Annotated in this window: 57 protein-coding genes and 1 riboswitch; of the genes, 38 read left to right on the top strand and 19 right to left on the bottom strand. The window is 72.1% G+C overall.

Annotated elements, in window-relative coordinates:
- The first annotated feature begins 171 nt into the window (after positions 1-171).
- From ACZ573_RS30910 to ACZ573_RS30955, 10 genes are all read left to right on the top strand, one after another.
- Positions 172-762: a CDP-alcohol phosphatidyltransferase family protein gene (locus ACZ573_RS30910; RefSeq protein ID WP_327386517.1), complete on the top strand. Its 591-nt coding sequence runs from the start codon at positions 172-174 to the stop codon at positions 760-762.
- Between the two features lie 100 nt (positions 763-862).
- Complete coding sequence (locus ACZ573_RS30915) at positions 863-3358, top strand: sugar phosphate nucleotidyltransferase (protein WP_471310460.1); 2496 nt, start codon at positions 863-865, stop codon at positions 3356-3358.
- Between the two features lie 110 nt (positions 3359-3468).
- Positions 3469-4377, top strand: a complete 909-nt coding sequence (locus ACZ573_RS30920; RefSeq protein WP_471310463.1) for a DUF881 domain-containing protein — start codon at positions 3469-3471, stop codon at positions 4375-4377.
- Complete coding sequence (locus ACZ573_RS30925; protein WP_030010496.1) at positions 4374-4706, top strand: small basic family protein; 333 nt, start codon at positions 4374-4376, stop codon at positions 4704-4706. Before ACZ573_RS30920 ends, ACZ573_RS30925 begins: the two co-directional genes overlap by 4 nt.
- A 5-nt stretch (positions 4707-4711) precedes the next feature.
- The gene (locus ACZ573_RS30930; RefSeq protein ID WP_471310465.1) at positions 4712-5683 is read left to right on the top strand and encodes a DUF881 domain-containing protein; all 972 of its coding nucleotides are present in this window, start codon (positions 4712-4714) and stop codon (positions 5681-5683) included.
- Positions 5684-5768: 85 nt separating this feature from the next.
- The gene (locus tag ACZ573_RS30935; protein ID WP_471310809.1) at positions 5769-6716 is read left to right on the top strand and encodes an FHA domain-containing protein; all 948 of its coding nucleotides are present in this window, start codon (positions 5769-5771) and stop codon (positions 6714-6716) included.
- Positions 6717-6735: 19 nt separating this feature from the next.
- Entirely contained in the window at positions 6736-7509 is a 774-nt protein-coding gene (gene ftsR / locus ACZ573_RS30940) for a transcriptional regulator FtsR (RefSeq protein WP_471310468.1), read from the top strand.
- A gap of 51 nt (positions 7510-7560) precedes the next feature.
- Complete coding sequence (locus ACZ573_RS30945) at positions 7561-8034, top strand: bifunctional nuclease family protein (RefSeq protein ID WP_030009777.1); 474 nt, start codon at positions 7561-7563, stop codon at positions 8032-8034.
- 180 nt (positions 8035-8214) lie between these two features.
- A complete protein-coding gene (locus ACZ573_RS30950; RefSeq protein WP_471310470.1) occupies positions 8215-8853 on the top strand; it encodes a MerR family transcriptional regulator in 639 nt (212 codons plus the stop codon).
- A 43-nt stretch (positions 8854-8896) separates the two neighbouring features.
- On the top strand, positions 8897-10369 hold the full coding sequence (locus tag ACZ573_RS30955) for a DNA polymerase IV (RefSeq protein WP_471310471.1): 1473 nt from the start codon (positions 8897-8899) through the stop codon (positions 10367-10369).
- On the opposite strand, the gene ACZ573_RS30960 is transcribed toward ACZ573_RS30955, so the two are convergent.
- Complete coding sequence (locus ACZ573_RS30960; protein ID WP_471310473.1) at positions 10366-10731, bottom strand: PRC-barrel domain-containing protein; 366 nt, start codon at positions 10729-10731, stop codon at positions 10366-10368. The genes ACZ573_RS30955 and ACZ573_RS30960 overlap by 4 nt on opposite strands.
- A 112-nt stretch (positions 10732-10843) precedes the next feature.
- A riboswitch (glycine riboswitch) is annotated at positions 10844-10942 on the top strand.
- A gap of 195 nt (positions 10943-11137) precedes the next feature.
- On the opposite strand from ACZ573_RS30960, the gene gcvP reads away from it, so the two are divergent.
- Positions 11138-14032: an aminomethyl-transferring glycine dehydrogenase gene (gene gcvP / locus ACZ573_RS30965; RefSeq protein WP_471310476.1), complete on the top strand. Its 2895-nt coding sequence runs from the start codon at positions 11138-11140 to the stop codon at positions 14030-14032.
- A gap of 123 nt (positions 14033-14155) precedes the next feature.
- On the opposite strand, the gene ACZ573_RS30970 is transcribed toward gcvP, so the two are convergent.
- Positions 14156-14344: a DUF5999 family protein gene (locus tag ACZ573_RS30970; protein WP_030009772.1), complete on the bottom strand. Its 189-nt coding sequence runs from the start codon at positions 14342-14344 to the stop codon at positions 14156-14158.
- Positions 14345-14605: 261 nt separating this feature from the next.
- Positions 14606-15226: a hypothetical protein gene (locus tag ACZ573_RS30975; RefSeq protein WP_471310479.1), complete on the bottom strand. Its 621-nt coding sequence runs from the start codon at positions 15224-15226 to the stop codon at positions 14606-14608.
- Between the two features lie 488 nt (positions 15227-15714).
- On the opposite strand from ACZ573_RS30975, the gene ACZ573_RS30980 reads away from it, so the two are divergent.
- The 3 genes from ACZ573_RS30980 (at position 15715) to ACZ573_RS30990 (ending at position 19030) form a co-directional block, all read left to right on the top strand.
- The gene (locus ACZ573_RS30980; protein WP_382546535.1) at positions 15715-17247 is read left to right on the top strand and encodes a glutamate-cysteine ligase family protein; all 1533 of its coding nucleotides are present in this window, start codon (positions 15715-15717) and stop codon (positions 17245-17247) included.
- Between the two features lie 132 nt (positions 17248-17379).
- Positions 17380-18219, top strand: coding sequence for a CPBP family intramembrane glutamic endopeptidase (locus ACZ573_RS30985; protein ID WP_471310482.1), 840 nt, complete (start codon positions 17380-17382; stop codon positions 18217-18219).
- 85 nt (positions 18220-18304) lie between these two features.
- A complete protein-coding gene (locus ACZ573_RS30990; RefSeq protein WP_471310484.1) occupies positions 18305-19030 on the top strand; it encodes a hypothetical protein in 726 nt (241 codons plus the stop codon).
- A gap of 59 nt (positions 19031-19089) precedes the next feature.
- On the opposite strand, the gene ACZ573_RS30995 is transcribed toward ACZ573_RS30990, so the two are convergent.
- Positions 19090-19932, bottom strand: coding sequence for a PhzF family phenazine biosynthesis protein (locus ACZ573_RS30995; RefSeq protein ID WP_471310487.1), 843 nt, complete (start codon positions 19930-19932; stop codon positions 19090-19092).
- A gap of 616 nt (positions 19933-20548) precedes the next feature.
- On the opposite strand from ACZ573_RS30995, the gene ACZ573_RS31000 reads away from it, so the two are divergent.
- Positions 20549-21169 (top strand): PadR family transcriptional regulator, encoded by a 621-nt coding sequence (locus ACZ573_RS31000; protein WP_471310490.1) that lies wholly within the window; start codon positions 20549-20551, stop codon positions 21167-21169.
- Between the two features lie 141 nt (positions 21170-21310).
- Here ACZ573_RS31000 and ACZ573_RS31005 read toward each other — a convergent pair whose 3' ends face one another.
- On the bottom strand, positions 21311-21739 hold the full coding sequence (locus tag ACZ573_RS31005) for a type II toxin-antitoxin system Rv0910 family toxin (protein WP_471310493.1): 429 nt from the start codon (positions 21737-21739) through the stop codon (positions 21311-21313).
- 172 nt (positions 21740-21911) lie between these two features.
- On the opposite strand from ACZ573_RS31005, the gene ACZ573_RS31010 reads away from it, so the two are divergent.
- Both ACZ573_RS31010 and ACZ573_RS31015 read left to right on the top strand, forming a co-directional pair.
- Entirely contained in the window at positions 21912-22886 is a 975-nt protein-coding gene (locus tag ACZ573_RS31010) for an EamA family transporter (protein WP_471310495.1), read from the top strand.
- Between the two features lie 162 nt (positions 22887-23048).
- Positions 23049-24008 carry a DMT family transporter gene (locus ACZ573_RS31015; RefSeq protein WP_471310498.1) on the top strand — a complete coding sequence of 320 codons (960 nt, stop codon included), beginning with the start codon at positions 23049-23051 and terminating at the stop codon, positions 24006-24008.
- Here ACZ573_RS31015 and ACZ573_RS31020 read toward each other — a convergent pair.
- The gene (locus ACZ573_RS31020; RefSeq protein ID WP_471310501.1) at positions 23990-24700 is read right to left on the bottom strand and encodes a pyridoxamine 5'-phosphate oxidase family protein; all 711 of its coding nucleotides are present in this window, start codon (positions 24698-24700) and stop codon (positions 23990-23992) included. The two genes, ACZ573_RS31015 and ACZ573_RS31020, sit on opposite strands and share 19 nt — an antisense overlap.
- Before the next feature lie 37 nt (positions 24701-24737).
- Between ACZ573_RS31020 and ACZ573_RS31025 the strand changes: the two genes are divergently transcribed.
- Positions 24738-26072 carry an aminotransferase class I/II-fold pyridoxal phosphate-dependent enzyme gene (locus tag ACZ573_RS31025; protein ID WP_471310504.1) on the top strand — a complete coding sequence of 445 codons (1335 nt, stop codon included), beginning with the start codon at positions 24738-24740 and terminating at the stop codon, positions 26070-26072.
- Between the two features lie 93 nt (positions 26073-26165).
- On the opposite strand, the gene ACZ573_RS31030 is transcribed toward ACZ573_RS31025, so the two are convergent.
- On the bottom strand, positions 26166-27167 hold the full coding sequence (locus tag ACZ573_RS31030; RefSeq protein WP_471310507.1) for a DMT family transporter: 1002 nt from the start codon (positions 27165-27167) through the stop codon (positions 26166-26168).
- Between the two features lie 74 nt (positions 27168-27241).
- On the opposite strand from ACZ573_RS31030, the gene ACZ573_RS31035 reads away from it, so the two are divergent.
- Positions 27242-28174 (top strand): LysR substrate-binding domain-containing protein, encoded by a 933-nt coding sequence (locus tag ACZ573_RS31035; RefSeq protein ID WP_471310509.1) that lies wholly within the window; start codon positions 27242-27244, stop codon positions 28172-28174.
- 12 nt (positions 28175-28186) lie between these two features.
- Here the strand turns inward: ACZ573_RS31035 and ACZ573_RS31040 are convergent, their stop codons facing one another.
- Positions 28187-28612, bottom strand: a complete 426-nt coding sequence (locus ACZ573_RS31040) for a pyridoxamine 5'-phosphate oxidase family protein (protein ID WP_471310512.1) — start codon at positions 28610-28612, stop codon at positions 28187-28189.
- Positions 28613-28742: 130 nt separating this feature from the next.
- Between ACZ573_RS31040 and ACZ573_RS31045 the strand changes: the two genes are divergently transcribed.
- The 8 genes from ACZ573_RS31045 (at position 28743) to ACZ573_RS31080 (ending at position 35593) form a co-directional block, all read left to right on the top strand.
- On the top strand, positions 28743-29357 hold the full coding sequence (locus ACZ573_RS31045; RefSeq protein ID WP_471310515.1) for an isochorismatase family protein: 615 nt from the start codon (positions 28743-28745) through the stop codon (positions 29355-29357).
- An 18-nt stretch (positions 29358-29375) separates the two neighbouring features.
- Complete coding sequence (locus ACZ573_RS31050; protein ID WP_471310518.1) at positions 29376-30224, top strand: HipA family kinase; 849 nt, start codon at positions 29376-29378, stop codon at positions 30222-30224.
- Positions 30221-30604 (top strand): DUF3037 domain-containing protein, encoded by a 384-nt coding sequence (locus ACZ573_RS31055; protein ID WP_030009794.1) that lies wholly within the window; start codon positions 30221-30223, stop codon positions 30602-30604. Before ACZ573_RS31050 ends, ACZ573_RS31055 begins: the two co-directional genes overlap by 4 nt.
- A 233-nt stretch (positions 30605-30837) precedes the next feature.
- Positions 30838-31599, top strand: coding sequence for a 3-oxoacyl-ACP reductase FabG (gene fabG, locus ACZ573_RS31060; RefSeq protein ID WP_382539444.1), 762 nt, complete (start codon positions 30838-30840; stop codon positions 31597-31599).
- A gap of 28 nt (positions 31600-31627) precedes the next feature.
- Positions 31628-32389 carry an SDR family oxidoreductase gene (locus tag ACZ573_RS31065; protein ID WP_471310521.1) on the top strand — a complete coding sequence of 254 codons (762 nt, stop codon included), beginning with the start codon at positions 31628-31630 and terminating at the stop codon, positions 32387-32389.
- Between the two features lie 152 nt (positions 32390-32541).
- Positions 32542-34125: an ABC transporter substrate-binding protein gene (locus ACZ573_RS31070; protein ID WP_471310524.1), complete on the top strand. Its 1584-nt coding sequence runs from the start codon at positions 32542-32544 to the stop codon at positions 34123-34125.
- A 125-nt stretch (positions 34126-34250) separates the two neighbouring features.
- Positions 34251-34919 (top strand): uracil-DNA glycosylase, encoded by a 669-nt coding sequence (locus ACZ573_RS31075; RefSeq protein WP_471310812.1) that lies wholly within the window; start codon positions 34251-34253, stop codon positions 34917-34919.
- 95 nt (positions 34920-35014) lie between these two features.
- Positions 35015-35593, top strand: a complete 579-nt coding sequence (locus tag ACZ573_RS31080; RefSeq protein WP_471310816.1) for a hypothetical protein — start codon at positions 35015-35017, stop codon at positions 35591-35593.
- Between the two features lie 21 nt (positions 35594-35614).
- Here ACZ573_RS31080 and ACZ573_RS31085 read toward each other — a convergent pair whose 3' ends face one another.
- Both ACZ573_RS31085 and ACZ573_RS31090 read right to left on the bottom strand, forming a co-directional pair.
- Complete coding sequence (locus ACZ573_RS31085; RefSeq protein ID WP_471310527.1) at positions 35615-36154, bottom strand: hypothetical protein; 540 nt, start codon at positions 36152-36154, stop codon at positions 35615-35617.
- Positions 36155-36258: 104 nt separating this feature from the next.
- Positions 36259-36783 carry a DinB family protein gene (locus ACZ573_RS31090; protein ID WP_471310530.1) on the bottom strand — a complete coding sequence of 175 codons (525 nt, stop codon included), beginning with the start codon at positions 36781-36783 and terminating at the stop codon, positions 36259-36261.
- A gap of 84 nt (positions 36784-36867) precedes the next feature.
- Between ACZ573_RS31090 and ACZ573_RS31095 the strand changes: the two genes are divergently transcribed.
- Positions 36868-37773, top strand: coding sequence for a Gfo/Idh/MocA family protein (locus ACZ573_RS31095; protein ID WP_471310533.1), 906 nt, complete (start codon positions 36868-36870; stop codon positions 37771-37773).
- Here ACZ573_RS31095 and lnt read toward each other — a convergent pair.
- The 5 genes from lnt to ACZ573_RS31120 form a co-directional block, all read right to left on the bottom strand.
- A complete protein-coding gene (lnt, locus tag ACZ573_RS31100) occupies positions 37697-39286 on the bottom strand; it encodes an apolipoprotein N-acyltransferase (protein ID WP_471310536.1) in 1590 nt (529 codons plus the stop codon). The genes ACZ573_RS31095 and lnt overlap by 77 nt on opposite strands.
- Positions 39287-39352: 66 nt before the next feature.
- Positions 39353-39820 (bottom strand): nuclear transport factor 2 family protein, encoded by a 468-nt coding sequence (locus ACZ573_RS31105; RefSeq protein WP_471310539.1) that lies wholly within the window; start codon positions 39818-39820, stop codon positions 39353-39355.
- A gap of 69 nt (positions 39821-39889) precedes the next feature.
- The gene (locus tag ACZ573_RS31110; protein WP_181382610.1) at positions 39890-40066 is read right to left on the bottom strand and encodes a hypothetical protein; all 177 of its coding nucleotides are present in this window, start codon (positions 40064-40066) and stop codon (positions 39890-39892) included.
- A 123-nt stretch (positions 40067-40189) separates the two neighbouring features.
- Positions 40190-41068: an undecaprenyl-diphosphate phosphatase gene (locus ACZ573_RS31115; protein WP_471310542.1), complete on the bottom strand. Its 879-nt coding sequence runs from the start codon at positions 41066-41068 to the stop codon at positions 40190-40192.
- A gap of 48 nt (positions 41069-41116) precedes the next feature.
- The gene (locus tag ACZ573_RS31120; protein ID WP_471310545.1) at positions 41117-41845 is read right to left on the bottom strand and encodes a TVP38/TMEM64 family protein; all 729 of its coding nucleotides are present in this window, start codon (positions 41843-41845) and stop codon (positions 41117-41119) included.
- Between the two features lie 49 nt (positions 41846-41894).
- Here ACZ573_RS31120 and ACZ573_RS31125 point away from each other — a divergent pair, with 49 nt between their 5' ends.
- The 4 genes from ACZ573_RS31125 (at position 41895) to ACZ573_RS31140 (ending at position 45935) form a co-directional block, all read left to right on the top strand.
- Complete coding sequence (locus ACZ573_RS31125) at positions 41895-42611, top strand: DNA alkylation repair protein (protein ID WP_471310548.1); 717 nt, start codon at positions 41895-41897, stop codon at positions 42609-42611.
- 276 nt (positions 42612-42887) lie between these two features.
- Positions 42888-44069: an elongation factor Tu gene (tuf, locus tag ACZ573_RS31130; RefSeq protein WP_471310551.1), complete on the top strand. Its 1182-nt coding sequence runs from the start codon at positions 42888-42890 to the stop codon at positions 44067-44069.
- A gap of 108 nt (positions 44070-44177) precedes the next feature.
- Positions 44178-45032 carry a patatin-like phospholipase family protein gene (locus tag ACZ573_RS31135; RefSeq protein WP_471310554.1) on the top strand — a complete coding sequence of 285 codons (855 nt, stop codon included), beginning with the start codon at positions 44178-44180 and terminating at the stop codon, positions 45030-45032.
- 111 nt (positions 45033-45143) lie between these two features.
- Positions 45144-45935, top strand: coding sequence for a spermidine synthase (locus ACZ573_RS31140; RefSeq protein WP_471310819.1), 792 nt, complete (start codon positions 45144-45146; stop codon positions 45933-45935).
- Between the two features lie 49 nt (positions 45936-45984).
- Here the strand turns inward: ACZ573_RS31140 and ACZ573_RS31145 are convergent, their stop codons facing one another.
- Together ACZ573_RS31145 and ACZ573_RS31150 are read right to left on the bottom strand one after the other, a co-directional pair.
- Positions 45985-47301, bottom strand: coding sequence for an MFS transporter (locus ACZ573_RS31145; protein ID WP_471310556.1), 1317 nt, complete (start codon positions 47299-47301; stop codon positions 45985-45987).
- 69 nt (positions 47302-47370) lie between these two features.
- Positions 47371-48402, bottom strand: a complete 1032-nt coding sequence (locus tag ACZ573_RS31150) for a DUF8017 domain-containing protein (RefSeq protein ID WP_471310558.1) — start codon at positions 48400-48402, stop codon at positions 47371-47373.
- A gap of 96 nt (positions 48403-48498) precedes the next feature.
- Between ACZ573_RS31150 and ACZ573_RS31155 the strand changes: the two genes are divergently transcribed.
- From ACZ573_RS31155 to ACZ573_RS31175, 5 genes are all read left to right on the top strand, one after another.
- Positions 48499-48951 (top strand): DUF4442 domain-containing protein, encoded by a 453-nt coding sequence (locus tag ACZ573_RS31155; RefSeq protein ID WP_181382609.1) that lies wholly within the window; start codon positions 48499-48501, stop codon positions 48949-48951.
- A 78-nt stretch (positions 48952-49029) separates the two neighbouring features.
- Positions 49030-49230: a DUF2191 domain-containing protein gene (locus ACZ573_RS31160; protein WP_471310561.1), complete on the top strand. Its 201-nt coding sequence runs from the start codon at positions 49030-49032 to the stop codon at positions 49228-49230.
- 115 nt (positions 49231-49345) lie between these two features.
- Positions 49346-51856 carry a glycoside hydrolase family 3 protein gene (locus ACZ573_RS31165; protein ID WP_471310564.1) on the top strand — a complete coding sequence of 837 codons (2511 nt, stop codon included), beginning with the start codon at positions 49346-49348 and terminating at the stop codon, positions 51854-51856.
- 58 nt (positions 51857-51914) lie between these two features.
- Positions 51915-52583 carry a DedA family protein gene (locus tag ACZ573_RS31170; RefSeq protein WP_471310567.1) on the top strand — a complete coding sequence of 223 codons (669 nt, stop codon included), beginning with the start codon at positions 51915-51917 and terminating at the stop codon, positions 52581-52583.
- Positions 52580-53284: an ankyrin repeat domain-containing protein gene (locus tag ACZ573_RS31175; protein WP_471310569.1), complete on the top strand. Its 705-nt coding sequence runs from the start codon at positions 52580-52582 to the stop codon at positions 53282-53284. Before ACZ573_RS31170 ends, ACZ573_RS31175 begins: the two co-directional genes overlap by 4 nt.
- Here the strand turns inward: ACZ573_RS31175 and ACZ573_RS31180 are convergent.
- Complete coding sequence (locus ACZ573_RS31180; RefSeq protein ID WP_468120198.1) at positions 53281-53826, bottom strand: gamma carbonic anhydrase family protein; 546 nt, start codon at positions 53824-53826, stop codon at positions 53281-53283. The genes ACZ573_RS31175 and ACZ573_RS31180 overlap by 4 nt on opposite strands.
- A 138-nt stretch (positions 53827-53964) precedes the next feature.
- Here ACZ573_RS31180 and ACZ573_RS31185 point away from each other — a divergent pair, with 138 nt between their 5' ends.
- The gene (locus ACZ573_RS31185) at positions 53965-54711 is read left to right on the top strand and encodes an acyltransferase (protein WP_471310572.1); all 747 of its coding nucleotides are present in this window, start codon (positions 53965-53967) and stop codon (positions 54709-54711) included.
- A gap of 17 nt (positions 54712-54728) precedes the next feature.
- Here ACZ573_RS31185 and ACZ573_RS31190 read toward each other — a convergent pair whose 3' ends face one another.
- Positions 54729-55595 carry an EamA family transporter gene (locus tag ACZ573_RS31190; protein ID WP_471310574.1) on the bottom strand — a complete coding sequence of 289 codons (867 nt, stop codon included), beginning with the start codon at positions 55593-55595 and terminating at the stop codon, positions 54729-54731.
- Positions 55596-55627 lie beyond the last annotated feature (32 nt).

The following is a 55627-nucleotide window of genomic DNA, read 5'->3' on the forward strand; positions in this document are numbered from 1 at the left end:
GACCCTGTGGGAGAGTAGGACGCCGCCGAACAATCATTGTGGGAAAGCCCCGCACCAGCCCGTTCAGGGTTCGGTGCGGGGCTTTTCTGCGTTCAGGACACGTGTGCGGACTCCTGTAGGGTCAGGGGGCATCGAACGACCGATTTCTACAGTCACAGTGGAGGCCCCCGGGTGGAGGTCCAGGAGACTCGGGTTCAGACTGACCGAATTTTCACCATTCCGAACATCCTGAGCATGGCTCGCCTCGCCGGCGTGCCCCTGTTCTTGTGGCTGATCCTCGCGGAGTACGACGGGTGGGCCCTTGCCGTCCTCATGCTCAGCGGGATCAGCGACTACCTCGACGGGAAGCTCGCCCGGCGCTGGAATCAGATCAGCAAGCTCGGCCGGCTGCTCGATCCTGCCGCGGACCGGCTCTACATCCTGTCGACGCTCTTCGGTCTGACTTATCGCGGGCTACTGCCGCTGTGGCTCACCGGAGCGTTGCTGGCGCGCGAGCTGATGTTGCTGGTCATGGTGTGGATCCTGCGCCGTCACGGATATCCGCCGCCGCAGGTCAACTTCCTCGGCAAGGCCGCCACCTTCAACCTGATGTACGCGTTTCCCTTGCTGCTGCTCAGTGACGGAAGCGGCTGGTTGGCCTGGTTGGCCGCAGTTTTCGGATGGGCGTTCGCTGTATGGGGTACAACCCTCTATTGGTGGGCAGGAATCCTTTACGTGGTTCAAGTCCGCCGTCTGGTGAAGGCTGATACCACGGCCGATTGAGCCCGCCCGGCGCCGGATGACGCGGAGGAGTTGCGAAGTCACCGACCGAGACGGGCGAAGGTCGGCACGACTGTCGTCTCCCAAGGAGGACTCTTCCGACATGAAGGCCGTCGTGATGGCCGGTGGCGAGGGCACGCGTCTTCGCCCCATGACCTCGAGCATGCCCAAGCCGCTCCTGCCGGTGGCCAACCGGCCGATCATGGAGCATGTGCTCCGGCTGCTCAAGCGGCATGGGCTCAACGAGACCGTGGTCACCGTGCAGTTCCTGGCGTCACTCGTCAAGAACTATTTCGGGGATGGCGAAGAGCTCGGAATGGAGCTCACCTACGCCCATGAGGAGAAGCCACTCGGGACCGCCGGCAGTGTGAAGAATGCCGAGGAGGCCCTGAAGGACGATGCCTTCGTCGTCATTTCCGGCGATGCGCTCACCGACTTCGACCTCACCGATCTGATCCGCTTCCACAAGGAGAAGGGCGCCCTCGTCACGGTGTGCCTGACCCGGGTGCCGAACCCGCTGGAATTCGGCATCACGATCGTGGACGAGGAAGGCAAGGTCGAGCGGTTCCTGGAGAAGCCGACCTGGGGGCAGGTGTTCTCGGACACCGTCAACACCGGCATCTACGTCATGGAGCCGGAGGTCTTCGACTACGTGGATCCGGACGTCTCCGTCGACTGGTCCGGGGATGTCTTCCCACAGCTGATGAAGGAAGGCCGGCCCATCTTCGGCTATGTCGCCGAGGGCTACTGGGAGGACGTGGGCACACACGAGAGCTACGTCAAGGCGCAGGCCGACGTGCTCGAGGGCAAGGTCCAGATCGAGATGGACGGCTTCGAGATCTCCCCCGGGGTCTGGATCGCCGAAGGGGCCGAGGTGAGCCCCGACGCGGTGCTGCGCGGACCGCTGTACATCGGCGACTACGCCAAGGTCGAGGCCGGCGCGGAGATCCGCGAGCACACCGTCATCGGGTCGAACGTCGTCGTGAAGAGCGGAGCCTTCCTGCACCGGGCCGTCGTCCACGACAACGTGTACATCGGGCCCCACAGCAATCTCCGCGGCTGCGTCATCGGCAAGAACACCGACATCATGCGGGCCGCGCGGATCGAGGACGGGGCCGTCATCGGCGACGAGTGCCTCGTCGGTGAGGAATCGATCGTCCAGGGGAACGTACGGGTCTACCCCTTCAAGACCATCGAGGCCGGCGCCTTCGTCAACGAGTCGGTGATCTGGGAGTCCCGCGGCCAGGCGCACCTGTTCGGCGCGCGCGGGGTCTCCGGGATCCTGAACGTGGAGATCACTCCCGAGGTGGTGGTCCGGCTCGCCGGCGCGTACGCCACGACCCTGAAGAAGGGGGCGACCGTCACCACGGCCCGTGACCACTCGCGAGGCGCCAGGGCGCTCAAGCGTGCCGTGATCTCCGCGCTCCAGGCCAGCGCCATCAACGTACGGGACCTGGAGAACGTACCGCTGCCCGTGGCGCGGCAGCAGACCGCGCGCGGCAGCGCCGGCGGGATCGTGCTGCGGACCTCGCCGGGTGTGCCGGACTCCGTGGACATCATGTTCCTGGACGAGCGGGGAGCGGACCTCTCGCTTCAGGGGCAGCGCAAGCTGGACCGGGTCTACGCGCGCCAGGAGTACCGGCGGGCGTTCCCAGGGGAGATCGGAGACCTGCAGTTCCCGGGCAGTGTCTTCGACGCCTACACCGGCTCGCTGCTGCGGCGGGTGGACACCACCGGAATCGCCGACGCCGGGCTCAAGGTGGTCGTGGACGCCTCGAACGGAAGTGCGGGGCTCGTGCTGCCCAGCCTGCTGGGCCGGCTCGGTGTGGACGCGCTGACGATCAATCCAGGGCTCGACGAGTCCCGGCCGACGGAGACCCGGGAGTCCCGGCGGGCCGGGCTGGTGCGGCTGGGGGAGATCGTGGCCTCGGCGCGGGCGGCCTTCGGCGTGCGGTTCGACCCGGTGGGCGAGCGGATCTCGCTGGTCGACGAGCGCGGGCGGATCATCGAGGACGACCGCGCGCTGCTGGTGATGCTCGACCTGGTGGCCGCGGAGAAGCGCAGCGGCAAGGTCGCGCTGCCGGTGACCACGACGAGGGTGGCCGAGCAGGTGGCGGCCTACCACGGCACGCAGGTCGAGTGGACGACGACCTCGCCCGACGACCTGACCCGGGTGGGGCGCGCGGAGAACACCATCTTCGGTGGAGACGGCCGGGGCGGCTTCATCGTTCCGGAGTTCGGCAGCGTCTTCGACGGTTCGGCGGCCTTCGTGCAGCTGCTCGGGCTGGTGGCCCGTACGCAGCTCACGCTGAGCCAGATCGACGCCCGGATTCCGCGGGCCCACGTCCTCAAGCGGGACGTCTCGACGCCGTGGGCGGTGAAGGGGCTCGTCATGCGGCGGGTCGTGGAGGTGGCCGGCGACCGGCAGGTCGACACCACCGACGGGGTGCGGGTGGTCGAGGCCGACGGACGGTGGGCGCTGGTCCTGCCGGACCCGGCGGAAGCGGTCACCCACCTGTGGGCCGAAGGTCCCGACGACGCCTCCGCGCAGGCCCTGCTCGACGAGTGGGCGGGCGTCGTGGAGAGCGCCGGGCAGTGAGCGCCGGACGTGCGATGACGTAGGCGGAAGTCCGGTGGTCCGGGTACGGGGAGTTCCGGCCCGGCCCACCGGATGGACGCATTGGGTGACTGCGCTGCCGACATGCGACGATGTGCGGCATGTCGCAGCCGCCCCACAACCGGACTCCGGCGTCTCATGTGCCCGCGCGCCCGGACGCTTCCATGTCGCTGCTGACGCACGTGATGGACCACAGTCTCGACGAGGGCTACGCGGAGGCCTCGGCCCGGCGCGAGGCGGAGGGCACGGCGGGTCTGCCGCGGACCCTCAAGGCCAAACTGGGGCTCGCGGCCGGGCTCGTCGTGACCGCCATGGTCGTCACGCTGGGTGCGGCCGAGGCGCGGATAGCGGCGCCGGTGCTGGCCAAGGAGCGTCAGGAACTGATCGACCGGGTGGAGCGGGCGGATGACCGCGTGCACGGCCTGGAGCGTGACGTCGACCGCCTCAGGACCGATGTCGCGGCGCGCCAGCGTGCGGCGCTGAAGCAGCCCGGCGGGGGTCAGGGCGAGCTCGTGGCCCTGCTCGCGGGTGCCACGGAGGTCCGCGGGCCGGGGATCAAACTGGTGGTGGACGACGCGAAGGGCGCCTCGTCGGGCGGCGGTGGCAAGCCGCGCGAGAGCTCCGGTTTCTCGGACACCGGCCGTCTTCGGGACCGGGACATGCAGAAGATCGTCAACGGGCTCTGGCAGTCCGGGGCGGAGGCCGTCTCCATCAATGGACAGCGGCTGACGCAACTGTCGGCGATCAGAGCCGCGGGTGACGCGATACTGGTCGACAACAGGCCGCTGGTGCCGCCGTACGAAGTGCTGGCGGTGGGGGACAAGAAGCGGCTCGGCACGGCCTTCCAGGACTCGGCGGACGGACAGTACCTGCACGTGCTGCAGGAGAGCTACGGGATCCGTTACGCCCTGTCCCCGGCGGACGACCTGCGGCTGCCGGCCGCGTCGAGTCTGACCGTACGTACAGCTACACCGGCAGAGCAGCAGAAGGGTGCATCGTGATCGCGGTACTGGGCCTCTTGGCCGGAGTGGTGGCCGGACTTCTGGTCCGGCCCGAAGTGCCGGCCGTGGTGGAGCCATATCTGCCGATCGCCGTGGTGGCCGCGCTGGACGCGGTGTTCGGCGGCCTCCGCGCGATGCTGGACGGCATCTTCGTGGACAAGGTCTTCGTGGTGTCGTTCCTCTCGAACGTGGTCGTGGCCGCCCTGATCGTCTTCCTCGGTGACAAGCTCGGGGTCGGCTCGCAGCTGTCCACGGGTGTGGTCGTGGTCCTCGGTATCCGCATCTTCTCCAACGCCGCGGCCATCCGCCGGCACGTGTTCCGGGCGTGAGGCCGATGAGTACGAACGACAGCCCTGAGGAGCCGGGAGGCGCGGGCCGTCCGCCGGAGCCCCCGAATTCTCCCGAGTCCTCGAAATCTCCCGAGCCTCGGAAGTCTCCCGAGCCTCCGAAGTCTCCTGAGCCCCAGGAGTCTCCGGAGTCCCTGCGGCCTCCGCAGTCCTCGGAACCCCCGCAGCCGCCTCGGCCTGCGCAGCCCTCGCAGCCGCCGGAGCCGTCGGAGGCGGTCGAGGAGGCGCCGGGGCAGCCCGAGGAGACCGGCCGGCAGCGGCTCGCGGCCGGGCTGTGGCCGCCGCGGGTGAGCCGGGCCCAACTGATCGTGGCGCTGCTGCTGTTCGTCCTGGGGCTGGGTCTGGCGATCCAGGTCCGCTCCAACAGCGACTCCAGCGCGCTGCGCGGAGCCCGCCAGGAGGACCTCGTACGGATCCTCGACGAGCTCGACGGGCGGACCAAGCGCCTGGAGGACGAGAAGCAGCAGCTGGAGGACCAGCGCAAGGAGCTGGAGAACAGCTCCAACCAGGCCGAGGAGGCCCGCAGGCAGACCGTCGAGAAGGAACGCCAACTCGGCATCCTGGCCGGTACGGTGGCAGCCCAGGGGCCCGGCATCACGCTGAAGATCACGGATCCCACGGGTCAGGTGCAGTCCGACCAGCTGCTGGACACGCTTCAGGAGCTGCGGGCGGCCGGGGCCGAGGCGATTCAGATCAACGGTGTGCGCATCGTGGCGGGCTCGTACTTCTCGGACGAGAACGGCGGGGTCGCCATCGACGGTAAGAAGATCACACAACCCTATGAGTTCAAGGTGATCGGCAAGCCCCAGGATCTGGAGCCCGCGCTGAACATTCCGGGCGGTGTCGTCCAGACGCTGGAGAAGGAGCAGGCCACCGTCGCCGTCACACGGTCGGCGAAGATCGTTGTGGATGCCTTGCGGGCTGCGAAGCAGCCTGACTACGCTCGGTCGTCATCGTGATGAATCGGAGTGATGAGTGGAGCGTCCCACGCGGGCTGATGCCTGCGGGGGGTCGGCGCACCGAAGTCGCGGTGCGTGGTGGAAACTGTCTGGTGGTTACGGACGTTGTGAGAATGTCCGGGTCGGCAGGTGTCTGCATTCGGAGTTCGTCCTGCCCCACGGGCGGGTCTGTTTAGGTCAAGGGGAATCGCCCGTGAAGTTGTTTGAGAAGTTGTTCGGCAAGAAGAACCGTGAGGAAGGCGGCGCGGCACGGCACCGCGCCGGGCACGGCGATGTGGAAGGGCAGGGCGACCGGCCGCTCTTCCGCGACGAGGTCGCCGGAGCGGGTGAGGTTTCCGGTGCCCCCGGCGCGTCGGCTGTTGACCCTGCTGGTACCGGACGCATAGGTTTCGGTGAACCATCAACCTCAAGTGCGGGTGGAGGGTTTGCCCCCGACCCGTATGCCACCAATGCATCCGCGGGGCATCCGCGGCGCGAGGAGCCGTCCATGTCGGCCGAGCAGATTTGCAGCAGGTGCGGACACCGCAGCGATGCGGCCAGTCGGTTCTGCTCGAACTGCGGTGCGCCGCTGCGGGCGGGTCTGACGCCGGAGCGTGCCTCGGAGACCACGTCCACGATCTCGATCTCGGGCCTCGAGGCCTACGAGGCCGAGGTGTCGGGACAACCGCACGTGTCGTCCTCCTCGCTGTCCCCCGAGGCGCAGGCCGCGGTGGAAGCGCTGCCCCCCGGTTCCGCTCTGCTCATCGTGCGGCGCGGTCCCAACTCCGGGAGCCGTTTCCTGCTGGACGGTGAGCTGACCACGGCCGGCCGCCACCCGCAGAGCGACATCTTCCTGGACGACGTCACCGTCTCCCGGCGCCATGTCGAGTTCCGCAGGAGCCAGGAGGGTGGCTTCACCGTCGCCGATGTCGGCAGCCTCAACGGCACGTACGTGAACCGTGAACCGATCGACTCCGTCGCCCTGCAGAACGGCGACGAGGTGCAGATCGGCAAGTACCGGCTGGTCTTCTACGCGAGCCTGCGGGGCATCTGACCCTTTTAGGGAAGGTTCCATGCTGCGTACCCCGACCGGCGGTGCCCCGCGAAGTGGCACCGCCGGCACCGCCGGCCCGGCCGGGCGGCTGGTGAGCATCGGCACGGTGCTCGCCACGCTGCGTGACGAGTTCCCCGAAGTCACCATCTCGAAGATCCGTTTTCTGGAGGCGGAGGGGCTCGTCGAGCCCCGGCGCACACCTTCGGGATACCGCAAGTTCAGCACCGAGGACGTGGAGCGGCTCGCTCGGATCCTGCGTCTGCAGCGTGACCACTACCTGCCGCTGAAGGTCATTCGCGAGCAGCTCGACGCGCTCGCCCGCGGGGAGCAGATCCGCATCCCGGCGCCCACCGCGCACGGGGACTCCGCCGACCCCGCCGGACCGGCGGCCGTCTACGGCGAAGTGGGACGGGAACGGGCCACCGTGGCCCGGGTGGGCCGGGCCGAGCTCCTCGCGGCCGCCGGGGTGGACGAGGTACAGCTGGTCGAGTGGGAGTCGTACGGGCTGCTGGCCGAGGGCACGGACGGCGGATTCGACGCCGAGGCGGTCACGGTGGCCCGGCTGGTGGCCGACCTGGGCCGTTTCGGGCTGGAGCCGCGGCACCTGCGTGCGATGAAGGCCGCCGCGGACCGCGAGGCGGGGCTGGTGGAGCAGGTCGTGGCACCGCTGCGCCGACACCGCAACCCGCAGACCAGGGCTCATGCGGAGGCCACCCTCAAGGAGCTCGCGGGGCTTTCCGTACGGCTCCACGAGGCGCTCGTACAGACCGCTCTCGGGGTCCGGCTGCCCTGAGGTGGGGGGCCCGACTACCCAAACCTGCCGAGCAGGTCCTAGGGTTGCTGTGTGAACGAGCTCGACGTTGTGGGTGTCCGGGTGGAAATGCCCTCCAACCAACCGATCGTGCTCCTGCGTGAAGTGGGAGGCGACCGGTACCTCCCCATCTGGATCGGTCCAGGGGAGGCGACCGCCATTGCCTTCGCGCAGCAGGGGATGGCCCCTGCCCGACCGCTGACGCACGACCTGTTCAAGGACGTGCTGGAGGCGATCGGCGAGGAGCTCACCGAGGTCCGGATCACGGATCTGCGGGAGGGCGTCTTCTACGCGGAGCTCGTCTTCGCCAGCGGGGTCGAGGTGAGTGCGCGTCCTTCCGACGCCATAGCCCTCGCCCTGCGGACGGGGACGCCGATCTACGGCAGTGACGGCGTGCTGGACGACGCCGGAATCGCCATTCCGGACGAGCAGGAGGACGAGGTGGAGAAGTTCCGCGAGTTCCTCGACCAGATCTCACCGGAGGACTTCGGCACCGGCCCGCAATGAGGTGTCGGCCGCGTCGCCCTCGGGGATCTTCAGGCCATTCGATTAGCCTTTCCCCCTAAAGGGATACGGGAAACCACTCTCAGGGTGATTATCACTCGGCGTGCCGAGTGTGGCGATCGTTGACGCACCCCTGGTGACTGCCTACCTTCAAGGTGGGCAGGTCAAGGACGGAGGGTCGGCGTGAGGATCACGGGCGACGGTACGACCGGGGGCACCCCCGCACGGAGTGAGGCTGGGCCGTACCCGCTGCGCGGCGGTGCGGTCGGGTCCGCGCGCCGTCAGCCGGAGTCGACGCCGGTCGGACCGGTGGGCGCGGACCCGGAGCCCGAGCAGATCGGATACCGCGGGCCGACGGCCTGCGCCGCGGCCGGCATCACCTACCGGCAGCTCGACTACTGGGCCCGGACCGGGCTGGTGGAGCCCAGCGTGCGGGCCGCCTATGGGGCGGGGACGCAGCGGCTCTACAGCTTCCGCGACGTCGTGGTCCTCAAGACCGTCAAGCGCTTCCTGGACACCGGGGTGGCGCTGCAGAACATCCGCACGGCGGTCCAGCACCTGCAGGACCGCGGGTTCTCGGACCTCGAACGGATGACGCTGATGAGCGACGGTGCCACCGTGTACGAGTGCACCTCGCCGGACCAGGTCGTGAGCCTGCTCCAGGGCGGGCAGGGCGTCTTCGGCATCGCCGTGGGCGTGGTGTGGCGCGACGTCGAGAGCGCGCTGTCGCAGCTGCACGGGGAGCGCGTGGACACGGGCGAGACCCTGGTGCGGCACAACCCGACGGACGAGCTGGCCGCCCGCCGCAACCGGGCCGTCTGACCCGGACCGGGGGATTGTCAGTGGCGTAGGGCAGCATCGGGCTGTGAGAGCCGCGCCGACCATCCTGCACCTGGACATGGACGCCTTCTACGCCTCCGTGGAGCAGGCGTCGAAGCCGAGCCTGCGGGGCAAGGCCGTCATCGTCGGCGGCCTCGGGCCGCGCGGGGTCGTCGCCACGGCCTCGTACGAGGCCAGGCGGTTCGGGGTGCACTCCGCGATGCCGATGGGGCAGGCGCGGCGGCTCTGCCCGAACGGCGCGTACCTGATCCCCCGCTTCACCCTCTACCGCCAGGTCAGCGACGTGGTGATGGCCATGCTCCGGGAACTGTCGCCCCTGGTGGAGCCCCTGAGCCTGGACGAGGCCTTCGTGGACCTGGAGGCGGGCGGGGTGGCCTTCGACTCGCGCAGCGCGCGGGAGACGGGGGAGCGGCTGCGGGCCGGCATCCGGGCCGCCACGGGGCTCAGCGGGTCGGTGGGGCTGGCCGGGTCGAAGATGCTGGCCAAGGTGGCCTCCGAGGAGGCCAAGCCGGCCGGCCTGCTGCTGATCGAGCCGGGGACGGAGCGCGAGCTGCTCGCGCCGATGTCGGTACGGACGCTGCCCGGGGTGGGGCCGGCCACGGGCGAGCACCTGCGCCGGGCCGGGATCACCACGGTGGGGGAACTGGCGGAGGCCGGGGAGGACGAGCTGGTCCGGATGGTCGGCCGCTCGGCCGGTGCCGGGCTGTACCGGATGGCGCTCGGGCTGGACGACCGGCCGGTGGTCGCGGAGCGGGACGCGAAGTCGGTGTCCGTCGAGGACACCTTCGACGTGGACCTGCACGACCGGGTACGGATCCGCGGCGAGGTGCAGCGGCTCGCCGACCGGTGCGTGCAGCGGCTGCGGGACTCGGGGCACTCGGGGCGCACGATCGTGCTCAAGGTCAGGCGGTACGACTTCTCCACGCTGACCCGGTCCGAGACCCTGCGGGGGCCCACGGACGACCCGGCGGTGGTGCGTGAGGCGGCGGCGCGGCTGCTGGAGGGCGTGGACACCACGGGTGGGGTGCGGCTGCTGGGAGTGGGGGTGAGCGGGCTGGCGGACTACACGCAGGAGGACCTGTTCGCGCAGTCGCTCGCCGCTGAGCCGGACGGGGCGGCCGGGACCGGCGGCTCGGACAGGACGGACAGGACGGACGGGACCGACGGCGCGGAGCGGACGGACGGGGCCGGCGGGGTTGCGGTGGCGGCCGGTGCCGCCGAGGCGGCGGCCGAGGGCGCCCAGGAGGCCGCTGGGCCGCCCGGAGAGCCGGAGCAGGCCCCCGAACGGCGCTGGGCGGCCGGGAGCGACGTACGGCATGCCGTGTACGGCCCCGGATGGGTGCAGGGCAGCGGGGTCGGGCGGGTGACCGTGCGGTTCGAGCAGCCCGGATCGGAGCCCGGCCGGGTGCGGACCTTCCGGGTGGACGATCCCGAGCTGGAGCCGTCCGATCCGCTGCCGCTGGTGGGGGACGGCCCAAGTCCGAAAGGGGCGGCCTAGCTCTCGTCGCCCGCCAGGCGGCCGAAGTCGCGGTTGATGTCCGACGGCAGGGTCGTGTCCAGGCCGTAGTGGTGGTAGAGCTGCAGCTCCTGTTCGGGGGAGAGGTGGCGCCCGACACCGAAGTCCGGGGCGTCCCTGATGAGGGCGCGTTCGAAGGGCACCCGCAGGGTGTCGCCCACCAGCTCGCTCGGCTCCAGCGGGACGAAGGCGTCCCGGCTGAAGAGCCCCGTCCGGACCGCGGCCCACTCCGGGACGCCCGTGGCGTCGTCGAGGTAGACCTCGTCGATCGTGCCGATCTTGGTGCCATTGCGGTCGAACGCCTTGCGGCCGATCAGGCTGCGCGGATCGATGTCGGTCTGCACGGTCCCTCCAAAAGGTCGCAACTGCTCCGTAATGACTACAGAAGTGCATATCCGCAGCGGAGGCCACTCGGGGAGGGGCCAGATCCTCGCTGGTACGCTGGTGAACGGCTGTCGACCCTGTGCGGGAGAGTCCTCCGAGTGAGCAAGACGGAGGCGCCGAAGGAGCAAATCCTCCCCGGAATCTCTCAGGCATACGTACCGCACGGACGAGGCCACTCTGGAAAGCAGGGCGGGTACCGGGCGCGCAGTGCCGGTCCCCCTCCTCACCGACGGTGAAAGCCGGATCTCTCGGGAGACCCCCGTGATTCCGGTGAAACTCTCAGGTGCAGATGACAGAGGGGGAGGCCGTCCGGGTGCCCGCGCCGTGGTGCCCCTCGCAGGTCATACGACCAGGAGGCCTCCGTACATGACCGCCAACCGCATTCCGCTCTCCCAGCTGGAGCGAGGCATCCCCTTCGAACAGCGCCACATCGGCCCGGATGCCGAGGCGCAGGCGAAGATGCTCGCCCAGGTGGGCTACGGCTCCCTGGACGAACTGACCGCTGCCGCGGTCCCGGATGTGATCAAGACCGCCGAGGCGCTCGACCTGCCCGAGGCACGTACCGAGGCCGAGGTGCTGGCCGAGCTGCGCTCGCTCGCCGACCGCAACCAGGTCCTCACCCCGATGATCGGTCTCGGCTACTACGGGACCTTCACGCCGCCGGTGATCCTCCGCAACGTCATGGAGAACCCGGCCTGGTACACGGCGTACACGCCTTACCAGCCGGAGATCTCCCAGGGCCGCCTCGAAGCGCTCCTGAACTTCCAGACGGTCGTCGCCGAGCTGACCGGGCTGCCGACCTCGGGCGCCTCGCTGCTCGACGAGGGCACCGCGGCCGCCGAGGCCATGACCCTGGCGCGACGCGTGGGCAAGTCCAAGGGCAACGTCTTCCTGGTGGACGCCGACGCGCTGCCGCAGACCATCGCCGTCATCGAAACCCGCGCCGAGCCGATCGGCATCGAGGTCGTCGTCGCCGACCTCTCCGCCGGCATCCCGGCCGAGGTCGCCGAGCGCGGCATCTACGGTGTCCTGGTCCAGTACCCGGGTGCCTCCGGTGCCGTCCGGGACATCAAGCCGGTCATCGACCAGGCGCACGAGCTCGGCGCCGTCGTCGCAGTCGCCGCGGACCTGCTCGCGCTGACCCTGCTCACCTCCCCGGGTGCGCTCGGCGCGGACATCGCCGTCGGCACCACCCAGCGCTTCGGCGTCCCGATGGGCTTCGGCGGACCGCACGCCGGTTACATGGCCGTCCAGGACAAGCACGCCCGCTCCCTGCCCGGCCGCCTCGTCGGTGTCTCCGTGGACGCGGACGGCAACAAGGCGTACCGCCTCGCGCTGCAGACCCGTGAGCAGCACATCCGCCGTGAGAAGGCCACCAGCAACATCTGTACCGCGCAGGTGCTGCTCGCCGTCATGGCCGGCATGTACGCCGTCTACCACGGCCCGGACGGCCTGCGGACGATCGCGAGCCGCACCCACCGCTACGCCACCCTGCTCGCCGCCGGTCTGACGGCCGGCGGGATCGAGATCGTGCACGGCTCGTACTTCGACACGATCACCGCCCGCGTGCCGGGCCGTGCCGCCGAGGTCGTCGCCGCTGCCCGCGAGGGCGGGGTCAATCTGTTCCAGGTCGACGCCGACCTCGTCTCCGTCGCCTGCGACGAGACCACCCTGCGCGCCGACATCGAGGCCGTCTGGGCCGCCTTCGGTGTCCCCGGCTCCGCCGCGAATATCGAGGCGCTGGACGCGACCACGGCCGACACGCTGCCCGAGGGCCTGCTGCGCTCGGACGCGTACCTGACGCACCCGGTCTTCCACCAGCACCGCTCCGAGACCGCGATGCTGCGCTACCTGCGCAAGCTCTCGGACAAGGACTACGCGCTGGACCGCGGCATGATCCCGCTGGGCTCCTGCACCATGAAGCTCAACGCGACCACCGAGATGGAGCCGGTGACCTGGCCCGAATTCGGTCAGCTGCACCCCTTCGCGCCGGTGGAGCAGGCCGAGGGCTACCTCACGCTCATCAACGAGCTGGAGGAACGTCTCTGCGAGGTGACCGGCTACGACAAGGTCTCCATCCAGCCGAACGCCGGCTCCCAGGGTGAGCTCGCCGGCCTGCTGGCCGTCCGCGCCTACCACCGGGCCAACGGCGACGAGCAGCGCACCGTCTGCCTGATCCCGTCCTCCGCGCACGGCACCAATGCCGCCAGCGCCGTGATGGCCGGCATGAAGGTCGTCGTCGTCAAGACCGCCGACGACGGCGAGGTGGACGCGGCCGACCTGCGCGCCAAGATCGAGCAGCACCGCGACGAGCTCGCCGTGCTGATGATCACGTACCCCTCCACGCACGGTGTGTTCGAGGAGCACGTCGCCGACATCTGCGCCCAGGTGCACGAGGCCGGCGGCCAGGTCTACGTCGACGGAGCCAACCTGAACGCCCTGGTGGGCCTGGCCAAGCCGGGTCACTTCGGCGGCGACGTCTCGCACCTGAACCTGCACAAGACCTTCTGCATCCCGCACGGCGGCGGCGGTCCGGGCGTCGGCCCGGTCGGTGTCCGGGCCCACCTGGCCCCGTACCTGCCGAACCACCCGCTCCAGCCGACCGCGGGCCCGGAGACGGGCGTCGGCCCGATCTCGGCCGCTCCGTGGGGTTCGGCGGGCATCCTGCCGATCTCGTGGTCGTACGTGCGCCTGATGGGCGGCGAGGGCCTCAAGCGCGCCACCCAGGTGGCGGTGCTCGGCGCCAACTACATCGCCAAGCGCCTGGAGCCGCACTACCCGGTGCTCTACACCGGCCCGGGCAACCTGGTCGCGCACGAGTGCATCATCGACCTGCGGCCGCTGTCGAAGGCCACGGGCGTGAGCGTGGACGACATCGCCAAGCGCCTGATCGACTACGGCTTCCACGCGCCGACCATGTCCTTCCCGGTCGCAGGCACGCTGATGATCGAGCCGACGGAGTCCGAGGACCTCGCCGAGATCGACCGCTTCTGCGACGCGATGATCGCCATCCGCGGCGAGATCGAGCGGGTCGCGGGCGGCGAGTGGCCGGTGGACGACAACCCGCTGGCGAACTCCCCGCACACCGCGGCGGCGCTGGGCGGCGAGTGGAACCACCCGTACACCCGCGACGAGGCCGTCTTCCCGGGCGGGGTCTCTGCCGCCGAGAAGTACTGGCCGCCGGTGCGCCGCATCGACGGTGCGTTCGGTGACCGGAACCTGGTGTGCTCCTGCCCGCCGCTGGACGAGTACGACGCCTGAGGTGTTCCGCGTCGTACGGGCGCCGTATGACGGTCGTACGACATGAACAAGGGGCCGGTCCGGGAGACTCTCCCGGACCGGCCCCTTCGCCGTTCGTCACGGCCGGCCGGACAGCTCGATCGCCTAGGCCGCCGCGAGCGGGCGGTGCGGGGCGATGATCTGGCCGTCCGGCAGCAGTTCACCGGTGTCCTCGAAGAGCAGGACACCATTGCACAGCAGGCTCCAGCCCTGCTCCGGGTGGTTGGCCACCGGGCGTGCGGCCTCCCGGTCGGCGGATTCGGCTGACGGGCAGGCTGGCTGGTGCTGGCACATGGATGCGTTCTTTCGCTGCGGTGTGGTCTGTGTGCTACGGCTCGATGCGTGATTCATGGCCGTCCCCCTGGGTCATCCCCGCACCCGCGGGGAGCGTGTCATCAGTCTTCCCCCATGACAGCCGCTTCGCAGGTATTTCCCGGCAGCTGTCCTCACAGATTGATGACGCATCACTCGTGCGGGCGGTTCAGGTCAACTCCCCTGTCATTTCGGATGGTTCGCGACTGGCCCGGGTGGACTAGGCCGAGTGGGTGATTCGGGTCAGGCGGCGGGCGCGGCCAGGGAGGGGGGCGCCGCCGTCGGCGCCGGGGTCAGCCGGCGGGTCAGTACGGGCAGCAGCTCGGAGACCGGATGCGGCCGGTACGCGGCGATGCCGGGCGGGGCCGGGGCCAGGGGCACCAGCAGGTCCTCGCCGGCCGGCAGCCCGGCGGCGGCGTCCGCGCCCACCGCCCCGTGCAGCCACAGGGTCAGCATGTAGAGCTCCGGGACCGACAGCAGCCGGGGCTGGTAGCCGGTGGTGAGGGATTCCGCCTGGCGCAGGGCGCGTTCGGTGGCCGCGACATAGGGGCCCTCGAAGAAATGGGAGAAGACCCAGCCGTCGGCGGTCAGCCGGGTGTCGGCCGCCGCGATGTAGCGGTCCCCGCTGCGGATCAGGAACCGCCAGCCCGTGAGCCGGCTGCGCGGCGGCCTGCCGCCGGCCGCGAGGTTGGACATGCCCAGCCGGTCGAGGACGTGGACCGGAAGCGGGAGTTCGGGGGTGAGCGGCCCCTGGTTCGCGCGCAGGGCCGGGGTGTGCGCCTCGTGGACGGCGGTGGGGGAACCGAGTGCCGCGAGGACGCTGCGCAGGGCGGGCGCGGGAGCCGGAGGGACATGCAGCGGCATGGTGGGTCGCCTCTCACTTGGGAGACCGGTGGAACGGGGGCAGGTGCGGACTCGCATTCTGGGGCCAGAGGGGGGCCGAGGGGCAATGGCCGCGCGCCAACTCTCTGCCTCGTTTGCGGAGTTTATACGACATGTGTTCACGCAGTGTTTCGGCTAGCTGTCCCGCCTATTGCCGGCAAGGCGCTTACCGGACCCGCTGACATGGCATTCATGCCGCATGCACGCGAACATGTCGCGCTGACCTCGGAGGTTACCGGACGGGGGCTCGGCTGGAAAGCGTCGGTTATCCGAACGAGGCAAAGTCTAAGCGGAATTTGCATACCGCGACTTGCCACGTGAATGTGCCGAAGCGCCCTTCGGCCAAACCGGCGCGCGCTCCTCGTCACGCACGCCCCCCGCGCGTTATGGATCACGCTGCCGGGGCATCATCGACCGTAACGCGAGCCTGGGTTGTTCCGGGCCAGGCCCACTCGAGGAGGGACGCTTCGATGGGGGAGAAGGTCGTGGCAGGCGGATTCGACCTGTCCGATCGGCAGCGGTATCGAAGGAAGCTTCACGAGTGTCTGGAGGGACTGGAGCGGCTCCTGGAGGAGAAGAGGTTCGATCGCCCGAAGAACATGATGGGACTGGAGATCGAGCTGAATCTCGCGGGTGCCGACGGGTTGCCGAGAATGCTGAATGCACAGGTGCTGGAGCGGATTGCGAGCCCCGATTTCCAGACCGAGCTCGGAATGTTCAATCTGGAGGTGAACGTCCTTCCGCACCGGCTCGGCGGCCGGGTTTTCGACCAGCTCGCCGAGGAACTCAGCGCAGGGCTGGGCTATGCCCACCGGCAGGCCGCGGAGATCGACGCCGGCGTGGTGATGATCGGTATTCTGCCGACGATCTCCCGCGCGGACCTGGTCACCGCGAACCTTTCGGCGGTGGACCGCTACTCGCTGCTCAACGAGCAGATCCTGATGATGCGCGGGGAGGACTTCACGCTCGACATCGACGGCGTCGAACGGCTGATCTGGACCTCCGGGTCGATCGTGCCGGAGGCCGCCTGCACCTCCGTACAGCTGCATCTGCAGGTGACCCCGGCCCGCTTCTCGGCGGTGTGGAACGCGGCGCAGGCCGTGGCCGCGGTGCAGATAGCCGTCGGCGCCAACTCGCCCTTCCTGTTCGGGCGTGAGCTGTGGCGGGAGTCGCGGCCGCCGCTGTTCACGCAGGCCACCGACACCCGGCCGCCCGAGCTCCAGGCCCAGGGCGTGCGGCCGCGCACCTGGTTCGGGGAGCGGTGGGTGGACTCGGCGTACGAGCTCTTCGCCGAGAACGTCCGCTACTTCCCCGCCCTGTTGCCGATCTGCGACGAGGAGGAGCCGCTGCGGGTGCTCGCCGAGGGCGGGGTACCGGGACTGCAGGAGCTGGTCCTGCACAACGGCACCGTCTACCGGTGGAACCGGCCCGTGTACGGGGTCGCCGACGGGGTGCCGCACCTGCGGGTGGAGAACCGGGTGCTGCCGGCCGGACCGACGGTCGCCGACGTCGTCGCCAACGCCGCCTTCTACTACGGACTCGTACGCACCCTCGCGGACGAACCGCGCCCGGTGTGGACCCGGCTGCCCTTCGCCGAGGCGGAGGCGAACTTCGACGCGGCCTGCCGGTACGGGATCGACGCGCGGCTGCGGTGGCCGCGCCGGGGCCGGGCCGGGGGGCTCGCGAGCGTGCCCGCCGTACGGCTGGTCCTGGACGAGCTGCTGCCGATGGCGGCGGCGGGGCTGGACGCCTGGGGCATCGAGCCCGCGGACCGGGACCACTACCTCGGCATCATCGAGGAGCGCTGCCGGCGCCGGGTGAACGGGGCGACCTGGCAGGTGGACACCTACCACCGGGCGCTCGCCGCCGGACTGGAGCGGGACGAGGCGCTGGCCGCGACGACCCGGCGGTACACCGAGCTGATGCACAAGGGCGACCCGGTGCACACCTGGCCGGTCGGACTGACGGAGGAGGTGAGCGTCCCGGCGCCCGTCGTGCGCTGACCGGCCGCGGGCCCCGCGCCGCCGTCCGTCCGTTTGTCCGCCGTCCGTTTATCCGCTGTCCGCCGTCCGCCGCCGTCCGGTGATCCCGGTGCGAGCCCCGCAGTGATCCTCCCGGTCCGGTGAGGAGGCAGTATGGGGTGGTCGCAACGGGATGGCAGGACGGAGTCGGGCGTGCGGACGGAGCCGGAGCCGGTGTTCGTGGAACGGGACGAGGACGGGCGGCGGAGCCTGCTGCGCACCGAGACGCTGCTCGTCCTCGCGCTGTCGCTGGGCGCGAGCGGGGTCTCGGCGCTGATCAGCTTCATCGGCTCGCTCACCAAGCCCGGCGGTCTCAAGGACCAGGCGGCCACGCTCAACGGCTCCTACGCCCCGGGCCGGCCCTGGCTGGACCTCGCCTGGCAGCTGTTCGGCATCGCGAGCGCCCTGGTACCCGTACTGCTGGTGGCGCACCTGCTGACCCGCGAAGGCGCCCCCGGGCTCCGGGTGCTGGGCTTCGACCGCACCCGGCCCTGGTGGGACCTGGGCCGGGGCGCCCTCGTCGCGGCCGGCATCGGCAGCGCCGGGCTGGCCTTCTACCTGGGCGCCCGGGCCACCGGCTTCAACCTCACGGTGGTGCCGGAGGCGCTCCCCGACGTCTGGTGGAAGTTCCCCGTACTGATCCTCTCCGCGCTGCAGAACGCCGTGGTGGAGGAGGTCATCGTGCTGGCCTACCTGCTGCGCCGGCTCGGCCAGCTGGGCTGGTCGCCGATGGCCGCGCTGCTGGCCAGTTCGGTGCTGCGCGGCTCGTACCACCTCTACCAGGGCATCGGCGGCTTCATCGGCAACGTGGTGATGGGCGTCGTCTTCGTCCTCGCCTACCGGCGCTGGGGCCGGGTGGGACCGCTCGTCGTCGCGCACGCGCTCCTCGACATCGTGGCCTTCGGCGGGTACGCCCTGCTCGCGGGCAAGGTGGGCTGGCTGCCGACGCCGTGACCCGGGGCCCCACCCGATCGGACCTTCCGGGCGGGGGCGGACGCCGCAGCGGTGCGACCCTGGGGCGAGTGAGGAGGCGCGCCCGGTGGCTGTTGTGGACACACTGGTACCGTTCGCGCCCTTCCTCGTGCCCGTGGTCACCGGCCTGGTGGGCGGCATCAGCCTCCTCATCCGGGACCGCCGCGAGGCACGCAGCACCGACCACCGCTACCGCAGGCGGCTGGAGAAGGCCCAGCTGGAGATCCAGTTCCTCTCGGGCTGGATCCAGGCCAAGCAGCTGGCGCCCACCGACTCCCCGCCGCCGGACCCGGACCCGGGGCGCTGGCTGGACGAGTGCTACGCCTCGGTGCGCCGGGCCAAGGAGAACACGGGCGGCCGCCACCGGACGGGGCCGGTCTCGCTGCGGCGCATCCTGCTGCTGGGGGAACTGAGCGGCCCGGCGAAGAGCGTGCGGGTCGGCTACTGGGTCTCCCTCGTCCTGTTCAACCTGGCGCTCGCGTGGTGGGTGAACGCGCTGATCACCGGCGTACCCGGCTTCATGCACGAGGAGGGCCTCTCCGAGTCCGAGGAGATCGCCTCCTACCTGGGGGTGGCGGGCGTCCTGTTCCTCGTGTCGGCCGGCCTGTGGGGATGGACGGTGCACCTGGGCGCGGCGGAGCCGGGGCAGGTCTACCGCAAGCGGATCGACTCGGCCGCCTGGGCGGAGCAGGAGGAGAAGCGGCGCAGTGCCGCACGCGCGAAGGCGGATGCGAAGGCGCGGTCGAAGGTGGACGCCGGGCGCAACGGCGACGGGGGCGGGTCCCCGGGCTGAGCCGGCCCTGCTGCCCGGCCGGCCCGGCCCGGCCCGGTGCCCGCGTCCGTGCCCCGTGGTCACCCCGCCTGTCCGGCCCCGGACGGGGACGCGAGGAGCTCGCCGTCGACGACGGTGACGGCCCGGCCGGTCAGCAGGGTGCGGTCGCCCGCCAGGGTCACCCGTACGAGACCGCGCCGCGCACCGCCCTGGAGGCCGGTCAGCTCGGTACGGCCCAGCCGCTGCGCCCAGAACGGGGCGAGCGCGGTGTGGGCGCTTCCGGTGACCGGGTCCTCGTCGATCCCGAAGGCGGGGAAGAAGCCGCGCGAGACGAAGTCGTACCCGAGGGAGGGATCCTCGGCGGGCGCGGTGACGATCACCCCCCGCCGGGCGAAGGCGCGCAGGGCCGCGTGGTCCGGCTCCAGCTCGCGGACGGTCTTCTCGTCGGCGAGCTCGACGACGAGGTCACCGATGTGGTCGGCAGTGTCGTGCACGGAGAGGATCGGGGGGCCGCCGAGCGCGTGGCCCACGGCGGGCGGCGCCGGCACCGGGGTGAGCGAGGACGTCGGGAAGTCCATGGTGATCGTGCCGTCCTCGGCGGTCTCGGCGGTGAGGATGCCGCAGCGCGCGGAGAAGCGGATCCGTCCCGTGGCGAGCCCGCCGGTGGCCAGTACGTGCGCGGTCGCCAGCGTGGCGTGGCCGCACATGTCGACCTCGGCTGCCGGGGTGAACCAGCGCAGCGCCCAGTCGGCGTCCCCGCCGGGCGGCAGGGGGTGGGCGAAGGCGGTCTCGGAGAGGTTCATCTCGCACGCGACCTGCTGGAGCCAGGCGTCCGGCGGGAACGCGCTGTCGAGGAGCAGGACTGCGGCGGGGTTCCCGTGGAAGGGGCGGTCGGTGAAGGCGTCGACGATTCGGATGCGCATGCCCCGACGGTAGGGCGATTTCTTGATCGTCGACAAAGGCCAATCCGGGGTGACTGGCCCGGTCGCGGGGGCCGGGAACCGGCCGACCGGCCCCGATCAGGTCGAGCCACAGGTCCTCGTGATCGGTCAGTCCCCGCGCGGCACAGGCCCTGGCGGCATCGTCCCTGTCCAGCCAGGGCGACGGACCACGGTCCGGGCCTCCCCCGAGGCGGACCCGGTATTCGATCGTCTTGACCACGGCCACGTCCTGAGCGCAGTTGAAGGCGTGGCACGTCCATGCCGGTGATCCGCCCGGTGCACGGCCGGCCTGCACCCGGCAGGTGTACCCGATCGCCGGGCGCACGGCACGGGCGTACTGCGATCGGGCGAGAGCCGCGCCGACCGCCGCTATGACCGCAGCCGTGGCGCTTTGGCGTGCGTATCCACCGGGACCGAGCCCAGTGCGCGTCAGAAAGATCGCCCCGTCCACATCGGCGCGAACACACCAAGGCGTGCGCTCCGGGCGACTGTCACCGACGTGTTCCGATATATCGTTGACACATCGCGAGGCGTCGCCGATAGTGGAGACATCGGACAACCGATGAAGCAACGACAACGTGACGGAAGGAGCGCAGACATGCGTTCACACGGACAGCACGGACACGACCACGGGCATGACCACGGACGGGGCCACGACCACTGCGGGCCCGATCGTCGGGAGGGTTTCAAGGGGCGGCGCGCCGCCTTCGGCCCGTTCGGGCCGCCCTTCGGCGGAGGCCCCTTCGGTGGCCGCGGCGGACGCGGGGGACCGCGGGGCCGGGCCCGGCGCGGCGATGTGCGCGCCTCGATCCTGGCGCTGCTCGCCGACCGGCCGATGCACGGCTACGAGATGATCCAGGAGATCGGCGAGCGCAGCGGCGGGGCCTGGAAGCCCAGCCCGGGCTCGGTCTACCCGACCCTGCAGCTGCTCGAGGACGAGGGGCTGATCAGTAACGCGAGCGAAGGCGGCAAGAAGCTCTTCACGCTCACCGACGCCGGCCGCGCCGAGGCCGAGTCGGGCCCGGACGCTCCCTGGGCGGACGCCGGGCGCGGCTTCGACTTCGAGGCGATGCAGGAGGTCCGGACGGCCGGCTTCGGTCTGATGGAAGCCTTCGGGCAGGTCTTCAAGACCGGCTCGCCCCAGCAGCGGGAGAAGGCGCTCGGGGTCATCAACGACGCCCGCAAGAAGCTCTACCTGATCCTGGCCGACGAGCACTGAGCCCGGCCGGCCCCGGCATGCGACGGCACGCAGCGACGCGCCCCGCGAGTTCGTCTCGCGGGGCGCGCCTTCGTGTGTGGTGTGGCGGCGAGGGCGGCGAAGGCGGCGAAGGCGGCGAGGGCGGCGTGGGCGGCCCGGCGGTCAGACGACCAGGCCGGCCAGCTTGCGCAGCGACTCGTTCAGCGCGGCGGTGGCCGAGTCCTTGAGCTTGCCGGCCATCAGGGAGACGGCGGCCCCGGTGAACTCGCCGTCGATGCGGACCGTGGTGGCCTCGCCGTCCGGGATCAGGGTGTACCGGGTGAGGACCGCCACCCCCATCGGGCCCTTGCCGGTGATGGCGAAGAGGCGCTCGGCCTCCAGCTCCGAGACGGTCCAGAGGACCTCGGCCGGGAAGCCCATCATCTTCATGTTCTCCGTGAAGGTGGCGCCGACCGCGAGGGTCTCGGGTCCGCCCTTGGGGAAGTTCGTGTGGGTCATGCTCCACTGCCCGTACGCGTCCCAGTCCGTCAGCTGGGACCAGAGCTGCGCGGCGGACGCCTCGATGCGTGATTCCGCGGTGACTTCAGCCATGCGACCACCCCTTCTCGTCGGGTACGTGCGGCGGAACGTAGCCCCGGCGGGCGGAACATTCAATACTGACGACCTGTCAGATATTGCCGGCGCCCACGGGGTGTGATCTCGACTCCGTCTCAACAGGTGTCATCCCCGTGACGCTCCTGACCCGCCCTGTCATGATGGCTGGATGCAAGCGTCAGGGAGAAATGCCGGACTGGGCCTCGCCCTCGTCTCGGCGTTCGCGTTCGGTGGTTCCGGAGTGGCGGCGAAGCCGCTGATCGAGGCGGGTCTGGACCCCCTCCACATGGTCTGGCTCAGGGTGGCCGGGGCAGCTCTCGTACTGTCCCCGCTGGCCTGGCGCCACCGTGACCTCGTGCTACGCAGGCCCGCGCTGCTCGCGGGCTTCGGGCTGGTCGCCGTCGCGGGTGTGCAGGCCTTCTACTTCGCCTCCCTGTCCCGCATCCCCGTCGGCGTGGCCCTGCTGCTGGAGTACCTGGGCCCGGCGCTCCTGCTCGGCTACATCCGCTTCGTGCAGCGCAAGCCCGTGACGCGCGGCGCCGCCGCGGGCGCGGCCGTGGCCGTCGTCGGACTGGCCTGCGTGGTCGAGATCTGGGCCGGGCTGAGCCTGGACCTGCTCGGCGTGCTCTTCGGCCTCGCCGCCGCCTGCTGCCAGGCCTTCTACTTCGTCTTCGCCGACCAGGGCGCCGACGGGGACGACGCCCCCGACCCGCTCGGGGTGATCGCGTACGGCATGCTCGTCGGCGCCCTGGTGATGACCGTGATCGCCCGGCCCTGGGAGATGGACTGGCAGGTGCTGGGCGGCGACGCCTCCGTGGGCGGCGCGATGGTGCCCGCGCCGGTGCTGCTCGCCTGGGTGGTGCTGGTCGCCACGGTCTTCGCCTACCTGACTGGCGTGGTCTCGGTGCGCCGGCTCTCGCCCCAGGTCGCCGGCGTCGTGGCCTTCCTGGAGGCGGTCGTCGCCACCGTGTTCGCCTGGATCCTGCTCGGCGAGCACCTTTCCACCTGGCAGATCGTCGGCGGCGGCCTGGTGCTCGGCGGCGCCTTCATCGCGCAGTCCTCCCGCCCGGCCGCCCCGCCGGTGCCTGCCGTGGCCGACCAGCTCGTACCCGCGCGTGAGACGACCGCGGCCGGCAAGGGTTAGTGTGGCGGTCATGCATTCGACCGTGCTTCCGCCTCCCGCCGCCTAGCGCGGGCGGCGCCACCACGTCAGGTACCCGGCCCGGGGAGCCCCTGGGCGGGTCCGCGCTGCCCGCGAGGCGATGACCTGCTTCTTTCATCCTTCACGCATGCGCGGAGACATCTCGTGTCGAACCATTCGCCCGCCGCCGGGCGCAGTCTGCTGTACCTCGTCGTCGCCGGAGCCGCCTGGGGCACCGCCGGGGCGGCCGCCTCCCTCCTCTTCCTGGCCAGTGACCTCGGCCCGCTCGCCCTGTCCTTCTGGCGGTGCGCGGGCGGGCTCGTTGTGCTGCTCGGGGTGCTCGCCGTACGCGGCTCCCGTCCCGCCGCCGGCCGGGTGCGGCCCTCGGTGGCTTCGCTGATCGGGACCGGGCTCCTCTTCACCCTCTTCCAGGCCGCGTACTTCGCCGCCGTGCGCGAGACCGGCCTCGCGGTGGGCACCGTGGTCACCCTCGGCGCCGGGCCCGTGATCATCGCGCTGGGGGCCCGGTCCTGGATGGGCGAGCGGCTCGGCCGCGGTGGCGTGGCCGCCGTCGTGGGGGCGCTGGCCGGGCTCGCCGTTCTGGTGCTGGGCAGCGGCGGCGGTGAGGTGCGGCCGCTCGGCGTCGGCTGGGCGCTGCTGTCGGCCGCCGGCTACGCGGGGATGACCCTGCAGGCGCGGTGGCTCGGGCAGCGCGGGGCGGGCGGGGACCCGCTGGTGACCACCGCCTGGTCGGTCGCGGTCGGCACGGTGTGCCTCCTGCCGCTCGCCGCGGTGGAGGGACTGCTGCCGCACACCGCCGACCTCGGCCGGGTGCTCTGGCTGCTGGTGTACGTCGCCACCGTGCCGACCGCGCTGGCGTACGCGCTGTACTTCACGGGCGCCGCCGCCGTACGGGCCGCCACCGTGTCGGTGATCATGCTGATCGAGCCGGTGAGCGCGGCGGTGATCGCGGTCCTGCTGCTCGGGGAGCGGCTGACCGGCGCCGTGGTGCTGGGCACCCTGCTGCTGCTGACGGCGGTGGGTGCGCTGATCGTGGCGGAGGCCCGTCGGCCGGTGGCTGCGCCCACCCCCGTGGGGCGCAGCCCTCAGAGCGCGCTGAGGTAGTCAGGGACGGCGATGCCGGGGGCCAGGTCCGCGGCGGGCACCGGGGTGCCGTACGCCGGGGCCACCGGAAGCACGCCCGCCCAGTGGGGCAGGTCCAGGTCCTCGGCGTCGTCGTTCACCGGTCCGCTGCGGATCTTCGCGGACACCTCGGCGAGGTCCACGCGGATCACCGCGGTGGCGGCGAGTTCCCGGGCGTTGGCCGGCCGGGTGTCGGCGGAGCGGCCCGGGGCGACGGCGTCGACCATGGCGTCCAGGGCCGTCCGGCATTCCGCCTCGTCGGTGACCTGGTGGGCGGTGCCGTGCACGACGACCGAGCGGTAGTTGAGCGAGTGGTGGAAGGCCGAGCGGGCCAGGACCAGTCCGTCGACGTGGGTCACGGTCACGCAGACGGGGAGGCCCGGGTCGGTGCGGCCGGCCGCGAGCAGCGGGCGGGAGCCGGTCGAGCCGTGCATGTACAGCGATTCGCCGACCCGGGCGAACAGCGTGGGCAGGACCACGGGCGCGCCGTCGCGGACGAAGCCGAGGTGGCAGACGTAGGCCTGGTCGAGTATTGAGTGCACCGTCTCGCGGTCGTAGCGCGCCCGGTCGCGGGAGCGGCTGGGGACGGTGCGGTCGGTGGGCTCGTAGCTCGCGGTCGATGCGTCCCTCGGGGGCGGCGTCCCGGGCGTCTCCGTGGCAGGCGTGGCGGTCATGGTGCGGACTCCATTGCACTAGTGCATACTTGTGTTTGTGCTAGGAGACTATCGGATCACAGGGCGTCGCGCAGCGGATATCGCCGCCGGCGTGGAGGCGGGCGTGGCTTCGGGCGCGCTCCCGCCGGGTTCACTGCTGCCGCCGATGCGGGAGCTGGCGGGCGATCTGGGGGTGAACCCCAACACCGTGGCCGCCGCCTACCGGACGCTGCGCGAGCGCGGGGTCATCGAAACCGACGGGCGGCGCGGCAGCCGGGTGCGGTCCCGCCCGTCGAGCACGCCCCGGGACGCGCTGCGCATGGTGGTGCCGGAAGGCGTACGGGACCTCGCGGAGGGCAGTCCGGACGTATCCCTGCTCCCCGCGCTGGAGGGGCCGCTGGCGGCGGCCGCCCGGCGGTACGGGCAGGCGCCGACCCTCTACGGGGCGGACCCGGTCGCCCCGGAGCTCGCGGAACTGGCCCGGGCCGGCTTCGACGCCGACGGGGTGCCGCCGGGACCCGTGGCGGTGACCTCGGGCGCGCTGGACGCCATCGAACGGGTGCTCACCGCCCATCTGCGGGCGGGTGACGCGGTGGCGGTCGAGGACCCGGGATGGGGCGGGGCGCTGGACCTGGTCCCGGCGCTCGGCCTGCGCGTGCTGCCGGTGGCGGTGGACGACGACGGACCCCGGCCCGAGGCGGTGGCCCGGGCCCTGGCGGCCGGGGCGCGGGCGCTGGTGGTGACCGCGCGGGCGCAGAACCCGACCGGGGCCGCGGTGGGCGCGGAGCGGGCGCGGGAGCTGCGGGCCCTGCTGGCGGACCACCCCGAGGTGCTGCTGATCGAGGACGACCACGGGAACGGGATCGTCGACCTGCCGTTGCATCCGCTGGGCGGGGTGAGCCGGCACTGGGTGCTGGTGCGGTCCACGGCGAAGGCGTACGGGCCGGACCTGCGGCTCGCGGTGCTGACCGGCGACGCGATCACGCTGGACCGGCTGCGGGGGCGGCAGCGGCTGGGGCCGGGCTGGGTGAGCCGGCTGCTGCAGTACGCGGTGGTGGAGCTGTGGACCTCAGGGGCGGTCGACCCGGTGGTGGTGGCCCGTTCGTACGCGGGGCGGCGGGACGCGCTGGTCGAGGCGCTGCGGCGGCGGGGAGTCCGGGCGCACGGGCGCAGCGGCCTGAACGTCTGGGTGCCGGTGGTCGACGAGACGGTGGTGGTGACACGGCTGCTCGCCGCCGGATGGGCGGTGTCCCCGGGGGCCGTCTTCAGGGTCGAGGCGGGGCCGGGCATCCGGCTGACGGTCTCGCAGCTGACGGTTGCCGAGGTGCCGGGCCTGGCGGACGCGGTGGCCGCGGCGGCCAGTGTGGGTGCGGCGGGCGTGCGGTACGACTGACGGCGGCCCGGCGGGCGTGCCCGGAGCCCGTGCCGACGGCAGCCCGGCGCTCCAGGGACGCCGCCGCCGAGCCGGGCCGGACGTCAGCATCGGTCAGGCGGGCCTGCGGGCCCCGGGGCGGGTCTGGGTGAGGGCCGCGCCGGCCAGTACGATCGCGGCGCCGACCGGGGTGTTCCAGTGGAGCTGCTCGCCGAGGACCAGGACGCCCGCCGTGGTGGCGATGACCGGGATGAAGTAGGTGACCATCTGGGCGGTGGTCGGGCCGACCTCCGTCACCAGCCCGTACTGCATCTGCAGGGCCATGCCCGTGCCGAGGGCGCCCAGCGCGATCACCGACAGGGTGGGCCAGAGCGGGAACGAGCTCGGCGCCGAGGTGAACGCAGCGCTCACGAGCGCGAGCTGGATCGTGGAGATCATGAGCTGGCCGCCGGTCAGGGCCACCGGGGAGCCGGGGGTCCCGGCCAGCGTACGGCGGACGTAGATCCAGCCGATGGGGTAGCAGAGGGACGCCAGCAGGGCGAACGCGGTGCCCTTGGCGTCGACACCGGAGAAGCCCTGCCAGGCACCGAGCACGGTCAGGACGCCGAGGAAGCCCAGGCCCAGCCCGGCGAACCGGCGGCGCGTCGGGCGGTCCTCGGACAGGGCGACCAGCGACAGCGCCATGCCCCACAGCGGCGAGGTGGCGTTGCAGATGCCGGCCAGGCTGGAGGGGATGCTCAGCTCCGCGTACGCGAAGAGCGAGAACGGGGCGGTGTTGAGCAGCAGTGCCGCCACGGTCAGGTGGCCCCAGGTGCGCAGTCCCCGGGGGAGCGGCTCGCGGCGGACCAGCAGCACGGTGAGCAGGGCGAGCGCGCCGAACAGGACCCGGCCCAGCGCCACCTGGAAGGGCGCGTACGCCTCCGTGCCGACCTTGATCAGGAGGAAGCTGAAGCCCCAGATGACCGAAAGGATCGCGAACCGGACCCGCCAGTCCAGGAGGCCGCCCCGGCGCCGGCCGGTGGTGTTGGTGGGGGAGGCGGCGGCGGTCGAGGTGGGGGAGGCCGGGGCCGGGGAGGCGGCCGGGAGGGTCGGCCCGGGGGTGGTCGGTGCGCTCATGCCCCTTACTGTGCTCGTATCAACTTCGTAGGACAAGCGATAGTTTCTCTGGGTGACGCCGTAGCATTGCTTACATGTTGAACCTGGAGCGCCTGCGCACCCTGGACGCCCTCGCCCGCCACGGCTCGGTCAGCGGCGCGGCCGACGGCCTCCACGTCACCACCTCCGCCGTGTCCCAGCAGCTGGCCAAGCTGGAGCGCGAGGTCGGACAGCCGCTGCTGGCCAGGAACGGACGCGGGGTCCGGCTCACCGACGCCGGGCGGCTGCTCGCCGATCACGCCGCCCGGATCATCTCCCAGGTGGAGCTCGCCCAGGCCGACGTCGAGGCCCAGCGGGGCTGCGCGGTGGGCGAGCTGCGGATCGGGGCCTTCCCGACCGCCATGCGCGGACTGCTGCCCCAGGCCCTGGCCGCGCTGCGGGCCGGGCATCCGGAGCTCCGGGTCCGGGTGCGCGAGCAGGAGCCCGAGGAGAGCATGGCGGCCGTCGTGCGCGGGGACCTCGACCTGGCTCTGGCGATCGACTGGCACAACAAGCGGATGCCGGTGCCCGCCGAGCTCACCCGGACCCACCTGCTGGACGACACCGTCGACATCGCGGTCCCCGCCGGCCACCGGCTGGCCGGCCGGGCCGAGGGCTCCGCGGGGTCCGGGATCTCCCTCGCCGAATGCGGCGACGACGACTGGATCTCCTGGAACGAGGGGCAGTTCTGCCACGAGTGGCTGGTCTTCACCCTGCGCGGTACGGGCATCGAGCCGCGCATCGCCCACATCGCCGAGGAGCACCACACCCAGCTGGCCTTCGTGGAGGCCGGACTAGGGGTGTGCGTGGCGCCGAAGCTGGGCCGCGGCCCCGTGCCGCCCGGCGTGCGGCTGCTGCCGGTGTGCGACAGCGTACGGCGCCACGTGTACGCCGTCTGGCGCGCGGACGCCGACCGCCGGCCCTCCATCCGGGCCGCGGTCGACGCCCTGCGGCAGGCGGCCGCCGGACTTCGGCAAGACACCCCCTAGGCCCGCGGCTGCCTACAGCTTGCGGAAGTCCCAGGAGACGATCGAGTCCGGGGTCAGCCGGATCCAGGCGTGCCGCCCGTCGTGCGGCATCTCCTCGATGCCGAAGTTCTTGACCGGGAAGATCCGCTCGGCCTCCGCGAGCTCGGTGCAGGGCTCGCCGGTGCGCGGGGCGTCGCCCACGAAGACGGCGCTGCCGGACAGCTCCACCCCGCGCAGTTCGTCGTACGACTCGCCGGAATCCACGACCACCGAGATCCGCGGATCCTTGCTCAGGTCGGACCAGCGGCGGCTGCGCGTGATCGAGTACAGCCACAGCGAGCTGCCGTCCCACGCGAACCACAGGGCCCCCACGTGCGGGCGCCCGTCGGGGGAGACCGTCGCGACCCGGCAGGTCTTCTGCTCACGCAGGAAGGAGTCCACCTCCGCGTCGCTCATCATGATGCGCCGGCCCCGCCGCTGTGAGGTTCCGGTTCGTGCCCCGTCCACGTCCATCCGTCCTGCACCCCTTCACATCTGACTGTGTGTCAGGAATCATGAGGGCTCTTCCGTCGCCACGCCAGGGGGAGCCATGCCGGATCTCGATCCCGCCACCACCGCGCTGCTCACCGTCGAGTGCCAGAACGGTGTCGTCGGCGAGGAGAGCGCGCTGCCGGAGCTGGCCCAGGAGGCCCGGGACTCGGGGATGCTGGCACGGGTCGCCGCGCTGGCCGACGCCGCGCGCGGAGCCGGCGTACAGGTGCTGCACGCGGTCGCCGAGCGGCGGCCCGACGGGCTCGGCGCGAACACCAACGCCCGGCTGTTCCGGGCCGCGGAGAGGCTGCCGGTGCGCCAGCTGACCGGGAGCCGGGCGGTGGAGGTCGCCGCGCCCATCGTCGTCGCCGGTCAGGACCTGGTGGTCCGCCGGCTGCACGGCCTCTCCCCGATGGCCGGTACCGATCTCGACCCCCTGCTGCGCAATCTCGGCATCCGCACCCTCGTCGTCACCGGGGTCTCCTCCAACATCGCCATCCCGAACACCGTCTTCGACGCCGTGAACCTCGGCTACCGGGTGGTGGTACCGGCCGACGCCATCGCCGGGGTGCCCGCCTCCTGCACCGCCGAGGTGATCCGCAACTCCCTCGCACTGGTCGCGGCCATCACCACCGCCGAAGAGCTGCTCATGCAGTGGGCTCCCGCGGCCTGACCCCCGTAACCTGGGCGGATGCTGTCCGAAGTGATCGCGACCCGTTACGTCACGCCCCTGCGTGAGGGCGGCTCGCTCCCGGGGATCGTCGAGGCCGACGACCTCGGTACCTACGTCATGAAATTCACCGGAGCCGGCCAGGGCCGCAAGACCCTGGTCGCCGAGGTCATCTGCGGCCGCCTGGCCCAGCGGCTGGGGCTGAGGGTCCCACGGCTGGTGCAGATGCAGCTCGACCCCGTGATCGGGCTCGGCGAGCCCGACCAGGAGGTCCAGGAGCTGCTCAAGGCCAGCGGCGGGCTCAACCTCGGCATGGACTACCTGCCCGGCTCGATCGGCTTCGACCCGCTGGCGTACCAGGTGGACCCCGTCGAGGCGGGGCGCGTCGTCTGGTTCGACGCCCTCATCAACAACGTCGACCGCTCCTGGCGCAACCCGAACATGCTGGTCTGGCACGGGGACCTCTGGCTCATCGACCACGGCGCCACCATGATCTGGCACCACAACTGGCCCACCGCCCTGGCCGCGGCCGCCAAGCCCTACAACGCCTCCGACCACGTACTGGCCCCGGTGGGCCCGGACATCGCCGCCGCGGCCGCCGCGCTCGCGCCGCTGGTCACCGAGGAGCTGCTCACGGAGGTTGCGGCCGACGTCCCCGACGAGTGGCTGGTCGACGAGCCGGGCTTCGACTCCACCGACGCGCTGCGCCGCGCCTATGTGGAGGCGTTGCTGCCGCGCGCGGCCACGATCCACGAGAGGATCTCGCTGGAGGCCGAGGTGAAGACGCCTGCCGGACCTCCCGGCTGGCTCACCGATCACTTGCCGGAATGGCCCCACAAGACCCACAAGAAGAAGAGCGACATCGAGTGACCAAGCGGGACGTGTTCGAGTACGCGCTGGTGCGCGTGGTGCCCCGGATGGAACGGGGCGAGTGCTTCAACGCCGGCGTGATCGTCTACTGCCGGGCGCACACGTACGTCGCCGCGCGCACCCACCTCGACGAGGCGAAGCTCCTCGCGCTGGACCCCGGGGCCGATGTGGCCGGGGTACGAGCCGCCCTGCGTGGGGTCGAGGGCGTGTGCAGCGGCGGGGCCGAGGCGGGGCAGGCGGCGGGTGACGACGCGGGGCGGCGGTTCCGCTGGCTCATCGCCCCGCGGAGCACCGTGGTGCAGCCGGGTCCGGTGCACACCGGCCTGACGGCCGATCCGGCGGCGGAGGTGGAGCGGCTGCTGGACCTGCTGGTCCGCTGAGGCGGTCCGGGGCTCCGCCGCCGGACCCCGGACCCCCGCCCCCGGACCCCCGCCCCCGGACCCCCGCCCCCGCCCCCGCCCCCGCCCCCGGACCCCCGCGCCCGAAACGCAGGCGGGGCCGGATCGACTGGCGTTGACACCGGGTGCCAGGGCTCCTAGCGTCTCCTCAGCTGAAGCTACTAAGCGGTTGCTCACCTCTGGGCGGCCGCCTCTCAAGGGCGAGGAGATCCAGCATGTCCACCACCGAGCAGCGCGTCGCGATCGTGACCGGGGCGGCCCGGGGCATCGGCGCCGCCACCGCCGTACGCCTGGCCGCCGAGGGCCGGGCCGTCGCCGTACTCGACCTCGACGAGGCAGCCTGCAAGGACACCGTGGAGGCCATCACGGCGGCCGGCGGCAAGGCGCTCGCGGTCGGCTGCGACGTCTCCGACGGCGCGCAGGTGGAGGCGGCCGTCGCACGCGTCGCGAGCGAGCTCGGCGCCCCGACCATCCTGGTCAACAACGCGGGTGTACTGCGCGACAACCTGCTGTTCAAGATGACCGAGACCGACTGGGACACGGTCATGAACGTGCACCTGCGCGGTGCGTTCCTGATGTCGAAGGCCTGTCAGAAGCACATGGTGGAGGCCAAGTTCGGCCGCATCGTGAACCTCTCCAGCAGCTCGGCGCTCGGCAACCGCGGCCAGGTCAACTACTCCGCCGCCAAGGCCGGTCTGCAGGGCTTCACCAAGACCCTGGCCATCGAGCTCGGCAAGTTCGGCGTCACCGCCAACGCCGTCGCCCCCGGCTTCATCGCCACCGAGATGACCGCCCAGACGGCCGCCCGCGTCGGCATGGGCTTCGAGGACTTCCAGGCCGCCGCCGCCACCCAGATCCCGGTCCAGCGCGTCGGCCGCCCGGACGACGTCGCCAACGCCATCGCCTTCTTCACGGGCGAGGCCGCGGGCTTCGTCTCCGGCCAGGTCATGTACGTGGCCGGCGGCCCGCTCAACTGACGAGTCCACGAGAGACAGGGCGTACGACATGACGTACAGCGGTATCGACAGCGGCAAGGTCGCTCTGATCACCGGGGCGAGCCGGGGCATCGGCTACGGCGTCGCCGAGGCGCTGGTCGCCCGGGGTGACCGGCTCTGCATCACCGGGCGCAGCGAGGAGGCTCTCAAGGAGGCCGTCGAGCGGCTCGGCGCGGACCGGGTGATCGGCGTCGCCGGCAAGGCGCACGACGAGGCCCACCAGGCCCTCGCCGTCGAGCGCACGATGGAGGCCTTCGGCCGCGTCGACTTCCTGGTGAACAATGCGGGCACCAATCCCGTCTTCGGGCCGATCGCGGACCTGGACCTCGGGGTCGCGCGGAAGGTCTTCGAGACGAATGTGATCTCGGCGCTCGGCTTCGCCCAGCGGACTTGGCACGCCTGGCAGAAGGACAACGGCGGCGCGATCGTGAACATCGCGTCCATCGCCGGCGTCTCCGCCTCGCCCTTCATCGGCGCGTACGGGATGAGCAAGGCCGCCATGATCAACCTCACCCTCCAGCTCGCGCACGAGATGGCGCCCGGGGTCCGGGTGAACGCGATCGCCCCCGCGGTGGTCAAGACGAAGTTCGCGCAGGCGCTCTACGAGGGCCGGGAGCAGGAGGCCGCGGCGGCCTATCCGCTCGGCCGGCTGGGGCTCCCGGAGGACATCGGCGGGGCGGCGGCGTTCCTCACATCTGCACAAGCGGAATGGATCACCGGGCAAACTCTTGTCGTGGATGGTGGGATGTTCCTCAATGCCGGGGTTCACTGACCGATAATCGGACGTATCTGCCTCCGAAAGGGAGGTAAATGCGTATCGAATATGCACGGAACCGGTCAAGTGCCTCACGAAACCAACCCATTGGATTCGTGGGGCACTGCGGTAGGGTCTGCCGCACCCCTGGCTGATCGAGGAGCGTGCACGTGTTCAACCGGACCAGATGCCTGCAGATCACTGCGGCCCTTGCGTCCATATCCCTGCTCGCCGGATGCGGCCTGCTGTCGGAGGACGACGGCGACGAGATGAAGAGGATCGTCGTCGGTACCACGAGCGCACCGAGCACCCTCGATCCGGCGGCCGCGTGGGACGGCTCCTGGGAGCTGTACCGGAACGTCTACCAGACCCTGCTGGCCTTCCCGACGGGCTCCAGCAAGCCCCAGCCCGACGCGGCCCAGAGCTGCGAGTTCACGGACGCGGCGAGCCAGGCGTACCGGTGCACCCTGCGCAAGGGCCTGAAGTTCTCCAACGGCGAACCGCTCGACTCCAAGGCGGTCAAGCACTCCCTCGACCGGATCAAGACCATCGGCTCCAACGTCGGCCCCAAGGGCCTCTTCGGCACCCTCGACAAGATCGAGACGCCGGACGCGCTGACGGTCGTCTTCCACCTGAACACCTCGGACGCCACCTTCCCGTACGTCCTCGGCTCGCCCGCCGCCTCGCTCGTCGCGCCCAAGGACTACCCGGCCGACAAGGTCCGCGAGGGCGACAAGGTCACCGGCTCCGGCCCGTACGTGCTCGACTCGTACAAGGAGGGCGCCGAGGCGGTGCTCACCGGCAACACGAGCTACACCGGCTTCGCCAACCGCAAGAACAAGGCGGTGACCATCCGCTACTTCGCGGACTCGCCGAAGATGATCGCGGCGATGAAGGCGAAGGAGATCGACGCCACCTACCGAGGCCTGTCGGCCCCGGAGATCACCGACCTCCAGACCCCCGCGTCGCACGCACTGGGCGTCCAGGTCGTCGAGAACGTCGGCGCCGAGATCCGCTACCTGGTCTTCAACCCGAAGGACCCCCAGGTCGCCAAGCTCCCGGTCCGCCAGGCCATCGCCCAGATCGTCGACCGCGGTGCGCTCGTCTCCAAGGTCTACCAGGGCACCGCCGAGCCGCTGTACTCGATGGTCCCCAAGGGGGTCGTCGGCCACAAGACGCCCTTCTACGACAAGTACGGCGCGGCGGACGTCGCCAAGGCCAAGAAGATCCTCAGGGACGCCGGGATCACCCAGCCGGTCGAGCTGACCTTCTGGTACACCACCGACCGCTACGGCTCCTCGACCGCCGACGAGTTCACCGAGCTCAAGCGGCAGCTGGACGAGAGCCAGCTGTTCCGGATCACCCTGCGCAGCCAGCCCTGGAAGACCTTCCAGACCGGCTACAAGACCGGTGAGTACCCCGTCTTCGGCCGCGGCTGGTTCCCCGACTTCCCGGACCCCGACAACTTCATCGCGCCGTTCGTCGGCAAGGAGAACGCGGTCGGCACCCCGTACGAGCCCGCGGAGATCGTGAACGACCTGCTGCCCAAGACCCGCCGCGAGGGCGACCGCTCGGCCGGCGTCCAGGAGTTCGAGCAGGCCCAGAAGATCTTCGCCGACGACGTCCGGCTGCTGCCCCTGTGGCAGGGCAAGCTGTACGTCGCGGCGCGCGAGGACATCGCGGGCGCCGAGCGCGCGCTGGACCCGCAGACCGTCATGCAGATGTGGGAGTTCTACCGCAAGACCAGCTGGTAGTACCTGCACCGGTGCGTCGGCCGCCATGGGCGGCCGACGCATTGTCAGTGGGCCCCGGTAGGTTCTGGAGCAGTTGCACGAGCAGTTGCACGAAACTTGTACCGGAGGTTGTCGCCGTGACCCAGATGCTGCCCGAGTCCTGGCTCCCCGTCCTCGGCGGGGAGCTGGACCAGCCCTACTTCAAAGAGCTCACCGAGTTCGTCGAGAAGGAACGGGCGAACGGGCCGGTCTACCCGCCCCGCGAGCAGGTGTTCGCGGCCCTGGAGGCCACTCCCTTCGACCGGGTGAAGGTCCTCGTCCTCGGCCAGGACCCGTACCACGGCGCCGGCCAGGGTCACGGCCTGTGCTTCTCCGTGCGGCCCGGGGTCAAGACCCCGCCCTCGCTGCGCAACATCTACAAGGAGATGAAGGAGGAGCTCGACCTGCCGATCCCGGACAACGGGTACCTGATGCCGTGGGCCGAGCAGGGCGTCCTGCTGCTCAACGCGGTGCTCACGGTCCGGGAGGCCGAGCCCAATTCGCACAAGGGCAAGGGCTGGGAGAAGTTCACCGACGCCGTGATCCGCGCGGTGTCCGAGCGGTCCGACCCGGCCGTCTTCGTCCTGTGGGGCGCCTACGCCCAGAAGAAGCTCCCGCTGATCGACGAGGAGCGGCACGTGGTCGTCAAGGGCGCCCACCCCTCCCCGCTGTCCGCCAAGAAGTTCTTCGGATCCCGGCCCTTCACGCAGATCAACGAGGCCATCGCCGCCCAGGGACATGAGCCGATCGACTGGCGGATCCCGAACCTCGGCTGACGTCCCCCCGCGCCTCGGCGCCATTGCCGGTACCTCCGGCTAGCTTCTAGATGATCAGACCGGAGCAGGTCTGGCAGAGCAAGCCGGAGGCCGCCGTGACGGAGCAGCAGGAGGCGTCGGAGGACGCCGTCATGACCAGGATCGGCCAGGCGGTCATCCTGCTGCACGCCGGGGACCGCGAGGAGGCCCGCAACCGGCTCGGGGAGATCTGGTCCGAGATCGGCGAGGAGGGGGACTCCCTCCACCGCTGCACCCTGGCCCACTACATGGCCGACGCCCAGGACGATCCGGCCGACGAGCTGGCCTGGGACCTGCGGGCCCTGACGGCCGCCGCCGACGTGCCGGGCGATCTGCCGGGCGACAGGCCCGGGACCAGGCCGCCCCAGGACGGGCGGCCCGCGCGGTGGGAGCCGCATCCGGCGATGCGCGTGTTCTACCCGTCGCTGCACCTGAACCTGGCCGCCGACTACGTGAAACTGCAGCGGCCGGAGGCGGCCCGGGTCCACCTGGCCCGGGCCCGCGCGGCCACCGGAGCGCTGTCCGACGACGGGTACGGGAACGGCGTACGGGCCGCCATCGCCCGGCTCGAGCGGCGCCTGGCCGCGGAACCCGGAGCCGGACCGGGACCTGGCCCCGGTCCCGGACCCCGGCCGTTCCCCGAGCAGTCCCCGTAGACCCCGGGGACCCGTCGGCGGTCAGTCCCCGTGGACGCCCGAGCAGATACGGGCCTCCGGGCTGTCGGAATGCCAGTGGCCGTGCCTGCGGCCCAGCGCGCACACGTCGGCCGGCCGCACCGGCAGCTTCCGGACCAGCTCACGCTCCACCTCGGCGTCGCGCCGGGGACGCTGCGGACGGCCCGCCGGGTGCCCGGTGACGGGCTCGGCGGCCCGCCGGGGCTCCGGGATGTCCGGGACGGGCGGAGCCTCCGGCACGGGCCCGCCGGAGCCGCCCGGTACGGGTCGCTGTGCGGACCGCTGGGCGGGCGCGGGGCCCGCCGGGGCCGCGGGCCGCTCCGGGGCGGTCTCCACCGCCTCCAGCGCCTCCAGGGCGGGCGCGCGGACGACCACGGGGGCGGCCCCGGGCCCGCCGCGCGGCTCATGGCGGGGCGGTACCCCGGCGGCGGGGGCCGCCGCTGGCTGCACGGGTCCGGGGCTCACACTCACACAGCCGGAGACCGCCGAGACGGCGCAGGCGACTCCGAGCAGCAGCGTTGTCGTGGTTCGGGTTGGATGCACTCGCGCAACTCTGCTGTGCGAGGACCCCGTTGCGAAAACCCGGAGCCGATATTCACCCCGCACGGGTGACGCACCCACCCGCCGGACAGGGCCCGGGACGGCCTTCAGTCGCCGGTGGCGCCGTCCGTCTGCTCGCGCAGCAGGTCCGCGTGGCCGTTGTGGCGCGCGTACTCCTCGATCATGTGGGTGTAGACCCAGCGCAGGCTGAACACCTCGCCGCGGTGGTGGCTCCCGGCCTGCGAGACCGCGTCCAGCGAACGGCCCGCGGCCGCCTGGCGGGCCAGCTCGACCTCGGTCTGCCAGACCTGCTCGGCCTCGGCCCAGGTGGCATCCTCGGGGAAGTGGAAGTCGCCGTCCGGGTTCTCGCTCGTGCAGTACAGCTCGGGGAGGTCCGCACCCAGCATGATCTCCCGGAACCAGTACCGCTCCACCTCCGCCATATGCCGCACGAGGCCCAGGAGGCTCAGCTCGGAGGGCGCGAGCGGGGTGCGGCGCAGCTGTTCGTCCTGGAGCCCCTCGCACTTCCAGACGAGGGTGGCACGGTGGTAGTCGAGCCATCCGTCCAGCATGTCCCGCTCGTCGGCGGTGGTGGCGGGTTCGCTGCGATGTGATCCTGAACTGGTGGTCATGGGGCTCATCCTCGGCGAACCGGGCCCCCGTCACCAGGGATTAAGCTGCGGGAATCCCACAAGGAAACAACCTGGAGGCGCCCGGTGAAGGTCGGCTGCATCGGACTCGGCGACATCGCGCAGAAGGCGTACCTGCCCGTCCTCACCACCCGCCCGGGCATCGAACTGCACCTGCAGACGCGCAACCCCGAGACCCTGGAGCGGGTCGGCGACACCCACCACGTGCCGGCCGCGCGCCGGCACACCGATCTCGGCGCGCTGCTCGCCGAGGGGCTCGACGCGGCCTTCGTGCACGCCGCCACCGTGGCCCACCCCGAGATCGTCACACGGCTGCTGGAGGCCGGCGTGCCCACGTACGTGGACAAGCCGCTCGCCTACGAACTCGCGCACTCGCGACAGCTCGTGGAACGGGCCGAGCAGCTCGGGGTCTCCCTCGCCGTCGGTTTCAACCGCCGCTTCGCGCCCTCCTACGCGCAGTGCGCCGACCACGCCCGCGAGCTGATCATCATGCAGAAGAACCGGGTCGGGCTGCCCGAGGACCCGCGCACGCTGGTGCTGGACGACTTCATCCACGTCGTCGACACCCTGCGGTTCCTGCTGCCCGGCGAGGCCGATCACCTCGACGTCCGGGCGGTGGTGCGCGAGGGGCTGATGCACCAGGTGGTGCTCCAGCTGTCCGGCACCGGGTTCACCGCCCTCGGCATCATGAACCGGCTGTCCGGTTCCACCGAGGAGATCCTGGAGGTGTCCGGCCGCGACACCAAGCGGCAGGTCGTCAACCTCGCGGAGGTCATCGACCACAAGGGCCAGCCGACCGTGCGCCGCCGCGGGGACTGGGTCTCCGTCGCCCGCCAGCGCGGCATCGAGCAGGTCGTCGACCACTTCCTGGAGGCGGTCGCGGCGGGCACCACGCTCAGCGCCCGCGACGCCCTGCGAACCCACGAGCTGTGCGAGCGGGTGGTGAGCTCGGCTCTGGAGCAGGCCTCCTGAGCGAACGGCTGCCCGCCACCGCGCAGTACACCGCGAGGGCGGCGAGGGCGGCGGTCACCGGCCAGTCACCGAAGCGGACGTAGAGGGTCGTGCCGCGGGCGAGCGGGACCTCGTACACGGCAGCTGTGCTCGCGGAGGTGGGCAGGGCCGCGCCGACCCGCGCACCGGACGGGCCGTTCACGACGCTGATGCCCGTGAGGGTGGCGTGGACCATCGGGCGGCCGCTCTCGGCCGCCCGCAGCGCTGCCAGCGAGGCGTGCTGGGCCGGCGCCCAGCTCTCCTGGAACGAGGAGGTCGCCGACTGGGCGACGAGCAGCGAGGCCCCGTCCAGGGTGAGGCGCCGGCTCATGTCGGGGAAGGCCGACTCGAAGCACACCAGCGGGCCGACGCGGACCCGGCCGGGCCCGTCCGGCCGCCCGGGCAGGTCCATGACCACCGGGGTGTCGCCGCGCACCCGGTCCTCCCCCGCCGCCTTGCCGACCGAGGTGGCCCAGCCGAACAGCGCACGGGCCGGTACGTACTCCCCGAACGGGACGAGCCGCATCTTGTCGTACCGGTCGCCGGTGGGGCCCTGGGGGCCGACGAGGACCGCGCTCTTGTAGATCCCGGGGCTGTCCGCCCGCCGCGCGTCCACGTTCACCAGCAGCGGGGCCCCGACCTCCGCCGACAGCGCGGCCAGCCGCCAGGCCAGGTCCGGGCGGCCCGTCAGGTCCGCGCCGACGCTGCTCTCGCCCCACACCACCAGATCGACCCGCTGCCCCGCCAGCGGCCGCGTCAGCCGCTCACCGACGTCGAACCGCTGCTCCGCACTGTCCGGGCCGTCCGCCACCGGGCCGGGCTGTACGACGGCCACGCGCAGCCGGCCCGATTCCTCGGGTCGCGCCGCCCACACCCACACCGCTCCCGTCAGCACCGCGCACCCGGTCATCCCCGCCACCGCGGGGATCCGCGCCCCCGGCACCGCGATCAGCAGCACCAGCGCACAGTTCACCGCCACCACCAGCAGGCTGACCAGCCACACCCCGCCCACCGAGGCCAGCCGCAGAGCGGGCGCCACCTGCCACTGGCTCGCGCCCAGCAGCCCCCACGGCCCGCCCAGCCCCTGCCAGGACCGGACCAGCTCCGACAGCAGCCACCCCGCCGGTACGAGGACGAGCGCGCAGCAGGCCCGGCCCGCCGAGGGAGTCCCGCCCAGGAGCTCCCGCACCAGCAGGGCCCAGGGGATCCAGAGCAGCCCGAGCAGCGCAGCCACCGGGATCAGGAACACGTGCAGGCTGGGCAGCAGCCAGTGGTGGACGGCCAGGATGAACCCCGCGCCGCCGAGCCAGCCCTCCACCACGGCCCGCCGCGCGGTGGGGGCGGAGCGCAGCAGCAGCATCCAGGGCACGAGGGCGGCGTAGGCGAACCACCAGAGCGCGGGGGCCGGGAAGGCGAGGGCGGGCAGCGCCCCGGCGGCCACGGCGGCGGGCGCACGCCATCGAGGGGACCACCACCGCATGCGCATCGTGATCATGGCGTGCCTCCGCTTCCAGTGTGGCAGTGCCTGACGTGGCGGCCGAGTCGAGCGGGTCCGGCCGGCTCAGGCGGTCATGTGCCGCCACTTCTCGTGCACGGTGACGCGGGTGAGCCGCCAGCCGTCACGGGTGCGGGCCAGCGCGAAGCCGTAGCGCCCGGCCGCGACGAAGTTCGGCGAGGTGACCGAGGCGTCGGAGTCCGGCCCGGCCAGCCGCATCGGATTGAGGAAGTCCGCCCGGACCTCGGCGCTGTCCCCGGGAGAGCCGCCCAGGTCCTCCAGCCGGATCAGCCGGTTCACGATCAGGTGCTGGCGGACGGGGAAGAGCGTCATCGTCCGCTCCAGCCAGTCCGCGACCTCCGCCACCGGCCCCTCGATCCCGCCGGCCGAGCTGTAGTCGACCCTTCCGCCGGTGGTGAACAGGGCGCGGTACGCGTCCCAGTCACCGTCGTCGACGGCCACCGCGTAGCCCGTGACCACCTCGTCGATCGCCAGCCGGTCCATCACCGTCGCGAGATCCACACGCTGAGTCATCGGGTCAGTGTGGGGCTGCGCGGGCGCGAGGCCAAGGGCCGTGCGCCCACCGGATCTTCCCGCGGGCGGTCAGTGACCGGAACGGGACTCCCGCTGCCGGACCACGACGAGGAACGCGTCGCTGTCCAGGTCCATGACCACCTCCGCCGGCACGCCCTCGCGCATCCGCTGCGCCGCGTACTCCTCGGCGGGCCAGCTTCCCCGCGGACTTCCGGCGGGAAATCGCTCCAGCACCACTCGACCCATGGGACACCCCCTGCTGTTTGCCTTCCGCTCTCTTCAGGCACAACGACGCGCAGGCCGCCCGGGAACGTTCCCGAACGGCCTGCGGTTCACGCGAAGAGGTGGAGCGGGGCTCCGCGACAGGGCCTAGGAACCGGACTCGCCCGCGTGCGGGCTCAGCACGTCCGTGCCGATCAGCACGAACAGCAGGATGCCCAGGAGGATCCGGTAGATCACGAAGGGCATGAAGCTCTTGGTCGAGATGAACTTCATGAACCACGCGATCACGGCGTAGCCCACGAAGAAGGCGATGACCGTCGCGAAGATCGTCGGACCCCAGGAGATGTGCCCCGGGTTCTCCACGACGTCCTTGATCTCGAACGCCCCCGAGGCCAGCACGGCCGGGATCGCGAGGAGGAAGGAGTAGCGGGCCGCGGCCTCGCGGGTGAAGCCGAGCAGCAGACCGCCGGAGATCGTCGCGCCGGACCGGGAGACGCCGGGGATCAGGGCCATCGCCTGGCAGAGGCCGAAGATCAGACCGTCCTTGACGCCCAGCTGCTGCAGCGTCTTGCGCTCGCGGATCGCGCGGTGCCGGCCGCCTTCCTCGTCGCGGGCGGCCAGCCGGTCGGCGACGCCGAGGACGACGCCCATGAGGATCAGGGTGGTGGCCGTCAGCCGCAGGTCGCGGGCCGGGCCCACGATCGCGTCCTTGAAGACCAGACCGAGGACGCCGATCGGGATCGAGCCGACGATCACCAGCCAGCCCATCTTGGCGTCCTGCTCGGAGCGCAGGGCCTTCGTGTACAGGGAGCGGAACCAGGTGGAGACGATCCGCGCGATGTCCTTGCGGAAGTAGATCAGCACGGCGGCCTCGGTGCCGATCTGGGTGATCGCGGTGAAGGCCGCTCCTGGGTCGTGCCAGCCGGCGAACGCCGCGGTCAGCCGCAGGTGGGCGCTGGAGGAGATCGGGAGGAACTCCGTAAGCCCCTGGACGAGACCGAGGATTAGGGATTCGAACCAGCTCATGTCGGGGTGCGCTCGTCCTTGTGATCGTCGGGCAGTTCGCGTCCGATGCTAGGGCCCGTGCGAAGCGGCGCTGACCACAGGGGGGTGCTGGGGCACCAGTTCGGTCACTCGATCCTCGGTTCGAGGGGGTGCCAGACGGTGTCGCTTGCGCCATCCGAAGACCGCGCCGCCCACAACGGAGACGACGATGAAGCCGAACGAGACGAGGAACGCGGGCGATCCGGGCGAGGAGGCACTCGCGCCCGCGATCACGTACGCGGCGGTGTTCGGGACGACCCCGATCGCCGTGGCGAGGAGGAACGGTCCCCAGCCGCACCGCGACACCGCAGCACAGTAGTTGGCCACCACGAACGGCAGTCCGGGGAAGAGCCGGACCGCGAGCATCGAGCGGAAACCGTGCCGGCTGAGCTGCCCGTCGGCCGCCTGGAGCCAGCGCCCGCGCAGGAGCGGCCGCAAAGCCTCCTGGCCCAGGATCCGGCCCAGTCCGAAGGAGATCGCGCCACCGAGCACCGTGCCGCCGACCGCCGCGACGAGGCCGAACTGGGTGCCGAAGACGGCTCCCGCAGCCAGATTGAGCAGGGGGCGCGGCACGAAGGCGGCCGTGCACACACCGTACGCGGCTGCGAACAACAGGACCGCCGTGCCCACCGGGAGCCCCGGGGGCCAGCCCTCCGAGAGGACGCGCTGGGGCTCGTACAGCAGCACGCACACGCCGGCCGCGACGAGCAGCACGACGAGCACCGACAGCCGGGTCCACGGCGCGAGGAGGAGGGACATCCCGGGAGACTAGCCCACGTATACGGCGGGGCGCCGTAATCTGGGCCTCATGCCGTCGAACGACGGGCGACCCCCGCGAGTTCCCCGCAGCGCCCTCGCGGACACCCTGCTGGAGCGGCTGCCGGAGGCGTACGGGGCGGCCGCCGATCCCGTACGAGCCGCGGCCATGGCCGCGTACATGAAGGGCGTCGCGCCCTTCCTCGGCATCCCCACCCCGCTCCGCCGGGAACTGTCGAAGACCGTGACCAAGAACACTCCGGAACCGGCCGAGACGGACTGCGCGGCGCTCGCGCTGCGCTGCTGGCTCCTCCCGGAGCGCGAGTACCAGTACTTCGCGGTGGACTACCTGCGCCGCCACGCCGCCCGCTGTTCCTCCGGCTTCCTGCCTGTGGTCCGGCACCTGATCGTCACCGTCCCCTGGTGGGACACCGTCGACCTGCTGGCCGCGCACACGGTCGGCCCGCTGGTGGCCGCCGACCCGGAACTCGCGGCCGTGATGGACGAGTGGATCGAGGACGACGACCTCTGGCTCGCCCGCACCGCGCTGCTCCACCAGCTCCGCTTCAAGTCCGCCACCGACACCGGACGGCTCTTCGCCTACTGCCGTCGCCGGGCCGGCCACCCGGACTTCTTCGTGCGCAAGGCCATCGGCTGGGCCCTGCGCGAGTACGCGAAGACGGACCCCGAAGCGGTACGCGCCTTCGTCGAGGCCGAACGCGGCTCCCTGGCCCCGCTGTCCGTGCGCGAGGCGCTCAAGAACCTCTGACCACGCCGTAATTCGTTCGACGTGCCCCGGCGCGTCCGGCAGGATCAGGGGCATGAACCGGTATGCCTTCCTCGCAGCGCGGTCCGCAGTCGCGGACGCGCCGAAGGCTGCCGCGATCGCAGACGCAGCGGCAGGCGCACCTGCGTACGCACCCGTCTTCGCCGCATTCGACGGCGCACGAAGCTGACCCTTCCCGGATCGTCCGGCGGACCCCGCAGGGGGAGGGTCGGCTCGGTCCCGGGGTCCCGTTCCAGCTTCCAGACACGGGAATGAATCATGGCCAAGACGGCCTTCGTGCGCACCAAGCCGCACCTCAACATCGGCACCATGGGTCACGTCGACCACGGCAAGACCACCCTCACCGCCGCCATCACCAAGGTCCTCGCCGAGCACGGCGGCGCCTCCTTCGTGCCCTTCGACCGCATCGACCGGGCCCCCGAGGAGTCCCGGCGCGGCATCACCATCAACCTCACGCACGTCGAGTACGAGACCGACACCCGGCACTACGCCCACGTGGACATGCCCGGTCACGCCGACTACATCAAGAACATGGTCACGGGCGCCGCCCAACTCGACGGCGCGATCCTCGTCGTCTCCGCGCTCGACGGGGTCATGCCACAGACCGCCGAGCACGTGCTGCTCGCCCGGCAGGTCGGCGTCGACCACATCGTGGTGGCGCTCAACAAGGCCGACGCCGGGGACCCCGAGCTGACCGACCTCGTCGAGCTGGAGGTCCGCGAGCTGCTCACCGCGCACGGATACGGCGGTGACAGCGCGCCGGTCGTACGGGTCTCCGGACTCGGGGCGCTGGAGGGCGACCCGCGGTGGACGGAGGCGATCCAGGCGCTGCTGGACGCGGTGGACACGTACGTACCGACCCCGGTGCGCTACACGGACGCGCCGTTCCTGCTGCCGGTGGAGAACGTGCTGACCATCACCGGGCGCGGCACCGTCGTGACCGGCGCCGTCGAGCGCGGCACCGTACGGCTCGGGGACCGCGTCGCGGTCCTCGGCGGTGACGGCGAGCCGGTCGAAACGGTCGTCACCGGGCTGGAGACCTTCGGGAAGCCGATGGAGTCCGCCGAGGCCGGGGACAACGTCGCGCTGCTGCTGCGCGGGGTGCCGCGCGACGGCGTGCGCCGCGGGCACGTGGTGGCCGCGCCCGGCAGCGTGACACCGCAGCGCCGTTTCACCGCGCAGGTGTACGTGCTCTCCGGGCGCGAGGGCGGCCGTACGACACCGGTCGCCAGCGGCTACCGGCCGCAGTTCTACATCCGCACCGCCGACGTGGTGGGGGACGTGGACCTGGGTGAGGCCGCCGTGGCCCGGCCCGGGGAGACGGTCACGATGACCGTCGAGCTCGGCCGGGACGTCCCCCTGGAGCCGGGGCTCGGCTTCGCGATCCGCGAGGGCGGGCGGACCGTCGGCGCGGGGACGGTGACGGCCGTACTGGGGTGACGGCCGTACCGGGGTGACCCCAGCCCGATCCGGACCCCTCTGTGGTGGCGGTGGCCTGGCTGCGCCAGACTGCCGGCACCACAGGCATGAGCAAAGGGGCGGGCGGAGATGAGCGCGGACACGGCACTGGTGCTCGGCGGCGGGGGACTGACCGGCATCGGCTGGGAGTGCGGAATCCTGTACGGCCTCGCCCGCGCGGGCGTGGACCTCACCACCGCGGACCTGGTCGTCGGCACCTCGGCCGGTTCGGTGGTCGGGGCGCAGCTCACCTCCGGGCTGCTCACCGCGCAGGAGCTGTACGAGCGTCAGCTCGGGGACCCCGCCGGGGAGGCCACGGCGAAGCTGGGGGCCGGTCTCCTGGCCCGGTACGCCGTCGCGATGGCGCGCTCGCGCACCGCCGCGGCCTACCGGCAGCGGGTCGGCGCCATGGCGCTGGCCGCCGACACCGGCGCCGAGGCCGAGCGGCGCAAGGTGCTGGCCGCCCGGCTGGTCTCGCACGAGTGGCCCGAGCGCCGGCTCGTCGTCACGGCGGTGGACGCGCTCAGCGGTGAGCTCAAGGCGTTCGAACGGGCGGGCGGCGACGGGCTCGTCGACGCGGTCTCGGCGAGCTGCGCGGTGCCCGGGGTCTGGCCGCCGGTCACGGTCGGCGGCCGCCGCTTCATCGACGGCGGAATCCGCTCCGCCACCAATGCGGACCTGGCCGCCGGCTACGCGCGCGTGGTGATCCTCGCCCCGATGTCGCTCGGCTCCGGGCTGGTCCCCTCGCCCTCGGCGCAGGCCGAGCGGCTGCGGGAGGCGGGTGCGCGGGTACTGCTGATCACCCCGTCGGCGGCCGCCCGCAAGGCCTTCGGGCGCAACGTGCTGGATCCGGCGCGGCGGGACCCGGCCGCCCGGGCGGGCCTGGCGCAGGCCGAGGAGCACGCGGGGGAGACGGCGGCGGTCTGGTCGGCCGGCGCCGCCTGAGAGGTGCCCGAAGGCTGTTCGAAGCCCGCCCGGGCGCTGCCGGACAATGGAGCGGTGAGCGACGAACAGATCCCGGTCGTCCGGGACGTGGGCCAGGGCACCGCCAAGCTGATGCCGGACGTGGACCGGGACCGGGCCTGGCTGCTGACCGTCGACGGCGCCCCGCAGTCGTATGTGGACCTCGACGATCCGCAGCACCTGGAATTCGAGTACGTACGCCGCCTCGCGCACGTCCTGGACTGCGCCGCCGATCCGGGGCTCGCCCTGGACCTGCTGCACCTCGGCGGCGGCGCGCTCACCCTGCCGCGCTACGCCGCGGCCACCCGGGCCGGCTCCCGGCAGACGGTCGTCGAGTTCGACGCGGGCCTGGTCGGCCTGGTGGCCGAGCACCTGCCGCTCGCGGCGGGCTCCGGGGTCACCGTGCACACCGCCGACGCCCGTGCCTGGCTGGAGGCGGCGCCCCCGGCGAGCGTGGACCTGGTGGTGGCCGATGTCTTCGGCGGCTCGCGGGTGCCCGCGCAGCTGACGTCGGTGGAGTACGCCCGGGCGGCCGCGCGGGTGCTGCGGCCCGGCGGGCTGTACGCGGCGAACCTGGCCGACGGGGCGCCCTTCGACTTCCTGCGGGCGCAGGTGGCGAACTTCGCCGAGGCGTTCGCGGAGCTGGCGCTGATCGCCGAGCCGGCGGTGCTGCGGGGGAGGCGGTTCGGGAACGCCGTACTGCTGGCCTCCGACACCCCGCTGGAGGTGGGCGCGCTGGCCCGCAGGTGCGCGGCCGACGCGTTTCCCGCCAGGGTGGAGTACGGGGACGGGCTGGTTCGGTTCAGGAAGGGCGCGGCGCCGGTGGCCGACGCGGACGCGGCCCCTTCCCCGGCGCCGCCGGAGGGGGCGTTCAGCCTGGGGTGAGCGGCCTGGGGTGGGTGGCCGGGGGTGAGCGGCCGGCGCCGATGGTGCGTCAGCGGCCGACGGCGTCGGCGGGGGTCGGCCCGGCCGGGGCCGCGGCGGCGCCGGCGACCGTCTTGCCGTGGGCCCCGCGGGTCATGCGGCGGACGTCCGGGACCAGCAGGACGAGGGCGGTGGGCACGACGACCAGGACCGCGCAGCCCCACAGGGCCTGGGTGCGCCCGAAGGCCGATTCGGCGGGACCGGCCAGGGCGGTGGCCAGCGGAAGCATCGACACCGAGCCGAACCAGTCGTAGGCCGTGACCCGGGAGAACTTCTCCTCCGGGATCTCCTGGTGCATCGCGGTCATCCAGTTCACGCCGAAGACCTCGATCGCGGCACCGCTGACGAACATCACCACGCACAGCCCCCACACGGGCAGCGGCACGGCGAGTCCCGCCGAGGGCAGCGCCAGCGGGAACACGCACAGGGTGCCGACGAGCAGCAGACGGCGCGGCTTCCACGCCATCATCAGGACGGCCCCGGCGATGGTGCCGACGCCGAAGAAGGCCAGGGCCACGCCCCAGGGCGCGGGCCCGCCCAGCTGGTCCCGGGCGACCAGCGGTCCGTAGACCGCGTCGGCGGCGCCGACGACGGCCACCACGACGGAGAACTGGAGCACGATGCTCCACAGCCAGGGGCGGGTACGGACCTCGACCCAGCCCTCGCGCAGATCGGCCAGCAGGCCGCCGCCGGGGGCCCGGTCGGGCACGTGGCTGACGTCGAGGAAGGTCCGCAGGGCGCCGGCGACGGCGAAGGCCGCCGCGTCGGCGGCCAGGACCCAGCCCGGGCCCACCGCGGCGATCATCGCTCCGCCGAGGGCCGCGCCGCCGATGCCGGCGCCGTTGATCGCCATGCGGAAGAGCGCGAACGCCCGGTTGGAGTGTTCGCCGGAGACGGTGGAGAGCAGCATGCCCTCGGCCGCGGGATTGAAGAAGGCCGTACCGGTGCCGCACAGCGCGGTCAGCAGCATCATCTGCCACAGCTGGGGTTGGCCCGCGAGGACCAGGACGGCGAAGGCGGCCTGCGAGAGGCAGTTCAGGACGTTGGCCGCGACCATCACGCGGTGGCGGGGCAGCCGGTCGGCGATGGCGCCGCCGATGAGCAGGAAGAGGACGAGCGGCAGCGTGCGGGCCGCCGCGATCAGGCCCACGTCGCCGACGGACCCGCCGGCCTCCATGACCGCGAAGGCGGCCGCGATGTGTGCTCCGTGGCTCCCCAGGTTCGTGATGATCGCCGCACCTGTGAGCAGGCTGTAGTTGCGGCCGGCCCAGTCGGGTCGGCGGCGCTTCGCGGACGTGCGGGGTGCTGCGGTGCGGGGAGAGCTCACCCCGGGACTATCCCCGCCCCGGGCCGATAATCCAAACGGATTGCCGGCCCGGGACACGGGACGCGGGGATCACGGGGTGGTGAGCCGGATAGAACTGATGATCTTGTCAGAGACGTCGTTCGGAACTTCGTCCTTCACGGCGGCCGCGCTGATGAGCACGAAGCTGGCGAAGTCACCGACGGCGTTCTTGAAGCCGAAGCCGACCGTCTTGCCGTCGGTGGAGCACTTGTGCTCCTTCTTCAGGTTCGGAGCGGTCGCCACGACCAGGTGGCCCTTGACCCCGGAGGAGGTCGTGTACTCCTTGGGAGCGCCCACCTTGACCGTTCCCTTGGGCTCCTTCTGGGCGAAGGCCGCCCAGGCCCACGCACCGGTGTTGTCGGTCGCCACCTGTGCGGTGTCCTTGGCACCCTGGGCACCCTTGATGCCGGTGTCCGCGAGGGAGAACTTCTCGACCCTGCCGTCCGCGTCCTTGTCGACCGTGCACCACTCCTCCTTGAGGGTGGCAGTGCCGCTCATCGTGATGATGGGCGTGCCGTCGTTCTTGACCTCGTCGTGGAAGGAAAGGCTCACGCCGGAGTCGTTGACGTTCCACTCGGGCGGCACGTCGTAGCTGACGCCGTACTTCGTGTTGACCACGACCTTCCAGCCCGGGATGACGGGCTGGGCGCTGCCGCCGGCCCGCGGGTTCGGGCTGCTGCCGGCCGGGGCGGGTGCCTCGGAGGCCGGCGCCGAGGGGCTGACCGACGGCTTGTCGTCGGCCTCGGTCTTCTTGTCGTCCCGGGTCAGGACGAACGCGCCGGTCGCGGCGGCCGCCACGACGACGGCGGCCGCGGCGACGATCGCCACGGTCTTGGTCGAGTACGGGCTCCCACCGCTGCCGGCGGCGGGCTGGGGCTGCTGAGGCAGCTGGGGCTGGCCCCACTGCTGGCCGGGAACCCCCTGGGGCTGCTGGTACCCCGGCTGCTGCGGGTATCCGTAACCGGGCTGCTGCTGGTACGGGTTCGGCTGCCCCGGCTGTCCCGGCTGCTGCTGGTACGGGTTCTGTTGCGCGTCCTGAGGGTTCTGTTCTCCCCCGGGCGGCTGCTGCTGTCCTGGCCACATGGCCGGTAACGATAGTGGCCGTGGCGGCGGGGAGCGACGGCCGCCCCCTTGGGAGCTCTGGTCAATGAGGACTACTCGTGGGTAACATCGCGTCCCATGAGCGCAGATCAGATGAACGTGGGCGAACTGCTCGCCGCGACCGTACCGATGGCCCGGACCCTGAACCTCCAGTTCCTGGAGACCACCCCCGAGCGCGCGGTCGTCCGGCTTCCGGACCAGCCCGACTACCACAACCACGTCGGCGGCCCGCACGCCGGCGCGATGTTCACCCTCGCCGAGTCCGCGAGCGGCGCGATCGTCCTGGCCGCCTTCGGCGACCAGCTCTCGCGCGCCGTCCCGCTCGCCGTGAAGGCCGAGATCGGCTACAAGAAGCTCGCCAAGGGCGTCGTGACCGCCACCGCCACCCTCGGCCGCCCGGCAGCGGAGGTCATCGCCGAACTCGATGCCGGCGGCCGCCCCGAGTTCCCCGTCACCATCGCCATCCAGCGCGAGGACGAGGCCGTGACCGGCGAGATGACGGTCGTCTGGACCCTGCGGCCCAACGCGTGACGACCGGCCGACGCCAACCCCTGCGGCCACGGGCTGCCACGTCCTAAGCTCCGTCGCACGACGACGGAGGGAACGCCCGTGGCCAAGATCGACATCAGCCTCGACGCCGAGCTCGTGGTGGAGGTGATGGTGCTCGCCGGAGTCGGCTCGCCGCAGGACGCGGTGGAGGCCGTCGTACGGGACTACATCGCGCGCGGCCACCGCACCGAGGCACGGGTGCAGCGCCAGGACGAGGCCCGGCGCGGCGCCGACAGCGCACCGCCGCTGCCGGAGGGCTGAACCTCGGCGCCGCGGTGGCGCGTCTCGGCCGACCCGGCGGGCGTGCGGCGCACAGTGGGCGCGGGAGCGGTCCGGCGCGGGCCGCTCCCGCCGACCCACGCCGCAGGGAGCGCCCATGAGCGAGGCCGTGTCCAGACGTTCCGCGATGCGACTGCTCGCGGCGGCGGGCACGGTGGGCACGGCCCTCGGAACGGGCGCCTGCGCGCCCGGGGTGCCGCCGGGCGCGGGAGCCCGTACGGCGCCGCCCGCCGCACCGGCCGCCGCCGAGGCCAAGGGCGCCGCGCGCATCGACGCCCTCCTGGAGCGCCTCACCCTCGAGGAGAAGACCGGCCTGCTGCACGGAGCCCCCGATCCCGCCTCCCTCGGCCAGGCCGGCTACGTGCCCGGCGTACCGCGCCTGGGCATCCCGTCGCTGCGCCTCGCCGACGGGCCCGCCGGGGTACGGGTCGCCCGGCCCGCCACCGCACTGCCCGCGCCGGTCCTCCTCGCCTCCGCCTTCGACCCGGCGCTGGCCCGCGAGTACGGCCGCGTCATCGGCCGCGAGGGCCGGGCGCTCGGCCAGGACGTCCTGCTGTCACCGATGGTCAACCTCATCCGCACCCCGTACGCGGGCCGGAACTTCGAGACCTTCGCCGAGGACCCGCACCTGACCGCCGACCTGGTGGGCGAGATGATCCGCGGCATCCAGGACGAGGGCCTCATCGCCACCGTCAAGCACTTCGCCCTCAACAACCAGGAGCACGGCCGCGACACCGTCGACGTGATCGCCGCCGAGCAGACCCTCCACGAGACCGAGCTACGGGGCTTCGAGGCCGCCGTGGCGGCCGGCGCGGGCGCCGTCATGGGCGCCTACAACAAGGTCAACGGCGTCCACGCCTGCGAGAGCAAGGCGCTGCTCGACGAACTGCTGCGCGGCAGCTGGGGGTTCGACGGCTGGGTGATGTCCGACTGGGACGCCACCCACAGCACCGTCGCCGCCATCGGCGCCGGCCTCGACATGGAGATGCCCGGCGGCACCCACTTCGGCGGATCGCTGCGCGAGGCGGTGCGCGCAGGCTCCGTACCGCAGGACGCCGTCGACCTCGCCGTCCACCGGATCCTGACCACCATGGACCGTTTCGCACTGCTCGCGGCCCCGCCCGCCGCCCGGCCCCCGCGCGACGCCGCCGCCGGGGCGCGGACCGCCCGCAAGGTGGCCACCGCGGGAGCGGTGCTGCTGCGCAACGAACACGGCACCCTGCCCCTGACCGGCGCCGCCGCCCGCTCGATCGCGGTGATCGGACCGACCGGCCAGGTGCCCTTCGTCGGCGGCGGTGGCAGCGCGCACGTGGTCCCCGACGGGGCGGCCGCCCCGCTCACCGCCATCCGGCGACGGGCCGGGAACGGTTCGACCGTCCGCTACGCCCTCGGTGAGGACCTGTACGGGCGGCCGCTCCCGGCGAAGCTGCTGATCCCGGCCGCCGACCTGGACGCGGGGGCCGTGGAACCCGGGCGCGTCTGGAGCCACGAGGGGGAGTTCCGCCTCGCGGACGACGACGAGTGGACCCTGCTCGTCCACTACACCGGGAAGCGGCCCGTCGTACGCCTCGACGGCGAGGAGCTGTTCCCCGTCCGGCAGGGCGCGGCCGAGTACTTCGCCGGCGGCCTGCTCGGCTCCGCACCCGACGGGATGAGCGTCCGCCGCACCACCCTCGCCCTCAAGGCGGGCGCCCACCGGCTCGCCCTGACCGCCGAGGGCGGGGACAAGGGCCAGCGCTTCCGGCTCCGGCACACCACCGGGGCGATCCGCGCCGCGGACCTCGCCGAGGCCGTGAAGACCGCGAAGTCGGCCCGCAGCGTGGTGCTGTTCGCCTACGAGGACGCCACCGAGGGCCGGGACCGGACCTCCCTGGCCCTTCCGGGCGGGCAGGAACGGCTCATCGAGGCGGTGGCCGCCGCGAACCCCCGTACGACCGTCGTGCTCAACACCTCCTCCAGTACGACGATGCCGTGGCTCTCCCATACCGGAGCGGTCCTCCAGATGTACTACCCGGGCCAGGAGGGCGCGGGAGCCACCGCCGATCTCCTCTTCGGGGACGTGGACCCCGGAGGGCGCCTCACCCAGACCTTCCCGGCCGACGAGCAGGCCACCCCGGTCGGCGGCGACCCGCTGCGCTACCCGGGGGTGGGCGGCCGGCAGGAGTACTCCGAGGGCATCCACGTCGGCCACCGCTGGTACGACGCCCAGCGGGTGACCCCCCTGTTCCCGTTCGGGCACGGGCTCTCGTACACCACCTGGCAGTACGAGAAGCTCACCGTCCGGCCGGAGCGGGGCGGGCTGCGCGTGGAGTTCACCGTCCGCAACACCGGTCGCCGCAAGGGCACCGAGGTGGCCCAGGTGTACGTCGGGCCGTCCGCGGACCTCGAGCTCGACCAGCCGGTGCGCGCGCTGGCCGGCTACCGGCGACTGGTCCTGGCACCGGGCGAGGCGGAGCGGGTCACTCTCGACATCACCGCGCGGACGCTGTCGTCGTGGGACCCGGAGCGGCATGCCTGGGTGCTGGGCTCCGGCCGGCGGCAGGTGTTCGTGGGCCGTTCGTCCCGTGAACTGCCACTGAGGTCCAAGGCGGTCGTGACGAGCCGATAGGCTGCCGGTTCGGCGTGTCACAGGGGGCGCGCCGGGGACGACACGGGAGGACGTACCGGTGCACATCCAGGAATGGCTGGAGACGATTCCGGCGGTCAGCATCTATCTCCTGGTGGGTCTGGTCATCGGGCTGGAGAGCCTCGGCATCCCGCTGCCGGGAGAGATCATCCTGGTCAGCTCCGCGCTGCTGGCCTCGCAGCACGGGGAGATCGACCCCGTGATCCTGGGGCTCTGCGCGATCACCGGGGCGATCGTGGGCGACTCGATCGGCTACGCGATCGGCCGCCGGGGCGGCAAGCCGCTCCTGGAACGGCTGGGCCGGCGCTTCCCCAAGCACTTCGGACCCCAGCAGGTGGCGCTGGCGGAACGCTCCTTCGAGAAGTGGGGCATGTGGGCCGTCTTCTTCGGACGGTTCGTGGCCCTGCTGCGGATCTTCGCCGGGCCGCTGGCGGGCGTGCTGCACATGCCCTACTGGCGCTTCCTGGTCGCCAACGTCCTCGGTGGCGTCCTCTGGGCCGGCGGTACCACGGCCGTCATCTACTCGGTCGGGATCGTCGCCGAGCCGTGGCTGAAGCGTTTCTCCTGGCTGGCCCTGGCGCTCGCCGTGCTGTTCGGGCTCGCGGTGACGCTCGTGGTGCGCAGCCGGATGAAGAAGGCGGCCGCCGGAGCGGCCGCCGAAGCGGACATCCCCTCGCAGGCGGCGGCCCGGGCCACCGTCGGCGAATGACGGCAGCGGCGGGACCGGAGGGGGAATGGTCCGGCGAGGGCCGGTCGGACCACTACAACCCGCTGATCAACGGGCTGGGACGAGCCGCCGAGAGCGGCGACACGGCCTTGGTGCAGCGCCTGCTCGCCGCGGGAGCCGAAGCCGACGCCTACGTCATCGGCGGCCGGCGAGCGCTGGACCTGGCCGTGTGCGCCGGGCACGCGCACATCGTCCGGCTGCTCCTCGCGGCGGGCGCCGACCCCCGGCTCGACGCGGGTGCCTACGACGAGGCGACGCCGCTGTGCCTGGCGGCGATGCGCGGGGACACGGACGTCGCCCGGGCCCTCCTCGACGCGGGAGCCCCGCCCGGCGGTCCCGCCGGACGGATGCGCTACGTGCCGCTGGTCCTGGCGGCCACGGGCAGGGACCGCGAGCACACGGAGCTCGTGGACCTGCTGCTGGACCGGGGCGCCGACATCGAGGAGGAGATGAGGGACCGCACCGCGCTCGACTGGTCCGCCCGCTTCGGCTACCCGGCCCTGGTGGAGCTGCTGCTCGCACGGGGCGCCGTCCCCACCGAGCGGACCGTCCGGGAAGGGACGGCCGGGCAGCGGATCACCGCCCGCCGCGGACCCTTCTCGCACGACCCGGACCACAAGGCCGTCAGGACCCTGCTGGCAGCCGCGTGGGCGGCCCGGCAGGCTCCGGACAAGACGGTCTAGCCCTCCGGGGTCACCGACGCGCGGTGCTGCTTGGCCAGCTCCACGTACATCAGGGCGTTGACCTTGATGCCCTCGCGCTCCTCGTCGGTCAGCTCACGGCGCACCTTGGCGGGCACGCCCGCCACCAGTGAGCCGGGCGGGACGACCATGCCCTGCGGGACCAGGGCCTGCGCGGCCACCAGCGAACCGGCACCGATCACGGCGCCGTTCAGCACGGTCGCCCCCATGCCGATCAGGCAGTCGTCCTCGACGGTGCAGCCGTGCACGACGGCGTTGTGGCCGATGGAGACGCGCTCGCCGATCGAGACCGGGAAGCCGGGGTCCACGTGCACCGTGCAGTTGTCCTGCAGGTTGCTGTCGGCGCCGAGCGTGATCGGGCCGCAGTCGGCGCGCAGCACCGCCGAGTACCAGATGCTCGCGCCCGCGGCGAGGGTGACATCGCCGACCACGACCGAGGTCGGAGCCGTGAAGGCCGTCGGGTCGATGTCCGGGTTCTTGCCGCCGACACCCGCCACGAGTGCCTGGGCCGCCTGATGCGTCATGTTCTCTTCCTCTGCGTCCGTCGTCCGGTTGCCGCGCTCACGGCACCGTAGGCCACGCGTGCTGCCGCACCGGCGATGGGGTGAAGATCACAGGAGTGTGGCCGGGGCGAGCGGGGCCCGGCGCACTACCGTGGCCGGGTGCCGAAGAAACAGAACACGTTCTCATCTCTGACGGCCGCGCGCCGCCGGCTGGCGAGCCGCGTGGTCCACACCGGCTGGCGCTGGATGCAGCAGGCCGGTGCGGTCACCGCGCAGACCCCGGGGCGGCTCAGGTTCGGTGCGATCGGGGACGGCACCCGGCTCGCCTTCCCGCAGGGCACCGTCTTCGGCGAGCGGTGGATCCGGCTCGGCGGGCACTGCATCATCGGCGAGCAGGTCACCCTCACCGCCGGGATGATGCCCGACCTGGACCTCGGCACCGAGCCGATGCTGGTGCTCGGCGACGGGGTGGTCATAGGCCGCAACAGCCATGTCATCGCCGACGCCCGGATCACCATCGGCTCGAACACCTTCTGCGGCCCCGGGGTCTACATCACGTCCACCAACCACAGCTACGACAACCCGCACGAGCCCGTCGGCCGGCAGTGGCCGCGCAGCGCGCCCGTGGAGATCGGCCCGGGGTGCTGGCTCGGCACCGGCGCGGTGATCCTTCCGGGCGCGCGCCTCGGCCGCAACGTGGTCGTGGCGGCGGGCGCCGTCGTACGGGGCGAGGTCCCGGACCACGCCGTGGTGGCGGGGGCGCCGGCGCGCATCGTACGGCGCTGGGAGCCGGAGACGGGCTGGCAGCCGCCGCTGCGCACGCCGACGCCGGTGCCGATCCCCGACGGGATGACCCCGGAGCAGCTGCGCGGTCTGGCGGAGCTCGCGGAGGCCGAGCACTCCTAGGCCGGGTGTCCTGCCGGTCAGCCCGCGGCCAGGAGAACCGTTCCGGCGAGGGCCAGGCCGGCGCCCGCGGCCTGCACCGTGCGCAGCCGTTCCTTGAGTACGGCGAAGGCGGCGAGCGCGGTGATCACCGGGTAGAGCGAGGACAGCACGGCGGCCATGGTGACCGGGCCGTTCTGGGCGGCTATGGAGTACGTGCCGTTCGCCGCGACGTCCGCGAGGCCGACGAAGGCCAGGGCGGGCAGCAGCCCCCACAGGAGCTCGGGGCCGGTGCCTGCCGGAAGGGCGGGTATGCCGCGCCGGGTCTGCGTCCACAGGGCGGCACCACCCACGGCGACATTGGTGACCCGCTGCACGAACAGTGCGAGGAACAGTCCGGTGACGCTGCTGGACGCCTCCGAGATCAGGGCCATCACCGCGCCGAAGCCGAAGGCCGCGACCAGGGTGAGGACGACGGCCTGCCGCTGGACGGGCGCGCCGCGCAGCTCCGGGCCGCCCGCGAGGACGATGCCGACGACGGCCACGGCGATCCCCGCGAACTGGCCGAGGCCGGGCCGCTCACCCAGGAGCAGTCCCGCGGCGACGGGCACGACCACGCCGAGGGAGCCCAGCGGCGAGACCACGCCCATCGGGCCGAGGGCCAGCGCCTTGTAGAAGCTGAGCATGGCGACCGGTCCGACCAGGCCCGCCCCGACCGCGAACCACAGCTGCGGACCGGCCTCCCGCCAGGCGCCGGTGCCGAGGACCACCGCGCCGAGCACGACCACGGCGACGACCTGCGAGACCACGACCACCGTGAGCGCCGGGATCCGGCGGGTCAGCAGCCCGCCGCCGAAGTCGGCGAGCCCCCACAGCACTGCTGTGGCCAGGGCGAAGAGGGCGGTCATGAAGCCTCGCAGTACAGTGCAGTGAACGCTGG

Source organism: Streptomyces sp. NPDC040545 (genome assembly GCF_055595065.1).

Coding starts and splice junctions, on each gene's coding strand:
- ACZ573_RS30915 (WP_471310460.1), top strand. CDS start 863: ATGAAGGCCGTCGTGATGGCCGGTGGCGAGGGCACGCGTCTTCGCCCC.
- ACZ573_RS30920 (WP_471310463.1), top strand. CDS start 3,469: ATGTGCGGCATGTCGCAGCCGCCCCACAACCGGACTCCGGCGTCTCAT.
- ACZ573_RS30930 (WP_471310465.1), top strand. CDS start 4,712: ATGAGTACGAACGACAGCCCTGAGGAGCCGGGAGGCGCGGGCCGTCCG.
- ftsR (WP_471310468.1), top strand. CDS start 6,736: ATGCTGCGTACCCCGACCGGCGGTGCCCCGCGAAGTGGCACCGCCGGC.
- gcvP (WP_471310476.1), top strand. CDS start 11,138: ATGACCGCCAACCGCATTCCGCTCTCCCAGCTGGAGCGAGGCATCCCC.
- ACZ573_RS30970 (WP_030009772.1), bottom strand. CDS start 14,344: ATGTGCCAGCACCAGCCAGCCTGCCCGTCAGCCGAATCCGCCGACCGG.
- ACZ573_RS30975 (WP_471310479.1), bottom strand. CDS start 15,226: ATGCCGCTGCATGTCCCTCCGGCTCCCGCGCCCGCCCTGCGCAGCGTC.
- ACZ573_RS30980 (WP_382546535.1), top strand. CDS start 15,715: ATGGGGGAGAAGGTCGTGGCAGGCGGATTCGACCTGTCCGATCGGCAG.
- ACZ573_RS30985 (WP_471310482.1), top strand. CDS start 17,380: ATGGGGTGGTCGCAACGGGATGGCAGGACGGAGTCGGGCGTGCGGACG.
- ACZ573_RS30995 (WP_471310487.1), bottom strand. CDS start 19,932: ATGCGCATCCGAATCGTCGACGCCTTCACCGACCGCCCCTTCCACGGG.
- ACZ573_RS31000 (WP_471310490.1), top strand. CDS start 20,549: ATGCGTTCACACGGACAGCACGGACACGACCACGGGCATGACCACGGA.
- ACZ573_RS31005 (WP_471310493.1), bottom strand. CDS start 21,739: ATGGCTGAAGTCACCGCGGAATCACGCATCGAGGCGTCCGCCGCGCAG.
- ACZ573_RS31010 (WP_471310495.1), top strand. CDS start 21,912: ATGCAAGCGTCAGGGAGAAATGCCGGACTGGGCCTCGCCCTCGTCTCG.
- ACZ573_RS31020 (WP_471310501.1), bottom strand. CDS start 24,700: ATGACCGCCACGCCTGCCACGGAGACGCCCGGGACGCCGCCCCCGAGG.
- ACZ573_RS31030 (WP_471310507.1), bottom strand. CDS start 27,167: ATGAGCGCACCGACCACCCCCGGGCCGACCCTCCCGGCCGCCTCCCCG.
- ACZ573_RS31035 (WP_471310509.1), top strand. CDS start 27,242: ATGTTGAACCTGGAGCGCCTGCGCACCCTGGACGCCCTCGCCCGCCAC.
- ACZ573_RS31040 (WP_471310512.1), bottom strand. CDS start 28,612: ATGATGAGCGACGCGGAGGTGGACTCCTTCCTGCGTGAGCAGAAGACC.
- ACZ573_RS31045 (WP_471310515.1), top strand. CDS start 28,743: ATGCCGGATCTCGATCCCGCCACCACCGCGCTGCTCACCGTCGAGTGC.
- ACZ573_RS31050 (WP_471310518.1), top strand. CDS start 29,376: ATGCTGTCCGAAGTGATCGCGACCCGTTACGTCACGCCCCTGCGTGAG.
- fabG (WP_382539444.1), top strand. CDS start 30,838: ATGTCCACCACCGAGCAGCGCGTCGCGATCGTGACCGGGGCGGCCCGG.
- ACZ573_RS31065 (WP_471310521.1), top strand. CDS start 31,628: ATGACGTACAGCGGTATCGACAGCGGCAAGGTCGCTCTGATCACCGGG.
- ACZ573_RS31075 (WP_471310812.1), top strand. CDS start 34,251: ATGCTGCCCGAGTCCTGGCTCCCCGTCCTCGGCGGGGAGCTGGACCAG.
- ACZ573_RS31090 (WP_471310530.1), bottom strand. CDS start 36,783: ATGACCACCAGTTCAGGATCACATCGCAGCGAACCCGCCACCACCGCC.
- lnt (WP_471310536.1), bottom strand. CDS start 39,286: ATGATCACGATGCGCATGCGGTGGTGGTCCCCTCGATGGCGTGCGCCC.
- ACZ573_RS31105 (WP_471310539.1), bottom strand. CDS start 39,820: ATGACTCAGCGTGTGGATCTCGCGACGGTGATGGACCGGCTGGCGATC.
- ACZ573_RS31110 (WP_181382610.1), bottom strand. CDS start 40,066: ATGGGTCGAGTGGTGCTGGAGCGATTTCCCGCCGGAAGTCCGCGGGGA.
- ACZ573_RS31115 (WP_471310542.1), bottom strand. CDS start 41,068: ATGAGCTGGTTCGAATCCCTAATCCTCGGTCTCGTCCAGGGGCTTACG.
- ACZ573_RS31120 (WP_471310545.1), bottom strand. CDS start 41,845: ATGTCCCTCCTCCTCGCGCCGTGGACCCGGCTGTCGGTGCTCGTCGTG.
- ACZ573_RS31125 (WP_471310548.1), top strand. CDS start 41,895: ATGCCGTCGAACGACGGGCGACCCCCGCGAGTTCCCCGCAGCGCCCTC.
- tuf (WP_471310551.1), top strand. CDS start 42,888: ATGGCCAAGACGGCCTTCGTGCGCACCAAGCCGCACCTCAACATCGGC.
- ACZ573_RS31135 (WP_471310554.1), top strand. CDS start 44,178: ATGAGCGCGGACACGGCACTGGTGCTCGGCGGCGGGGGACTGACCGGC.
- ACZ573_RS31140 (WP_471310819.1), top strand. CDS start 45,144: ATGCCGGACGTGGACCGGGACCGGGCCTGGCTGCTGACCGTCGACGGC.
- ACZ573_RS31150 (WP_471310558.1), bottom strand. CDS start 48,402: ATGTGGCCAGGACAGCAGCAGCCGCCCGGGGGAGAACAGAACCCTCAG.
- ACZ573_RS31155 (WP_181382609.1), top strand. CDS start 48,499: ATGAGCGCAGATCAGATGAACGTGGGCGAACTGCTCGCCGCGACCGTA.
- ACZ573_RS31165 (WP_471310564.1), top strand. CDS start 49,346: ATGAGCGAGGCCGTGTCCAGACGTTCCGCGATGCGACTGCTCGCGGCG.
- ACZ573_RS31175 (WP_471310569.1), top strand. CDS start 52,580: ATGACGGCAGCGGCGGGACCGGAGGGGGAATGGTCCGGCGAGGGCCGG.
- ACZ573_RS31180 (WP_468120198.1), bottom strand. CDS start 53,826: ATGACGCATCAGGCGGCCCAGGCACTCGTGGCGGGTGTCGGCGGCAAG.
- ACZ573_RS31190 (WP_471310574.1), bottom strand. CDS start 55,595: ATGACCGCCCTCTTCGCCCTGGCCACAGCAGTGCTGTGGGGGCTCGCC.